Raw genomic sequence first — 57,671 nt, 5'->3', positions numbered from 1 at the left:
CCTCACATAGAGGAGGCCCGAATCCGCAGCGTTCTTGGGAACTTTCTGTTCAGCGGCGAGGATGTGCTGAAGCGAATTTCCGCATTAAGCGGAGGGGAGAAGGCCCGGGTAGCTCTCGCCAAGTTAATGCTTCTGAAAGCCAATATGCTCATTCTGGATGAGCCGACGAACCATCTGGATTTGTACAGCAAGGAAGTGTTGGAAGCTGCCTTAATGGAGTATGACGGAACCCTTCTCTTCATATCGCATGACCGTTACTTCCTGAACAAGATGGCGGAGCGTATTGTTGAGCTTCATCCTAATGGAGCTGAGCCTTATTTGGGCAACTACGACGATTACCTGGAGAAGAAGCAGGAGCTTGAGGAGCTTGCGCAGGAGAAGGCCGCAGCCAAGCTGGCCACAGCCAAGAAGGTGGATGAGGAAGCCTTGGAGGTCAAGAACGGTGCAAGATCTTACGAGGCCGATAAGCAGGCGAAGCGTGAGGAACGCAGCCGGCTGCGCCGCATCGAACAGCTGGAACAGCTGATTGCTCAGCATGAGGATAACATCTCGGGACTTGAAGCGGAGCTTGCTGAGCCGGAAGTCTATCAGGACTATGTCGCCGTACAGGAACGTCAGACCCGTATCGACGTCCTGAAGGCCCAGTTATCCGAGGCTTATTCAGAATGGGAAGAGCTGCTTGCTGGGGACTAGACACGTGACTTTGGAAGAGTCCAAAAAAATTTTTAACATATCGGTTACAATTAGCTATAATTATGCACAGCCTTATCCACAATACTAAGAAATTAGTCCTTACTAAAACGGCCTTCGAGGCCGTTTTTTTAGCCAGTTTATCCCGAGAAAACGTTCTTATCCACTTTATTATCCACATTATCCACAAATCGCACAGAAGTTTGTGAAAATATTGTCCCCTTTTTCATGATTCATGTAAATGGGTACTGGGTAAGGGATTCAACATTTTATACACATAATTCAGGTAAACTGTGGATAACCTTGTCCACAACTTGACAACTACGACTAAAGCCCTACGGACGTCGGAAGAACTATAATCAGAGGAGCTTGAATGCTCCAGCTTTAATCGTTACAATATACCAATCACAGTTGAGAAAGGCGGTCTTCTCTTGTCCCCGAAAGTAGTGAATAGCATTACGGAGCTGATCGGAGATACTCCCGCAGTCAGACTGAACCGGCTAGTTGGGACTCATGATGCCGAGGTATATGTTAAGCTTGAATATTTCAATCCAAGCCGCAGCGTGAAAGACCGGGCAGCTTATCATATGATTAATAGGGCTGAGCAGGAAGGCTTACTTAAACCGGGTTCAACCCTGATTGAACCGACTAGCGGAAATACCGGAATCGGGCTGGCCATGAACGCGGCTGCAAAGGGATACCGTGCGATTCTGGTCATGCCTGATAATATGACTGCGGAACGGATTAACATTCTGAAAGCCTACGGGGCAGAAGTCGTTCTGACCCCAGCTGCCGAGCGGATGCCTGGAGCGATCGCCAAAGCATTGGAGCTGCAGACACAGATTCCGGGAAGCTTCATCCCTCAGCAGTTCGAGAATCCGGCTAATCCGGACGCTCACCGAGGGACTACAGCCCTGGAGATTATCGAACAGATGGAGGGCCAGCTTGATGTCTTTGTAGCTTCATCCGGAACAGGAGGCACGATCACGGGAACCGGCGAAGTACTGCGTAAGCATCTCCCTGGTATCCAGATCTATGTGGTAGAGCCCAAGGGCTCTCCTGTTCTCTCAGGCGGGGTACCCGGCCCTCATAAGCTCGTAGGAACAAGCCCCGGCTTTGTCCCTTCCATTTTGAATACAAATGTGTATGATGAAATTGTACAAGTTGCTGATGAGGATGCACTTGAGACCACCCGCCTGCTTGCCAGCCAAGAGGGTATCCTGGTTGGTCCATCTGCCGGGGCAACGGTCTGGACTGCAATCCAGTTGGCCAAGAAGCTTGGTCAGGGGAAAAGAATACTATGCATTGCTCCGGATACAGGAGAGCGGTACCTGAGTATGGATATTTTTTGAGACAGGGAAAGGTGGAGATTGGAGAAATGAGCAGAATAATTGAGGGTGTATCCCATGTGGATCGCGATGAGCTGTACGACCTTCTTCACGACAAGGAGCGAAACGTGCTGGTCATTGACGTAAGGGAATTGGAAGAATACGAGGACGCGCATATTCCTTCCGTTCCACTGATACCTATGGGGGAAATTGCCGCTTATATTAACGACTTCGATAAAGACCGCGAGTATGTCTTTGTATGCCGCAGCGGCGGACGCAGCTTCCAGGTTACGAAGTTCTTCCAGAACCAAGGCTTTAACAAGGTTCACAATTATGAAGGAGGCATGCTGAATTGGGACAAAGAAGTCATCGGCGGCCGCGAAAATGTCATCGAGACTTTTAACCCTCAGCAGCTCGAACGGAAATAATTAATCGAATCTAGTGTATAAAAAGAGCCCTGAGCCCGGCCCGATCATTCGGAGTCCGGCTCAGGGCCTTTTTGCAAATTACAATAGCATTATGCCTGATTACATACTAGTTATAAATAAGCCTAACACATACAAAAATCCAAGAATTACACTAATCCCGCCTGTAAGCAGAAACAGGATCACGTTCTTGCGGTTCTTGGTTCTTTTCCAAATTCCATACACGCAGATGTACAGACCTGCTAACACGGCCAGCAGCCAAATCACATGACCCCAAATTTCAAGCAGCTGAAGCGTATCTGTTAGGAACAGGACCAGGAACAGTGCCTGTATTCCCAGTGACACCCAAGTATAATTAAAGAATGATCGATCAAATTCCGAAGTAATCTCTCTTCTTCTGTTGACCTCAATTACCAATAAAGGAACCACAACAGCCCCTGTTAAAAGCAACACCATGAGCATTATGGTAAACGTCATCGTTCCGACCTCTCTTTCTGACTGTATGGAAGGCAGCAGCCGGTAGAAGTATCCTGCCATCTAATAAAATATGTACCTCTGCATGTCCCAACCCGGATGCCAGTCAAAGTTCTTCAGGCGGGACAGTCACCCGCTTCCCTTCATTCTCATAATCTGTCATAAAGGAGTGCTGCAGATGATTCTTTATGATAATCAGATGATGGAGGGTCACTCTGTCCCTCAGGAAGACTGGCAGATTGCTGCTTATCATGCTTTTGCCGCAAAGATGACGAACCGAGAAGAGAAATTCCCCTGCATTCCCGCGACAATCGGGTTCACGCACAGCCACCTGAGATATGGCTTTGTCACAGATCCCCGCAGCGCCGATGCCGAACGGATTGTGGCCGAACTCATTAGAGACTATACCGACAACTCCCGGCAGTTCGGTAAATATACGTCACTGATTCTATTCTTCCAAACTCCGAATGACCTCAAGAATAAGTTCGCCGTGGAACAATATGAATCCTTGTTCTGGGATCTGCTGAGCAGGACTGCACAAGAGGACAAGCGGGAATGGCCGCAGCATATACCAGAAGATCCATCCAGCCATGTATGGGAGTTCTGCTTCCATGAGGAGTCCTATTTCGTCTACTGTGCAACTCCTGCTCATTTCCGGCGTCAAAGCCGGCACTTTCCTTTCTTCATGCTCGCTCTTACACCCAGATGGGTATTGACCGAGTTCAATAAAGTGCCGAAGCAGGTTCAAATGCTGAAACCGCTGATCAGGGAAAGGCTTGAAGCTTATGATACGATTGGTCCTCATCCGGACCTCAAGCTGTATGGGGCAGAAGACAATTACGAGTGGAAGCAGTATTTTCTTAGGGATAATGATACAACCGCCAGTTCATGCCCCTTCTCTCATGGAAGGTCCAGCAAGACCAAGGCAGGAAATCACTCATCCACAGATTAGATCCGTTCTCATGTCGGTTGAACGCCCAGGAAGTAATGATAGAATTCATGATCTCTGACGTAACCATTTCGCTCATATAGGGATTGTGCAGTGCTATTCGTCACCGCCGTGGATAATTGCAATCCTTTGGCACGTACCTTGCCCGCATAATCCTTAGCGACATCCAGCAGCAGCTGACCGATTCCCTGCTTCCGGTAGGCTTCATCCACATACAGATCATTCAGAAGCAGCAGCCTTCTCATGGAGATTGAAGAGAACAGGGGGTACAGCTGCGTGAACCCGATTATCTGCCTTGTATCCGAATTCCGCACACAGAATATAATGGATTCCTGATGCTCAAAGCGGTCGAACAAGAAGCCTCTTGCTCCTTCAATATCTGAGGCTTGTCCGTAGAAAACTCTGTACTCGTCGAACAATTTAGCAAGTTCATCTAGATCCTCAATAGATGCCTGATGCACCCTGTAGTTATTAGCCATATTGTTTGTATTCCTTTCTAATTCTGCGGTTGAAGTTCATGAATCTTGCACCCTGATAGGTAATCTCGCCTTCATCCTTCTCGACCAGCAGACCGTATTCGCGTGCGGCCATTTGGAATTCGAGCCGGGCTCCATTCTCAAGTTCAAACGTAATATAATAATTCGTTGATGGAGTTGAATTCCCTGCTCCTCCCCAAACTTCCATTCTCTTGGACACAACCACAGCTTGTTTCGTTAATAGATTCTTGCTATTATTAGCCGACCATACCAATAATCCTTTAATAATGGCATACGCAAATGTCCCTATAACAACAAACAGCAGTGTACCTCCAAAAATCTTGAACCACAAGGGAACCTCATCCAGAAACTCAAAGAAACCATCGGGTCCGAATCTGTAAATGTTATCCATGGCTGCACAGCCTTTCTGTCATTATAGTAGTCACGCTCAGACTTTACAATTGACATTATGATAAGAGATTCATATGTTCCTTACTGAAGATCGGTTAGCCTCGCTTGAGGATACCAAGCTTAGTAAGTCAGATGATGTTGAGGACTTCAAGTATCTATCCCTTTTTCCATAATTATACATGTATTTTCGCAATATGTAAGCTTTGTAATGTGGATTTAAGATTAAAATATTTTAAAACTGGATTGGAAACGCAAAAAACCGAAGCCCCTGCGGGCTCCGGCTAATAAAAATAAACTAGGGCTACTCGAGCTTCTTCAGCTCTTCTACCGTAAAGTTCCTAACCACTCTTTCATTGGAGAATTTCTCCGCATTATAGCTGCTGGAGCTGTTCCTTGGAACAGACAGGCTCAGCCAGCTGCCATGCTTAAGCAGCTTGGCCGCATATATAATCTGTCCGACATGGTAAGGATAATGAGCAAGCTGCCGGTTGATCGCCTCGATCACCGTATGTCCCTCGTTGCGGATATAGATAATGTCCAGCAGCTGATCCGGACGAAGTGAGTCCAGTGCCTCAAACAGACAAGCCCAGCCCGCCTCCCATTTCTCCATAAGCGACTCTTTATTCACAATGATATCCTGCTCAAATTCCCCGTCCCGGTCCCGCCAAGGTTTCTCCCCATCTTCTGTTAAGAAATGAGTCCATCTGGACAGCATATTCCCACTCATATGCTTCACTATCGTTGCAATACTGTTGGTGTCATCATTATAGGTCGTGAACAGCTGCTCGGGCTCCAGCTGCTCGATGGCTTTTTCCCCAAGCCTTTTATAATATTTAAACTGACTTTTAACACTATCCAGATAATTTAGGTGGCTATTCATGTCAACCTCACCCTTTCTTTAAAGTTAGAATACGTGATTGCATTCGGTTCACAGATTCGGAGCCGAAGGCTCAGCATGCAGCTCAGCGGCGTTCTGTCTAATCCCAAGGAGGCACAGGAATGCCAGTACAAGACCTGTCGAAGATGCGATGAACAGAACCCTATAACCGAACATATCCATCATCAAGCCCATCAGTGGAGGAGAAATAATAGCTGCGAGCGAGGAGACCAAATAATACAGCCCTGTCCTTGTCCCAATGCTCTCTTCCCTGCCTGTCGAGACAATCCAAGGGTAAGAGTTAATGTTGATGCATGCCCAGAAGACTCCGCCAACGATGAGGAGTACCCTAAGCAGCAGGGTTGACTGTACAAAAATAATGGCGCCGAACACGAGAAGCAGTCCAACTACCCCCGCCGATATAATCCGTTTCTTGCCGTACTTCGCCCCAAGCCAGCCGCTGGGCAGCGCAAATATAAGAAAGGCCAGGGAGAAGAACGTCAGCGAGAAGGATGCTGCTTTATCAGACATGCCTAAGTACTTGGTCCCGTACAAGGTAAATAAGGCCTCTACTCCTTGGTAAGCCACGAACCAGAAGAAGATCGCAAGCAGGATCAGGTATGTTGTGATATCCAGCTGATCCTTGATCCGGACAGGCGGCTTCTTCACAGCACCCTCGGTATATCCCATCGCCTGGGGCTCCTGAATGAAGTACTTGAGTACAAACATGGATAGAAGCATCACTACACCTGCCCCTAAAAATGGCAGATAAGAGCCTATTCCATACAGCGACGAACCTACCCCGAAAGCGAGAACGGAGCCAAGCCCACCCATCAAATTAATAACCCCATTCGCCTTCGTCCGCTGCCGTTCTGGTGTAATATCCGGCATCAAGGCAACCGTTGGGGAACGGAAGAGACTCATGGAGAGATTCATCAGCACCATGAATACAACCAGAATAGGAAGACTCGTGTACCACGGAATCAGCGTAACGAATACAGCGGCAAGAGGCATACCGATAAGCAGATACGGCATCCGTCTGCCATATCTGGTCTGTGTCTTATCACTGCGGTAGCCAATCCACGGTTGGATGAACAAAGCCAGATAGTTATCAATGGTCATCATGAATCCGATCATCGAGGCACTGGTTAAATAATCGTCCAGAAATAAAGGGACAAAAGCATTGTAGAGTGCCCAGGTCAGACTGATACTAAAAAAGCCAAGACCCAGCAGCCATGTTTTCTTCATCCATTAACCTCCTGCTTCAGCTAACAGGGCGGCCAGACGATCCGGATAATCGGTTATAATTCCCGCGACACCTGCATCCATAAGAGCTTTCATCTCGGCAGAGTCATTCACAGTGAAAGAATGATAGGGAATCCCATGCCGGGCAGCTTCTGCCGCAAGCTCAGGTGTGACCGCATATTTGAAAGCGTGAAGGGCATCGGCCCCGATTCCAGCCGCATAGTTCCAAGGCTCATAGAGCCCTTCCATATATAGAATACCGGTACGTATATCCGGGGCAATCTTCTTGCACAGGACAAGAGAGTAGTGATTAAAGCTTGATATAATAATCCGTTCGGAAAGACCGAACTTTCTTACCGCCTCGATGACCTTTGATTCTATTTCCGGGTACTGCACAATCCCGTTCTTGAGCTCCAGATTCACGATAATTTCATGCTTCTGTGCAAGCTCAAGCAGCTGTTCAAGAGTCGGGATCGCTTCACCACGGAAGTCTTCATGGAACCACGCCCCCACTTCCTTCAGCTTCAACTGCTCCAGCGTCAGATCTTTCACCCACTCCGGTGAGCCGGCTGTACGCTGCAGCGTCTCATCATGAATCAGCACCAGATGCCCATCCCGGGTCATCTGTACGTCGGTCTCTATCCCCGTAGCTCCGAGTTCTATACTTCTCTGGAATGATATCATCGTATTCTCCGGGCAGTGACCCGCCGCTCCCCGATGCGCGAAATTGATTAAAGACACTAGCTCATCCTCCTCAGGTAACCGTAATTAATTTGTGCTTATTTCACTATAAGCTCTAAATGTAAAATCCATGTTATGTAGATTGCTATAGCTTCTTTTCCAGAGGTTCAATATGGATACGGTCATTTCTTCGTTTAAGCTCTTCTATGAACGCCTCCTTCTCTTCAGGGGATATAATCACGCTGCCCCAAAGTCCGGTCTTATAATGCACTTCAATAGCATCCCGCGAGAATAACATCCGGTAACCGGCCCAGATCCCTGGATTTCTGGTGATCCTGGTGATGTCGTTATAGTGGATTCTAGACTTAATGAACCCTCCCTTAATTAATAAGTGCTCCTCTGTCAGGACATATTTAAGGTCGGCGACCAACCAAATTAATAAGCCGGTCACAAGCACATCAATGACGCCAACGATAACAAGCTGTAAATAAACGATAGGTGTGAACAGCAGTGGAGCAAATAGTGATAACGTGATCAGCACAAGAGTGCCAACCCACACAGTGACGTAGAACCGGTCCCGGCCAGATCTGAATACAAGGGGTGACATAAGCATCCTCCTTCATCATTTTAACTATAATTTTATCCCAGAAAGGAAAAATAAGGTATCCAAAATGAGATAAAAAAACCTCCTACCCTAAGGTGTAGAAGGTTGGTTGGTAATATGTTAGCTGCCTTAGCATGCCCTGCGATTTATAAGCCCCTCAGCATCCCGCCATCCACCATAATGGATTGACCTGTCACATATGTATTCGCAAATGAACCATAGAAAGTTACCATGCGCGCAAATTCCTCCGGAGTCCCCATTCGCCCAAGCGGGATGGCTTGAACAGCCTCAGCCTGGATAGATTCAAGCGAAGTTCCTTTATTCGCCGCACGCGCTGAATCCAGCTCGGTAATCCGGTCCGTTGCAATTCGCCCAGGGGCAATCGTATTGATCAGGATCCCATCCTTGGCTAGATCTTCTGCCAGTGTCTTGGCCAGCGATTGGACTCCTGCACGAAATACATTGGATAGAATAAGTCCAGCGATTGGCTGCTTAATTGATGTGGAAGCCAGATTGACAATCCTTCCTCCTCCTGCGGATTTCATATAGGGTACTGCTTCCCGGATCATGCGGATTACACTCAGCAAATTAAGTTCAAATCCTCTTTGCCAATCTTCATCGCGCATATCGGCAAAGTTTCCTCCCGGCGGTCCCCCAGCATTTGTGACCAAAACATCCAGGCCCCCTTGGGAATCGGCAGTGGCCTTGATCGCCCGGCGGATCTCCTCCTCATCAGTGACATCCATACGCAAAGTGTTCACTTTATGCCCGGTTGCAGCAAGAATCTCTTCCCGGGCGCTTGTAAGCTGCTCCTCATTCCGGCTAGCTATGGTTACCCGTGCACCTTCCTGTGCGAAGGCTAACGCACTGGCTTTGCCTAATCCTTTGCTAGCTGCTGCCACAAAAACTGATTTGTCTGATAGACCCAGATTCATCATTAGCACCTCCAGTTAATATAGTGTCCCTAAGTCACTTAATCCAGACCGAGCTGCCAGGATAAATTGCGCTCCCGGTTGTTGGATTTAGACAGACAAAAATCCACCCTGCGTTCATCAGGATGGACTAGATGCGAGTTCATATTTAACTGCCAACCGACCATTCTTCCAGTGATAATCCCGGCTCTGCCTTCATAGTCTGCGGCGCGAATTCACCATGCTGCAGCTTGAGAAAAGCAGCCGCTCCGATCATTGCAGCATTATCCGTACAGTATGCAAATGGCGGTATTCTGAGTGTAATTCCCTCACGATCACAGCGTTCAGCCAAGGCTTCACGCAGCCCCCGATTCGCTGCAACTCCCCCGCAGAGCAGAAGCTCGGAAGCCCCGGTCATCCGCATGGCACGTATCGCTTTCTCCACCAGCACCTCGATGACCGACTCCTGAAATCCGCGGGCAATTGCGGGAATATCCGGAGTCTCCCCTCGCATCTTGGTCTGGTTCAGCACATTCAGTACCGCAGACTTCAGTCCACTAAAGCTAAAGTCAAAGGAATCCGGCTCAAGCCATGAACGAGGGAGATCGGCCGAATTCTCAGCCTCATGAGCCAGCCGGTCCACGTAAGGCCCTCCCGGATAAGGGAACCCGAGTGCACGGGCAACTTTGTCATAAGCTTCGCCCACGGCATCGTCCCGCGTACGGCCGATCAGTCTGAACTTCCCTTCACTCTCCATGAGCACAAGTTCTGTATGACCGCCGGATACGACCAGCGCGATGCACGGATACGAAATCTCCTGAACCAGGCGATTCGCATAGATATGACCTGCGATGTGATGCGTCCCGATCAAGGGCTTATCCAGAGCAAAGGCCAAGCTCTTCGCCGCCATAATCCCTACAAGTAGTGCGCCTACCAAGCCCGGCCCCTGAGTCACCGCAACCGCGGACAGCTTGTCCGGTGAGATGCCGGACTGCTCTACGGCCTCCTGAAGCATCAACGTAATACTCTCGACATGCTTGCGCGAAGCGACCTCGGGCACAACGCCCCCGAATGCTTTATGTGTCTCAATCTGACTGAAAATCAAGTTGGAGAGCACTTCCCGCCCGTTCTTAACCACCGACACAGAAGTCTCGTCACAGCTGGTCTCCACAGCCAGAATATAGCTGTCTTGCTCTAAATGTGTATCTAATCCATTCATAAGTCCCATTCGCTTCCTTCCCCATAATGGGCAACAATATCATCAGGCAGATCGCACCACATAATCAGCGCATCCTCTTGATTGTCTGAATAATAACCTTTCCGGAGTCCGACAGGACGAAATCCGAGCTTACCGTACAGAGATTGGGCAACCGTGTTGGAGACACGGGCTTCCAAAGTCATCTTGGTCATTCCAATTCTCCCGGCCAGCAGCATGATCTCCCGCATCAGCCTTTCGCCTAGATGCTGCCCGCGATAAGCGGCACGTACCGCAATATTGGTCACATGGGCCTCATCCACCACGGTCCACATGCCTGCATATCCAATCGGAACGCCGTCCTTCTCCATAATGATATATTTAGCAAAATGATTCTGCGTCATCTCACTGTGGAACGCATTCTCGGTCCAGGGCAGTGTAAAGGATTCATGCTCAATCACCATCACGTCTGGAATGTCCTCAAGCGTCATGGGACGGAACCGGATTCCGTCACCGGCCTGCATGCCTGCAGCTTGTTCTGCTTCCATGTCCGATGCCCCCTTATACGCCGCGAAGCAGGTTCGCTTCCGCTTCCGCAAGCTGGGTATAATTCGGGACGAGCGAATGCACCTCGTCCGATTCGCCGCGCAGGAGCCGGTCCGCGCCCAGCAGACCGGCCCATACGCCCTCAAGCACGTAAGGCCGCGTCTCAAGCCGCCCGCCGCCCAGCAGCGGGCGGAGCGCCTCCGCGGCCGCTCCGTGCACTTCCGTCTCGCCGGTGAACCACACGGCGGACGGCCGCGCCTCTGGCGCGAGCGCCTCCAGGCGTCCGGCAAGCGCTGTAACCCAGCGCTCCATCAGCCGGATGCCATCCGGCGCCAGGCGCCGGGGCAACTCGCCCGGCGCCGCCTCGAACAGCGCGGTATACACTTGACCGCGCCGTGCATCCATCAGCGGAATGATCCATTCCGCTGGGGGCTTGCCCGCAGCAGCCTGCTCCGCGGCTGCTGTGGGTTCCTCGCTGCGGCGCCCTGCCGCAGCCTCGAAGGCCGCGGGCGGCTGGCCCGTGCCGGTGGCCCAACCGCCAAGCCCTAGGGCGGCGAGGCTGGAGATGCCCGCCACCGGCAGAGCCATGGACCACGCCAGAGTCTTGGCCGTGGTCACGGCGATCCGGATGCCCGTGTAGGACCCCGGGCCGATTCCGGTGCCTATGCCGGCAAGCTCGCTCTTCGCGATGCCAGCCTCGGTAAGCACTTCCTCGATTGCCGTAATCAAATGCACCGAATGATTGCGCTCGGCGGTTATATTGCGCTCAGCCTTAAGCCGGCCGTCCTCCATAACAGCTACAGCCAGTGAAGCCGTGGATGAATCGAAGGTAAGCGTATAACTCGGCTTTCCTGAAATATTACTCATCATGCAGTTCCCCATTCTCTCTTTAGGTCCAGCAGCCATTGCCCATAAGGCGCTCCCTGCCCCTTTAAATAAATCTGTCGCTCAGTCATATCCGTCACTTCAAGGTAAATATGCAGATAAGCAGAAGGCAGGAGCTCCTCAACGAGACTCGCCCATTCCACAAGCGTAACTCCCTGGCCTTCGAAATATTCCTCAAGCCCCAACTCGTCCGCTTCTTCCAGCGACAGCCGGTATACATCCATATGATAAAAGGGCAGCCTGCCCTCATATTCCTTAATTAAAGTGAAGGTGGGACTATTCACCTGCTGCTCAACCTGGAGATGCTTCGCGAACAGCTGAGAGAACGCGGTCTTGCCTGCTCCCAGATCCCCATCCAGCGCTATGACAGTTCCAGGCTCCGCCTGTTCAGCCAGAAATGCAGCCAGCTTCTCCGTATCCTTCAAATTCTTCGCATGCAGAATCAGATCTGCTGCTCCCTTATCAAATTCCATGGGATAAACCACCTTTATCCGATCATCCTTGTATTCACATACCCATACATCTGTTCTCATTATATCGGTACCTTGTCCACCCCGCAAGAAACCAGGAATTATTTGTACTCGACCAGCCTTTGTTATTAGATAGCCCTTTTTGTCCCATACTAAAGGTAGTCAGCATGGTGCACGATGAGTGTTAGTATACGATTTCGATCCTGAAAGGAGCACGCCTGTATGCATACGGTATGGAAAGGCGCTATAAGCTTCGGTCTTGTTCATGTTCCGGTGAAGATGTTCTCCGCGACAGAGGATAAAGACATCTCTATGAAATATATTCATAAAACCTGCGGAAGTCCGATCTCTTACGTGAGACGCTGTCCTTCCTGTGAGAAGGATGTAGATTGGGAAGAAATCTCCAAGGGCTATGAGTATGAGAAAGGAAGATATGTGCTGTTCGAGAAGCAGGAGCTTGAGCAGCTGTCCGCCCAAGTGGAGAGAACGATCACCATTCTGGATTTTGTCGACCTTAAGGACATCGATCCGATTTATTTTCAGAAGACGTATTATTTATCTCCCGATCAGGCTGGTTCCAATGCCTATCTGCTGCTGCTTGAAGCGATGAAGCAGACAGGCAAGATCGGGATTGCCAAGATCGCCATCCGTTCCAAGAGCAGTCTTGCCGCCATTCGGGTCATGGAAGGATGTCTCGCGATTGAGACGATCTTTTATCCCGATGAGATTCGGCCCATCAGCCAAGTGCCCAATCTTCCCGAGGCGGCTGGGGTAAACGATAAGGAGCTCGGCATGGCCAAGGTACTGATTGAGCAGCTGTCTACGCCGTTCGAGCCATCCAAATATACGGATGATTACCGCGAATCGCTGATGAATCTGATCCAGCACAAGGTTGCTGGCGAAGAGATCAGCCTGGCTCCCGCGAAGCCGGAGAACAATGTGATTGACCTGATGGCTGCCCTGCAGGCAAGTATTGAAGCGGTGAAGCCTATTGCTACGGACCCTGGACCTGCGGTGAAGAAGCCAAGAGCCAAACGAGGAGCGCCTGCTGCTTCCGCCAAAGATGACCTTACCGGAGCACCGAAGGCAGCGCCCAAGCCAAAACGCCAGAGTGCTTCCAAAGCCAAGAAAACCATTTCTTAACCGTATCTGAAGCCACTTTGACCCAGTAAGGAGTGAACGTGGATGAAATTACAGCCTTTAGTTCCTTTTGAGCCTATCTCTACGGACAAGCTGCCTGAGGGTGAAACGTGGACGGCCCAGATTAAATGGGACGGAGTCAGGATGCTGACCTATTTCGACGGAAATGAGGTTCAGCTCATCAACCGGAAGCTGAATAACCGGACACTTCAGTATCCTGAGCTGACCCGGATCGAGGAATACTGCCGGGCCGAGTCCGTGATTCTGGATGGCGAGATTATTGCGCTGGATCAAGGCAAGCCTTCCTTTCATGAAGTGATGCGGCGGGATGGTTCGCGCAGGGCAGAGAATATTAGGCGAGCACAGCAAGAGGTGCCGATTACTTATATGCTGTTCGATATCCTATATCATAACGGAACCTGGTTAACCGGCCTTCCGCTGCGCGAACGGCAGAACATTCTCAAGGAAGCCATCATGCCTAATTCCTTCGTCCAGATCACAGCCGACTTTCCTTCTGCTGAAGTTTTATATGGAGTAATGAGCCAGCATGGGATGGAAGGAATCGTAGTCAAAGACCTGAGCAGCACTTATGCGCTGGATGGTAAAGACAAACGATGGATGAAGAAGAAAGTCATTCAGGACCTGGTCGCTGTGGTGGGCGGCTATACGCTGCGCGGAGGAATCGTGAACGCGCTGATGCTGGGTCTTTATGATGAGGAAGATCAGCTGTGGTATATCGGACATGCGGGAACAGGCAAATTGACCGTTCAGGATTGGAGATCGCTCACCGAGCGGGTTGCACCCATCACAAGATCCTCCCGTCCTTTCACCGCGCTGCCCTCCCGCAGCAAGGAAGCTTACTGGGTTGAACCTCAGCTGACAGTGAAGGTGAATTTCCTGGAGTGGACACCGGGAGGAACCCTTCGTCAGCCGAGTATTCAGGCCGTAGTCTCCATTGATCCGGCGACATGCAAATTTGGGTCCAGTTGATACAGCGGTTTGGACATACTCACTCTTGGGCATCTTGTTCTATAGTCTTGCGCAGCTTTACTTGCACTCGTACATCCTGCTCTGCCACCCTTTGCTGCCTCACACGCACTTGTACACCTTGTGCTACCGCCTTACGCTGCCTCACACGCACTTGTTCGCTCAGTCTGCTGCCTAGTCTTGTCACATCCCTGCTGTACTGGACTTTATTCGAATTCGGAAGGAGCTGCCCCCATGCCCAAAGCCATCCGCGGCACCATCACTGTTGAGGGACATGAGGTCCCTATATCCAATCCGGGCAAGCTGCTCTGGCCGGAAGCCGGGATAACCAAGCGAGATTACCTGGCAAAGCTGGCTGAACTCTCTCCCTACCTGCTTACCTATTGCAGGAACCGTCTTCTAACCACTATTCGTTATCCGGGTGGCGTTGATGGGCCTTTCTTTTACCAGAAAAATGCCCCCGAGCCCCTGCCCGAGTACGTTCAAACCGTTCTTCACGAGAACATCAACTATATTGTGCTGGATAATCTCCCCACTCTTCTATGGCTGGGAAATCTAGCTTCCATTGAGTTTCACCCTTCCCTCCACTATGTACATGAATCCCTTCCCTGCGAGTGGATGATTGATCTTGATCCGACCCTGGAAGATGACCCGCGAATTATGGAAGCTGCCTCCCATGTCGGCGATATTCTGAGTTCACTCGGTTTAGCTTCTGTTCCGAAAACCTCTGGCGCTACTGGTGTACAGATTATTGTACCTACCGAGTATGGCGTAACCTTTGACGAGCTGAGAACTCTTGGCCATTTCATAGCCAGATTTGTCACAGAACGCTTTCCAGACCTGTTCACCATCGAACGGCTCAAGAAGGACCGCGGAGATAAAATCTATTTCGATTATCTCCAGCATTATAACGGCAAGACCCTCGCAGCGCCCTATACTCCGCGTGCCAAGGCAGCCGCCAGTGTGTCCACCCCATTAACCTGGGATGAAGTGAGGCGAAATCCGCACCCCTCCGAGTTCAACCTGCTCAATATCTCGGAGCGATTACAGCAGAAAGGCGACCTGCTGCAAGCAGTGCCGCCCCAATCTGTAGATTTGATTCTCAAGCATTTAAAAAGTCCTGCCATGAAATAGTACTTGGGCCTGATCCCAGCCGGGGAGTAGACACGGCTATAGAAGCGGCGACAGCATTCGTGTAAGCATTTCAGCGCCCTTCTGCATTCGGGGTCTCTTGGAGAATTCCCGCAGTGAGATGGGCCGGCAGTGGGTGAGATCCACTTCAAAATCATTCATCAACCTCCGAATCGGTGCCTGATCGAAGAGCACGGCTGTCATTTCGAAATTGTAAAAGAAGCTGCGCATATCCATATTGGCCGTTCCCACCGTAGCCAGCAGATCATCAACGATCATGACTTTGGCGTGGATGAATCCCTTCGTGTATTGATAGAACTTGACTCCGGCATGAAGCAGCTCTTCGACATAGGAGAGTGAAGCCAGGTGGACCAGCTTGCTGTCGGAACGATACGGAATAATGATCTTCACCTCGACCCCGCTAACGGCGGCGGTCTTAAGTGCGGTATATACACTTGGGTCCGGGATGAAATACGGACTGGTGATCCATACCCGCTTCTTGGCCACTGCAATCGCCTCAAAGCACATCTCCTGAATCGCATCCCAATGCTGATCCGGACCACTGGTCAGGATTTGAACCTGCTCGTTCCCGGTACAGTGATGTTCCGGGAACAAGGCCGGATCGGAGATTCGCTCACCGGAGGCCAGTCTCCAGTCCGTCAGGAACGTATTTTGCAGGAAGTAGATTGAATCTCCTTCAATTTGCAGATGGGTGTCCCGCCATTCTCCAAGCTTGGGATACAGACCAAGGTAATCCTCACCGACATTAATGCCTCCCAGAAATCCGATAGTCCCGTCGATCACTACAATTTTGCGATGGTTCCTGTAGTTCACGCGTCTGTCAATCGTCGCAATCAGCGGAGGCAGGAAGAAGTAGAATTGGATTCCCGCCTCCTTAAGCTCATTAATGAACTCATTCTTCAAATAATAACTTCCGAGTCCATCGCAGATCATCCGGATCTTAACGCCTTCCCTGGCCTTTCGGATCATGACCTCCTTAAATCTCCTGCCTACTTCATCACTTCTAAATATGTAGTATTCGATATGAATATGATCCTTCGCATTCTCCATCTCACTAAGGATCGCATCATAGGTATCTTCACCGTTCGTAAGTACCTTTGTCCGATTACATCCCGTTATTGGACTTTCCGACAAATGAGTTAATAGATTAAATAATCTCTCTTGATGATGAAACTCGGGATTATGCATTTCCTGCACCGATTCGACAATCTCGGCCTGCCGCCAAAGCCGCCCCTTCATCTCTTGAAACAAACGGGTTCCTCTCCGGCGGAGGTTCTTCCGCTTCTTATAGTCCTGGGCCACGAAATAATAAAGAACGAATCCAATAATCGGGAAGCAGAACAGAATGAACAGCCACGCTACCGTCTTGGAAGGATTGCGGAACTCAAGGATAAGTATTGTAGCGCTCTGAAAAATAAAAGCTATAAGCGCAAACACCAGCCAAAGCATGGTTGTCCCCCTTCTATATGAAATCTTTAATATTATGTATTACTCAGCATTAACCATATTCCTATGTAATACTCACTATACCCGTCTGCAGCTATCAAGATAGTTAAATCTGACTATTTAAGCATGTTATAAGAGAGCTGCGAATACATAAATTATAGAAGTAATGCTGGGTGAATTAAAGGAAAATATCAAAATTCGGCTTTGATGAAAGGAGATGCCATGAGAAATGCAGTGTTATCCCGCAAAATGACCCTCCTTGTCCTTCAGGATGCCAACCATGCCGTAAAGCAAATCCAAGTATCCAAGCCTCTGGTCATTGCTGTGCCCCTTGCCGCCCTTCTCTCCATATCCGGGCTAATTGTTAGCCTCCAAGCCTACTCCGGCCACACCGTTGCAAGTCTGGAGCAGGAGCTTCAGAGCAATAATATGCAGCTTCAGGCTGTGGTTACCGATAAGGATGAAGCCATCAAACGTCTGCAAGCCCAGATTGTTACTCTATCAGCCGAGTCCAAGAGTATGAAGGATAAAGTCCAAAAGGTCTCTGAGATGGAGAAAGAGCTTCAGCAAATTATTAGTAAGTTTGGTACAGGCAAGGCCTTCTCTGCTTCAAGTATACCGGGAGACTCTTCACATATTGGAGGTGAATTTATTGCTGTTCATAATGTGGACACCGCTAGCAGGCTGGCCTATGACACCCAGGATGATTTTGCCGAGATGTCTGAGCTGATTAACGCCATGCTGAGCAGGGTCCCCGCCATGATGGATCAAGCCGAACACCTTCATCAGTCTCTGTCTGGAACACCCTCACTTTGGCCAACCCTCTCCCGAAGTATAACGTCGAACTTTGGTTACCGCTCCGATCCCTTCACGGGTAAATCAGCTTTTCATGCCGGTGTCGATATTTCCGGGGAAATAGGAGATCCGGTCTACTCCGCCGGTGCGGGTACAGTTCTTCAGGCAGAGCATTCGCCTGCAAGGGGGAACTTCATTATCATCCAGCATCCCAATGGGCTGCAGACCTGGTACATGCATTTAAGCAGAATCAGCGTAAGCGTGAATGACGAAGTAACCAAAGGAGAAGTGATCGGCAGGCTTGGATCTACCGGGCGGAGTACAGGCCCCCATCTTCATTTCCAGGTGCTTAAGCAGAATAAGCCCATCGATCCGCTCCCTTACCTGACTCAGGGACAGTAATTAAATAACCTTTATGAATGGAGGATAAATCATGTTCAAAGATAACAAACGTGCGGGGAAAGTTTCGGATACCTTAATCGGAGTCGGCAGTGATATTCAGGGCAAGCTGCGCTGTGAATCCAATCTCAGGCTGGAGGGCAAATTCCAAGGGGAGATTGAGACTACAGGAGAAATCGTGATTGGCGAGTCGGGTGAAGCTCATTCCACAATTAAGGGCAATGAAATTATTGTAGCAGGCAAAGTTTTTGGGGACATTATTACCGAAGGCAAATTAACCATAACGGCGAGCGGCCAAGTAGACGGCAATGTGTCAGCCCATACGCTCGTCATCCTGGACGGAGGCATTCTGAATGGGATCAGCATCATGGAGCGGCCTGTAGTTAGTAGGGTTCCTTCTTCCTCTTCTGCCCCCGCTGGCAAGTCCAAGAACGTTCCCCAACCTGAAGCTGGATAAGAAATCCCTGGTTCTCTACCTATGCTGCCTTCCTACTTCTCTTGCACCACAAGACAGTTTACCGTTCTCCTAAAAGCTTAAAAAAGGGACACACTCTCCAGGAGAATGCGTCCCTTTTCTGTCTGTTAATTACTTAATTTCACTCTAGTTAACTCAAGAACTATTTCGTTATTATCTGCTCTCGAGCGGCACAAAAGCTCTCATCACCTGTACACCGGACCTATAAGTTTGGCGTTATTAAGCCGCGACATCCCTTCTTGTAAATACCATCCACGCAATTATCAGGAATGCTGCCACATAGACAACCAAGACCGTCACGGAGAAGCCGAGGCTCATTCCGTCAGCGTTGGCTGCTATTCCTGCAGATTCTCTCATGGCGTACTGCGATAGATCCATATTGTTGAAAAGCAGATATTTAGCCCAGGCATATTTCGCGGGACTTAAGATAGCACTCAGAATACCGCTTGCAAACAATAGAAACATAGACAATCCAATTGCGAGTCCACTTGCGCGGAAGACTGCCGATATCATAAAGGAAAACACGGTAATTACCAGTACATCTATGAATTTATAAAATAGCATCTTGATGAAATAATCGAATGTGGATGGGCCTGAAGCATTAACCGGAGGAGAAGCAGGGAACAAGATCAGTGAAATAGCTGCCGTTACAGCCGTAAATAGGACACTTATCGCGATCGCGAACAACAGAACGGCCAGCAGCTTCGACAGAAGGACTTTGCTTCTTGTCCAAGGCCTGATGAGCAGCAGCTTAATGGTTCCCCATGTGAATTCTGAAGCTACAATATCGGCTGCGATAACAACCGAGAAAATCGACACAAGAAAATAGATAAAGGACAGATTCGACGCAGCACTCCAAGCCCCCATATTTGAACCAAAAGCACCATCGTTAACCGCAATTATGATCCCAAATAATATAGGCAGCAGCACAATTAGGGCAAGCATGATCCATGTGCGCCATCTCCGATATATTTTCATATTCTCATTCTGTACCAAGGCTAGAAAATTACCCAATTTGCCCGCCTCCCGTCATTTCCAAGAATTGATCCTCAAGTGATCGAGTCAGAACCTGAATGCCGTATACCTTAATTCCAGCAGCTACCAGTCGGCTGTTGAGATCTGCAATCTGCTCCCGGTTGACCGTGACGATCAGACGGCCTTCCTCCAGTCGGCCAGCTGGGGCGAGCTCAAGTGCCCGTTGTGGTTCGCTAACCTCAAAGCCAGTCTCCGCATACTGATCTTCCAGATCCTCCGCCTTAAGCGAACGAACGTCTATCAATTTACCGCTCTGGATAATCGCTACCGTGTCACACATCAGCTCCATCTCTGACAGCAGGTGGCTGGATACAAAGACGGTTGTCCCCTCTTCTCTTGCCAGCACCCGTAAGTAATCGCGAAGCTCACGGATCCCTTGCGGATCAAGGCCATTGGTAGGCTCATCCAGAATCAGGAGCTTGGGACGCTGCAGGATCGCCTGAGCAACACCCAGACGCTGGCGCATACCCAGTGAGTACGTCTTCACTTTGTCATGGATCCGTTTCTCAAGACCAACCAAGGCTACTGCCTCGTCAATGCGCTCCTTGCCAACCCCCGACATCCGTGCATAATGAACCATGTTCTGATACCCGGTTAGAAATTTGTACATTTCCGGGTTCTCTACAATCGCGCCAATATGAGCAATGGCTTTCTCGAAATCCGTCTTAACGCTCGACCCACAGATCACAATATCCCCTTCTGTGATCGACATCAGGCCTACCATCATCCGGATGGTTGTGGTCTTTCCTGATCCGTTAGGACCGAGGAAGCCGTATACCTGGCCCGCTGGAATATCAAGCGTAAGACGATCAATGATGGTCTTCGAACCAATCTTCTTCGTCACATTCGATAAGCGGACGACAGGTTCTTGAGACATATACATTCACTCTCCCTATGTACCCGGTCCGGATATGCCGGACGGTAATTTCTTGATTTTACCATACATAATAATAACGCAAGAAAATCAAATCAGTTTCGTTTTCTCTTGTTGCATAAAATCCGCCAGCGCTTCCTTCCAATCTCTCATCGGACTAAATCCGTTCAGGCGAAGCGCTTGCGGCTTCAGCACCGAGTAGGCTGGACGCCGAGCTGGTCTGGGGAACTCACTAGTTGATACGGGCATAACCGTCATCTTCAGTCCGGCTAACTCAAAGATTGAGCATGCGAAATCATACCAAGAGCATGAACCGGCCCCCGACACATGATAAGTACCGTACTTCGAGGAAGAAGCAAGTTCTTCAAGCTTGTGGGCTAAATCCCGGGTATATGTGGGACAACCAATCTGATCATTCACGACTGAAATATTCTCCTGCTTGCTTGCAAGCTCCAGCATCGTTCTTACAAAATTGCCTCCGTGATGCCCATATACCCACGATGTACGGACAATAAAGAACCGGGAATGAAGCTGACGAACGAACTTCTCTCCTTCCAATTTGGAATAACCATAGACATTAATGGGCTTGGTGGGATGAAATTCATCAAACGGCTCCTGTCCCGTTCCTCCGTCAAAAACATAGTCTGTGCTGATGTAGATCAGCTTGGATTGGATACATTCGGCTGCTGCTGCAATATTGCGGGTTCCATAGGTGTTCACCTGGTATGCCAAATCCGGCTCGCTCTCCGCGCGATCCACGTTAGTGTAGGCAGCGGCATGTATAACCACATCCGGCTTCAGACGCCAGAACACTTGAAAGCATTGTTCCGTGTCCGTAATATCAAGCTCGCTTTGTCCCAGACCATGTACTTCGTAACCTTTACCGGCAAAAACATGCTGCAGCTCACGCCCCACCTGGCCCTGTGCGCCTGTGATTAATATGCGGCTCTTTCCCTTACGAATCTGACTCCTTACCTCACTCATCTGAACTTCTCAGCCCCTTTCCTATTACAAGCCCGCAGAATCATTCAGAAGTCAAACTCAGCATTGGCCAATACCGGATGAACCTTATCCTTTTCCGAAAGAACAGGCTTCGTACCCGGCCAAGGAATTCCCAGCGCAGGATCGTTCCAGAGAATCCCTCTGTCATGTTCCTTGGAATAGACCTCATCCACCTTATACAGCACTTCGGTATGGGGAACGAGTGTCCAGAACCCATGAGCAAATCCACGCGGAATAAGGACCTGTCGGAAATTCCGTGAGGTCAAGATAACAGCCGCCCACTGCCCATAGGTTGGTGAGTCTTTACGGAGATCTACGAATACATCATAAATGGCTCCTGTTAGAACACGTACCAGCTTCGTCTGCGCCTTCGGCTGAAGCTGATAATGCAGTCCTCTCAGCGTTCCTGCTGAAGCAGAATAGGAATGATTGTCTTGTATGAAATGATGAGTGATCCCCAGCTTTGCAAAAGATTCTTCATTGTAGCTCTCAGTGAAGAAGCCCCGTTCATCCTCGAATACATCGGTCTCCATGATGACCGCTCCCGGCAGCCCCGTTTCTATGACGCGCATATCCGAATCCCCCTAACCATGGACTGCCTCAAATGCAGCCCTTGTTCACAGCATATGCTGGCTGTATTCGGTAGGGCACGGCGTGGGCTTTGGCCCTACCTTCTAGTAATAATCCCGGCTAAGGTGTCCTTCTTTCTGTATTCTTTCTTCTGTGTTCCTTCTGTGTTCCTACATCCCTCCTGCCTCCTCTCCATATTTCTCCTCCATCCCTCTTGGTGCAGCATATATCTGACACACAGGGCGAATGGTGTTCACTCCAGCAGTCCAAGCCTCCTATGTTACGCCTTCATTACATGCTACTTCTCCAAGTCCATTTCACCAAATCCATGGATATACGCAAAAAGACCTGTAAGTCCAGCATTCTGGACTTACAGGTCTTAGATTTAGCGATTAGTTGCCAGCGCGGGCAAGCTCGCGCATATTGGCTTCAAATGCGGCAAGCAAAGCTGCTTCGCCTTGAAGGCCTTGATCTTGAACTTTGCGGATCTGCTGCAGCATCCGCTTGTAATCCTTCGGAATAACCCGTACGAAGGAAGCCAGAGACTCATTCCAGTTGTCCAGCACCTTGCGGCCCACAGCACTCTCTGTGTACTCCACATGGCGGCCGATCAAGGAACGAAGCTCTTCCGCCTCTTCCGCTTCCTCAACACGCTCAAGCAGTACCATTTCCAGGTTGCAGCGGTCAAGGAAAGTGCCTTCCGGATCATATACATAAGCGATACCGCCGGACATCCCGGCTGCGAAGTTGCGGCCAGTTCCGCCAAGAACAACCACGCGTCCACCCGTCATGTATTCACATCCGTGGTCGCCTACCCCTTCAACCACAACGTTCGCGCCGGAGTTACGCACCGCGAAGCGCTCACCCGCGATACCGCGGACATAAGCTTCCCCGCTTGTCGCTCCGTAGAAGGCTGTGTTGCCGGCGATAATATTCTCTTCGGCAACGAAGGTTGCTTTCGGTGACGGTCTCACCGCAAGCTTACCGCCTGACAGGCCTTTACCAATGTAGTCATTGGCATCGCCCTCAATCGTAAGCGTCATGCCCTTCGGCACGAACGCTCCAAAGCTTTGACCCGCCGATCCGACGAAATGGAAGCGGATCGTATCTTCCGGCAGACCCGCAGCTCCATATAAGCGGGTCACCTCACTACCGAGGATCGTTCCTGTGGCGCGATCCACGTTCGTGATTGGCAGCTCGGCTTGAACACGCTCGCCGCGCTCAAGAGCAGGCGCTGCAAGTTCAAGCAGCTTTGTCATATCGAGTGTTTTCTCGAGGCCATGATTCTGCTGCTGGGTGTTGTAGCGGTCAGCACCTTCGTGAAGTGCAGGAACATGAAGCAGCGGGCTCAGATCTACGCCGCTCTTCTTCCAGTGATCAACCGCTTGGCTGGTCTCCAGGCAGTCGGTTCGGCCTACCATTTCATTAATGGTACGGAAACCGAGCTCGGCCATCCATTCACGCATATCTTCGGCAACGAAAGTCATAAAGTTGGCTACATGCTGTGGATCCCCTGTGAAATTCTTGCGAAGCTCCGGATTCTGAGTCGCCACACCAACCGGACAAGTATCCATGTGGCAGACACGCATCATGATACAGCCAACCGCGATAAGCGGAGCTGTAGAGAAACCGTACTCTTCTGCACCAAGCAGGGCAGCAACAGCCAAGTCGCGACCGTTAAGCATTTTACCATCCGTCTCAAGGACAACACGGTCACGCAGATTGTTCATAATCAGCGTCTGATGGGTTTCAGCAAGACCCAGCTCCCAAGGCAGACCCGCATGACGGATTGAACCTTGCGGGGATGCGCCTGTACCGCCGTCATAACCACTGACGAGAATGACATCCGCACGTCCCTTGGCAACACCCGCGGCAATTGTACCTACGCCAGCCTCAGATACCAGCTTCACGTTGATACGAGCCCGAGGATTGGAGTTCTTCAAGTCGTAGATCAGCTCCGCCAAATCCTCGATCGAATAGATATCGTGATGCGGAGGCGGCGAGATCAGGCCAACACCCGGAGTGGAACCACGAACTTCTGCAACCCAAGGATATACCTTACGGCCCGGAAGCTGTCCGCCTTCACCCGGCTTTGCACCCTGCGCCATCTTGATCTGGATCTCATCTGCATTGACCAGGTAGTGAGAAGTAACCCCGAAGCGTCCGGAAGCAACCTGCTTAATGGCACTGCGGCGTGAATCTCCATTCGCATCCGGAATGAAACGAGCTGGGTCTTCCCCGCCTTCACCCGTGTTGCTCTTACCGCCTACACGGTTCATCCCGATCGCGATAGACTCGTGAGCTTCTTTACTGATAGAACCGAAGGACATAGCACCGGTCTTGAACCGCTTCATGATCGAAGCTGCAGATTCAACTTCTTCAAGCGGAACCTTAGGACCTGCTGGCTTCAGATTAAGCAGGGAGCGAAGCGTCAAATGGTTCTCGTTCTCTCCTTGAACAAGCGCAGCGTATTTCTTGTATATTCCATAATCACCAGTACGAACTGCCTGCTGAAGCAGGTGGATCGTCTGCGGATTGAACATGTGTTCTTCTGAATTCGCACGCCATGCGTACTCACCGCCAGAATCCAACACGTTATCGTTGCCGTCCTTCTCATTGAAGGCCCGGTAATGCTGAGCGATTGTCTCTATAGCCACTTCTTCAAGCCCGATCCCTCCAATACGTGAAGGAGTCCAGGTGAAGTAACGGTCTACGAATTCCTGATTAAGACCAACAGCCTCAAAGATCTGAGCACCACGATAGGATTGAATCGTAGAGATCCCCATCTTGGACAGTGTTTTAACGACACCTTTAGTAGCAGCCTTAATGAAGTTCTTAACAGCCTTCTCATGGGAAATCCCGCGAAGCATACCTTGTGAGATCATATCATCCAGAGTTTCGAAGGCCAGATAAGGATTCACCGCACTTACGCCATAACCGAGAAGCAGTGCAAAATGATGAACTTCACGCGGCTCGCCGGACTCAAGCAGGATACTTACTTTGGTACGGGTCTCCTTGCGAATCAGATAGTGGTGCAGGCTGGATACCGCAAGCAGCGAAGGAATAGCCGCCTGCTCTTCATTAACGCCACGGTCGGACAGGATAAGGATATTATGACCCTTCTCAATGACACGATCAGCGGCACTGCACAGCGTATCAATCGCTTTGCGAAGTCCCTCAGCTCCCTCGGCAACCGGGAACAAGGTTGGAATCGTCATTGATTTGAAGCCCGGACGGTGAACGTGACGCAGCTTCGCGAAATCTTCATTCGATAGAATAGGAGATTCAAGGCGGATATGACGACAGCTTTCCGGTTCCGGATTAAGCAGGTTGCGTTCAGGACCGATTGTAGTCAGCGTGGACGTTACCAGTTCTTCACGGATCGCATCAATCGGCGGATTCGTAACTTGGGCAAACATCTGCTTGAAATAACTGAACAGACGTTGAGGGCGATCAGACAACACGGCAATCGGAGCATCATAGCCCATCGAAGCAATCGCTTCTTGTCCGGTGGAAGCCATCGGCTCCAATACTTTACGCAGTTCCTCGTAAGTATAACCAAAGGAAAGCTGCTGTTTGGTTACATTATCATGTCTTTGTTCAGGCAGTTCAGGAGCATCAGGGAGATCATCAAGATGAACAAGATGCTCGTCGAGCCACTGGCGATAAGGATTCTCTGCAGCGATGGAAGCCTTCACTTCCTCATCCGAGATAATCCGGCCTTCTTTCGTATCTACAAGCAGCATCCGGCCTGGACGCAGACGATCTTTGTATAGAACGTTCTCCGGTGCGATATCGAGGACACCTGCTTCGGAGGACAAGATGATCAAATCATCCTTGGTTACATAGTAGCGGGAAGGACGAAGTCCGTTACGGTCAAGGATTGCACCGATCTGGATCCCGTCGGTGAAGCCCATTGCTGCCGGGCCATCCCATGGTTCCATTAGGGAACTGTGGTATTCATAAAACGCCTTCTTGCTGTCATCCATGCTTTCATGGTTATTCCAAGGCTCTGGAACCATCATCATGGCAACATGCGGCAGAGAGCGTCCGCTCAAATACATAAATTCAAAGGTATTATCGAACATACCGGTATCCGATCCATCGGGGTTAATGACCGGTTTGACCTTCGCCAAATCTTCCCCGAACACTTCACTTTGGAATAGGGACTGACGTGCATGCATCCAGTTCACGTTCCCGCGAAGCGTATTGATCTCACCATTGTGGATCATGAAGCGGTATGGATGCGCGCGTTCCCAGCTCGGGAACGTATTCGTACTAAAACGGGAATGCACTAAAGCAATAGCAGATTCAAGCTGTTCATTCTGCAGATCCAGATAGAACTCACCCACCTGCTCGGTTGTGAGCATTCCTTTGTAGACTACCTTGCGGCAGGAAAGACTCGGCATGTAAAAAGCATCGCCCTGCTCAGCTCCGCCATAACGGATAGCCAGCTCAGCGCGGCGGCGAATGACGTAAAGTTTGCGTTCGAAGCTCAGATCATCCTTAATATCAGCGCTGCGGCTGATAAAAGCTTGACGGACGTAAGGCTTTGCTTCCTTGGCTGACTTGCCAAGCATCTCATCGTTCGTTGGCACGGTACGGAACCCAAGCAGCTGCTGTCCTTCTTCTTCGACAATCTCCTTGAATTTCGCTTCCTGACGGCTGCGAACCTCTTCATCATGCGGCAGGAAAACCATACCCACACCATACTGGCCTGGTTCGGGAAGATTGAAGCCCAGCTTCTCGGCTTCAAGTGCAAAGAAGCGATGTGGAAGCTGAATCATGATTCCTGCTCCGTCACCGGAGTTAGGTTCACTGCCTTGTCCGCCGCGGTGCTCCATATTAATCAGCATAGTCAGCGCCTGGCTGACAATATCGTGAGACGGCCGTCCTTTAATATGAGCCACAAAACCCATACCACAGGCATCTTTTTCAAAAGCCGGATCATATAAACCCTGCTTTGCCGGAATATCCGTATGTTTCATATAACATGCAACCTTTCTGTTCGTAAAATAGCTCGTTCCAACCAATTTATACGCAAAACGGCAGGTTTCCAATAGACTTTTGAACACTTTATTTGCATAAATTCTCTGATAGATGGATCAACCATTCCAAATTCTCAGCTGCAACACGAAAAACGAGACAGAAGTCACATTCGTATTATTGTTCTTGATATTGTAGCATCCCGTACCCCATGTGGGAAATCTAAACTTTTTATGATGCTGATAAGATTTTTTATGTGAAAAAAGGCGCTCCTTGGAAGGAACGCCTCTCAACCTATCTATTTTATGCAAGTGGTGTAACAATCTCTTCCTGATTCATATCTGTTGACTTCGGTGTTCTAAGCAGGAAGTAAGCCAGAGTAATCAACACAAATACTATGCCGTATACAAGCAGCAGATCAAATTGATGCCACATAGTACTGTAGTCGCCGCTTGAGATGACCGTTTTGAATCCTGTCACGGAGTGGGACATTGGCAGCCAAGGATTGATCGGCTTCATCCATTCCGGAAGCAGTTCCAGCGGGAACGTGCCCGCGCTGGTAGTCAGCTGCAGTACCATGAGAATAACTGCAAGGAACCGGCCCGGCTGATCCAGCCAGGTCACAATCGCCTGAATGATCATCATGAAGGCGAAGCTTGTTGCGAATGTGAACAGATAGAAGAGCGGCAGACTCTGCACCTTGAGTCCAACAAGCACCAGAACCAGCGTAGCTACGACAATCGATTGGAACAGGCTCATGAGCAGGAAGGTAAATGTACGGCTGAAGAAGCGCTGCAAGCCGGACGCATCCTCTACGGTAGTTCCTCTCATGGAAATAATAATTGTAGAAAGAAGTGCTCCTACAAAAAGACTGATCGACAGGAAGTAAGGGGCAATCCCTGTTCCGTAATTACTAATTTTCTTGGATGTGTTCTCAGAGACCTCAACAGGCTGGGCATACATGGTAACCCGCTCGTCTGTTCCCTTCACATCCGAAGTTTTGTCAGCCGCCTCATTCAGCTTATCCGCAAGCTTGCCAGAACCGCTCACAAGGTCGCCCATACCGTTCTTAAGTTCACCGGCACCCTCATCCAGCTTGACGGAACCGCTGGCAATCGTGCTGACGCCGCCGCCGAGCTTATGAATTCCATCTACCAGCGAGCTTGTGCCCGTTGAAAGCTGCTGGGCACCGGATGCAAGCTTATGACCGCCAGCTGCCGCCTCGGACAGCTTGCTGCCGAACTGCTGCATTCCCACGGTAAGCTTGGGTCCAGCCGCCTGGAGCTTGGATGCTCCTTCCACCAGCTTCTGGTTCCCTGCAAGCAGGGCATCACTACCGGATACGAGCTGTTTGTTCCCTTCGGCAAGTTGGTCACTGCCGTCAGACAGCTGCTTGCTGCCCGCTGCCAGCTGCTCACTGCCCCCAGCAAGCTGCTTCTGTCCTGCTGCTACCTGCTCACTGCCTTGGGCCACGGCCTGGCTTGCTGCAAGTAATTTCTGAACAGAAGGATCTTTGCCGAGAGCAGGATTGGCCTTGACCAGCTGATCGAGACCCTGGGCAACGCCTTTGGCTCCCTCAGCTACCTTGGCGCTCCCATCGGCAGAAGATTGCAGCCCTTGGTTCAGCTTCGTGCTGCCGTCTACGGCAGCATGCAGACCCTGCTGCAGCTTGGTCGTTCCCTCGAGCGAGGCATGCAGACCCTGATTGAGCTTCTTGTTCCCTTCAAGGGAAGACTCTAGCCCGCCGGATAACTGGGAAGCTCCGGCTACGGCCTGCTCGATCCCGTTTTGAAGCTGCTTGTGAGCAGCGCTAAGCTGATCAAGTCCATTGGCTAATGAGGAAGCCCCCTTATTTAATTCCGAGGCCCCGCTCTGAAGCTTGCCAGCACCATTTGCCAGAGGAACCATGCCTGCCTCAAGCTCGGAGGTTCCGCTTACCAGCTTATTCAAATTCTCTTTCAGCTTGGCTGCACCGTCCTGAAGCTTGCCGGCACCTGTGTGAATATCACCGGCACCGTTGCCTGCCTCGGTCAGACCTGAGGATATTTCGGAAACTTTATCGAACAAGCTGTTCGTATAAGCTTCCGTCACCTTGGCAGAGATCTTCGCTTTGAGGTCCTTGACCGCACTATTGCCGATCTGTCCTGCAACAAAGTTATAATTGCCATTCGGCTCATAGATCAGATCAGCCGGCTGCGGATGATCATTCATGAGTGTTGTAGCCTGGGATGAGAAATTCTCAGGAATCGTAATCTTCATATAATAGCGATTCTCATCAATGCCCTGCTGGGCTTCCTTCTCGGTTACGAAATTCCATTTGAAATCCTCATTCTTCTTAAGCTCATCCACCAGGTCGCTGCCGATATGCAGTGATTTCCCTTCATATTGAGCACCTTTATCCTGATTGACTACTGCAACGGGCAGTTCATCAAGATGACCATACGGGTCCCAGAACGCGGATAAATACATTCCGCAGTACAGAATGGGTACGAATATGACCGCAATGAACGATATCAAGGTCATCGGCTTCTTAACGCCAGACTTTATATCCTTGAAGAATACAGATAATGCTCTCATCGCGATTTCTCACTCCTTTTAAATCTCTATCTGTTTATTTGGGCCGATTATTGTCCAGTCCCCTACTGCCTGCAGCAATACCATCGGTTATGAACAATTTGATATAATCTTTGATCTCGTCTTTGGTCAAAGGCTTATGCTGCTTATTCCAATCTGAAGCAAGGGCAATATACAGCTTAAACATCACGAATGAAGCCACCTCCGGATTAATCCGGCTGATCTCACCCTGTTCAATAGCACGGCCGATCTGCTTGCCCAGGTAATCTATAATGACATTCTCTACACGCTGCATGGCTTCTCTTGCCTGCGGAGTCCCAAATTCTCTGACCTCCTGAGCCAGCTTGATCAAGAGCTCATGCTCTTCTCTGAATTCCAATACACCATCCAGTGCGTTGTACAGATTGTCAAAGAACGACTTGTCTTTATCAACCTGCTGCTCTGTAATTCGTTTCATCTCGAGCAGAACGCCTTGAAGAATGTCATCGAACAGCTCTTCTTTGTTCGCGAAGAATGTATAAATCGTGCCTTTACCGACATTTGCGATTCTGGCTACCTGATCCATAGTGGTGGCCTTGTAGCCAAACAAAGAAAAAGACTTTGTTGCTGCTTCTATAATTTGTTTGCGCCGATCGATGGTAGACACCTTGTCCCTCCTTCCGTGGTTGATTCAGAACTAATTGACTAAATTTTAATTTCGGTCATTCGGTCATTGTTAAATTTATCACCCTTTAAATGAATTTGCAACTGATTTTCGTCATTTTTTCATTTTGAAATTCTATCATGAATTATTCCCCGACCTTGGTCCAGTATATATCTGGTCCATGGCCTGTTCTCTAATAGTGGGAACCGAAATAAACTATAAACAAGTGAACAACGTTAATATACATAGGGAATAATGAAGCTGGTAACTTCAAAACAAAAAAGCCTCCTTAAATGAGGAGGACTAAATGAAGCAGGTGAACAAAGTGAGCAGAAAAAGAGTGCTTATTCTATCTGAAGGCTTTGGAAGCGGACATACCCAGGCTGCTTATGCTCTGGCAGCAGGTATGAAAAAAATCAACCCTGGAATACAGACCAAGGTGCTGGAGTTAGGTTCTTTTCTCAATCCTGTCGTGGCGCCGATCATTCTGTCTGCCTACCGCAAGACTGTGGTTACAAGTCCGGCCTTAGTCGGCATGCTGTACCGCAAGCAGTACGAGAAGCCTATTAACCGTTTGACCCGGCTGGCCCTCCATAAAATTTTTTATACGCATACGGCTAATCTCATTAAGCAGTTGAAGCCGGATCTGATTATATGCACCCATCCCATTCCTAGCGCTGTCATTGCACGTCTTAAATCGGCTGGTCTGAAGGTGCCCCTCTATACCGTCATTACCGATTATGATGCCCATGCCGCATGGATTAATCCAGAAGTTGACCGCTACCTCGTCTCCACGCCGGAGGTCCGCAGACTACTGCTTAATCGGGGTATCAGGCCGGAAGCTGTTCATGTAACCGGGATCCCTGTGCATCCGAATTTCTGGACGACCCGGAACAAAGAGAGTGTCCGCAAGGAATTACAGCTGCGCAACATCCCAACAGTCCTGATCATGGGCGGTGGATGGGGCCTGCTGTTCAAGAAACAGGTGCTCGATTCCCTGACCTCCTGGAGAGACAAGGTTCAACTGGTCTTCTGCACAGGTACCAATGACAAGCTGGCTTCCAAGCTGAAAAGTCATTCTGGCTTTAATCATCCCAACGTGGTCATCTTGGGCCATACCAAAGAAATCAGTAAATGGATGGATGCCTCAGACCTGCTCATCACTAAGCCTGGCGGAATGACTTGTACAGAAGCGCTGGCTAAGGGGCTTCCGATGCTGTTCTGCGAATCGATACCCGGTCAAGAAGAGAGTAACCGGCAGTATTTCGTGACCAGTGGTTATGGAGAGACCCTGGAAGCAGAAGCTATTGATCGCTGGTTCGAGCGGCTAACCAACAGACACCGGACGGTACAGTCCAAGTCGGCAAGGCATCAAGCTTTCAAGATTAACTACAAGCCTGACCGCTGTGCTCATGATTTAGTAGAAATGCTCTTTGATCCTTCTTCTTCGAACTTGTCATTGAACCACAACACGGAGCCGCATACACTTAGGCAGTACAGCATGTAACTGGCAATGAAAGCTCATTTATTTATAAAAAGTATGATTGCCAATCTGCTTGGTCTTCTTCTGAGTACGCGCAACGGTTAAATCACTGGCTAACTTGATGGATAGGAAATAGTAGGTATCATCACTGACTTCCTTACGTCCATACAGGGCTTCGGTAACTGCACGAACAGAATCCTTGTTGGGTTTTACGCGGTTTAGGCGTCCATTCCGAACAGGACTGAATTGATATTTCTGATATACAACATCTGTGATCGTATCGGGATAATTGGCTGACCGCAGCCGGTTCAGGACAACATTGGCAACTGCCACTTTGCCCTTGTACGGTTCGCCCTCTGCTTCTGCCATGACAATCTTTTGCAGGAGAAGCAGCTCTTCTTCTGACAGCGCGTATTTCCAGGTGGATTTACTTTTCTCCTCCGGGCTTAACAGCGCAGTTCTTGTGAAGAAAATTTGTTTTGGGGGGATGGTTTTGTCCAGTTTTGCAGCAGACACATGCTGCTCTTTGACTAGTTTGCTCTTGTCTAGCGCTTGCTTAAATTCATGTCCCACCACAGCAGCATGAGGCATACTATTCCTCTGCACTACTGGAATTGAGGGTTCAACCGGACGTAAAATCTGATCTTGCATCATAGGAATAGCGGACTCTGCACCCAACCTAGGCATACTCATGATCCCCTGTTCTTCTATTCCCGGCGTCCTCCACAATAGACATATCGATCCCACACATACTAGAATAGCGCCGATCAACAGCGCGACGTAACGATTTTGTTTGAATAAATCCATAATGACCTCCTGCGTTCCGGTATATTCTCTCTAGACTATGAAGTCGTCCGAAACCTCCCGCTCTCCACGGGAGACGCTTCATAAGTACATCTGTTCCTGCGTACTCTATGTTATGTAACCGAATATGAGAGAATTGAATAACAAGTCCCGGAATTTTTTTTTATAACATGATCCTCTCGATGACCTCGTACATCGGATTTCGCCCCATTCGAGTCCTATAAATCACGAAAGATTCAGGGCTCCATTCTCCAAAAGAAAGATTAGAATCCAGCTGAGGCAGGCTTAAGAAATTCTCCCCTTGGAACGACCTTCCAAGTGTGATATGCGGCTTATAAGCACGCTCTTCAGGCTTAAATCCCAATCTGGTTGTTGCACTTACAACCTGCTTGTGAAGATCTTTGAGCCGATCCGTCTGTCCACTAACGCCAGTCCACAATACACTGGGCACTGCAGGCCGCCCAAATGTCCCCAGGCCGCGAACCTCCAATCCGAAGGACCCGAAGCCTTCGACTGCCTTCTGAAGTTCTTCGTGAAGCCTTGGCACCTTCTGTATTGGTGTATCACCAAGAAATTGAAGTGTGATGTGCAGATCAGACGTGTGCACCCATTTCCGGAACGGAAGCTGCTTCTTATGCTCATTCATCCAATCTCCAATTGCATTCTGTATCGAATCTGCAAGGGGAACAGCAATAAATAAACGTCCAATCTCTGGTCGATGGTCCATGGTAATACCTCCGTTATAAATAACTTTCTTCCCATAATTGGTGAAGTTTGTTATTTAGTATTCCACACACATTTAGCCACTATAACTTAATCGGACATACAAAATCAAGAAAATGCCCCAGGTCAATGAATCACCCAGGGCATTTTCTTCCAATATATTGAATTTAAGTTTGAAAAAGGTCTGTCTTAGTCGCGTTGGCGTGCGCGAGCTTCGCCGCCTTTACGGCCTGCTTCCTCACGGCTCATTTTACCATCACTGCTGCCGCTGTCAGAGTTCCCTCTGGCTTCGCCGCCTTTTTGTCCAATTTCCTGATAAAATTCTTTATCATGATTCTTGGAAGTTGCTTCTCCACCTTTTTGGCCGATTTCCTGATAGAATTCACTATCATGATTTTTAGCGGTAGCTTCGCCGCCTTTTTGACCAATTTCCTGGTAGAATTCCTTGTCATGATTTTTTGCTGTAGCTTCTCCACCCATGCGTCCTGCTTCTTCACGGCTCATTTTGTTGTTATCATTGTTACGTGCCATTATGAATCACTCCTTATGGTTTTTGAAGTTGTTCAGACTGTCTTGTCTGCTACGCTATTCTATTACCCCGCCTCTGAGAAGATAAACATATTTTTTAAATTTAGTATGTAAATGGAATGAACTAAAGAATTGAACATTTGGATCCAGGCAGCCGTTTGTTGTGCCAGATCACACAGTCTTTAGTTCAATCCATGTAACTGTAAAAATTCCACTAAATCAAAAACACCCGTCCGAGTAACCGTCCGAGTGTCTTCTAGTGAATGCATGTCCTATATAGTTAAATCTAGAGTACAGCTGCCTCAGCTACCTCACTCTGAGCCGGCTCCAGGTTCGTAATATATTGGCGCGCAACCGGGAGGTAAGTCTCCTGATCGATGAACAGCTCACTCCCTACAGGTTCACCATTTACTGTTATCATAATTCTCTTAAAAGCTTGTTCCTGTTCTTTCATGGTCATTCTCTCCTTTATAGTTACCCCGGCCCTATTGCCGGTTATCATCTACATCGTAGTTTAGATAGCTGCTTGGCAGCTGTTACCTGATTAATTTACCCACCGATCGAAATGCGAAACATGCGGCTGAATTCTATTCTCGGATCGCTTCATAACAAAAGCCCCATGCATAAGCATGAGGCCCAAGGTGAGACATAATTATTCATTTGCAATATAGGCAGACAACATCCAGATATGCTTATCGAGCGCGGTCTGAATTCCCAGCAGTAGATCTGCGCTCGCTTCATCCCCTGCTTCTTCCGCAGCAAGAATGCCTTCCTTCAATTGCGCAGCCATCAGCCTGTAATCTTCAACAACGGCCGTCACCATTTGCTCAGCAGACAGCGTTCCTTCCGCTTCTTTCACGGATGCAGTCGACAAGGTCTCCTTCAAGGTTGCCACCGGCTTACCACCGATAGCTAGCAGTCTTTCAGCAAGCTCATCCATATATCCCGCTGCTTCCGTATATAACTCCTCAAATTTCTCATGCAAAGTAAAGAAGTTCGGCCCTTTCACATACCAATGAAAATGATGAAGCTTCGTATAGAGAACCGTCCAGTTTGCAATTTGAAGATTAATTTGCTGCTCCAATGCAGAATTAGTTTGAGAAAGCACTTGATTAGCCATAAGTCAACCTCCCATATGATAAGTTTTAATAAATTCGCATTTATTTAACTTTAGACTTGATCTAAATCTTAAACTCATCATATCACACCTGACTTACTCTAACATGAAGAATACATGAGTATTGGCTGTGATTTATCTGAACAAGTATGTGCTGATCTCTCCCTAATTATGCAGTTGGTTAGATATCGAATTCTTTGCGAATGGTAAGCCTGAACTGCTCAATGCTTCGCTCCAGAGAACGTATACCCTCATCGACAAGATGGCGGTCAACTACATTGGTATTCTCCAGCTTGGCTTTCTGAGCTGTAAGTGCTCTCTTCTCCTCTTCCCAATAGCCCTGTCTCCGCTGTATTTCTTTATATTTATCGAGCAAATCCGTAATAATATCATAAAAGCGCTCATAGTCGATGATAACCTCATCCAGCAGCCGGTCGACATCTTCCTTCTCATAACCCCTCATTTTCACAGGAAATTCCTTCTCATGAATTGAAAGTGCATCGAGCTTGATCCCGAGCTGTCTGAACAAATCTTTCTGATCTTTTAGCTTGCGTTCGTAATCCTCCTGCATTTGAATCCCTCCATAACCTGAACAAAAGGTATCTTATTAATCTTTTTTTCTTCTTATAATGTATCACATTTCTAACATAGGAATACAACCACAAGGAAGGCCTCGCCAGCCCTTTATCAGGGCCTAGGACTTAATATTCAAATTCTCTTTCTTTTTCATTCGAAAAATAAGCGCAAACGTTTTACTAAATCGCTTTCATCTATTAATATGGGAATTAGCTCCTACTCAGACATAAGCTTAATAAACCGCTATTTTCCCATGAAAGGATTGAATTATTACTTATGATCAATGGCTCAGCCCCAAAGTTTGTGTATACGCTCCCTCGCTGGCTAGCCTCAGCGGCAATGCTGGCTGTCCTGCTATCCGGGTGCAGTTCTCCCTCCAATCCTGCTCCTGCTGCTACTTCATCCACAACTGCTAGTGAAGCAGCCTCAACTAACCAACAAGCGCAGAGCACGGAAAGTACTGCTGCAGCAACGCAGCAAGAATCAACCGTCTATTATGAAATCTTTGTCCGTTCCTTTGCTGATGGCAATGGAGATGGAATTGGTGACTTGAAGGGAATCACAGCCAAGCTTGATTATTTGAAAGATTTGGGTGTTGGTGGGATCTGGCTTACGCCGATTAATCCTTCGCCGAGTTATCACGGCTACGATATCATAGACCATAGAGCCATCAATCCTGATTTTGGTACCATGGCCGATTTCGATACTCTCATTAAAGAAGCCCATAAGCGAAATATCAAAATCATTATGGACTTGGTGGTTAATCATACAAGCAAGATGAACCCCTGGTTCATTCAGTCAGCCAAGGATGAGAAAAGCAAATACCGCAGCTGGTATACATGGGCAGAGGATCAGAACCTCGAGCCTGAAGGAGCCAGTGCCACAGGCAGCGGTAATGCCTGGCGTCCTCTACTCGGAAGTCACTATCTGGCACCGTTCTCGGACAGTATGCCGGACTTGAATTTTGATAACCCTGAGGTGCGAGGTGAGATTGAGGATATAGGTCAATTTTGGCTGAAAAAAGGGGTGGACGGCTTCCGATTGGATGCAGCCAAGCATATATATGAGAATCTGCAGACCGACCATAACGAGGCAACAACGGCCAAGAACGTAGCCTGGTGGCAGGAATTCCGCAGCAAGATGAATGAGGTAGACCCTAAAGCCTATGTAGTTGGTGAAGTGTGGGAGAAATCTGCTGCATCTGTAGCCGCCTATCTGGACCGAGCTTTCGATTCCGGATTTAATTTCGGACTTGCCGAACAAATCCTGAATGCCGTCTCCGCAGAGAAGGATAATAATCTTGCTTTTACTTTAAAGCGCACCCATGATTTTTATGCCCAGAAATCTAACGGCAAGTTCATTGATGCGGTATTCCTCTCCAATCATGACCAGAACAGGGTGATGAGTGCCCTTGGCGGTGATATCCATCATGCCCGGATGGCAGCATCCATTCTGCTGACGCTTCCCGGCAATCCATTCATCTATTATGGGGAAGAGATCGGTATGAAAGGCTCCAAGCCTGACGAGGAAATTCGCGAACCTATGCAGTGGTATGCAGCCGGCAAAGGAATAGAACAGACGACTTGGGAGCCAGCCGCGAACAACAGCGGGAAGGACGCGCCTAGTGTAGAAGCTGAATTGAAAGATCCGAACTCCCTGCTTAGCCACTACCGGGAACTCATTACCTGGAGAAAGCAAATCCCGGCACTTCAGGGCAGCGGGATCGACGAATATACCCAAGACAATGGTAATATAATGGCCTATGTAAGAACGTCCGGTAAGGATACCGTACTTGTGGTTCATAATCTCTCGAGTAAGGAACAGACGACTACACTTACAAGTTCCGCCGGCGTACCCGCATTTAAGAGTATCCTGAAGACCACGGACAGCGCATCCAAGCTGGATGGAGGCAAGCTGCTGCTTCCTCCTTACAGTACCGTTATAGTAACTCCATAACCTTATAGAGGACACAAAAAGGGCACCCAGTAATGGGTGCCTACTCATTTATTTGCTATTTACTTCTTCCAGCTTATTCGTATCCGGCAGCTTCTCTTCTTCCACAACATCTCCGCGCGCGCCTCGCTTAAACTCTTTCAGCATCGATCCGAAGCTGCGTCCGAGTTCAGGGAGCTTGCTTGGACCAAACAACAGCAGTGCAGCAATAACAAGCAGCAGCAAATGGGTTGGCCGCAGTAAATTTTCAAGCACAATTATCACTCCTCAGTGGATCATACTCAAATTATACACGTTTATGCGGCTTCTGGGTAACATTTTATCGACAAATATGGAAACAATTCTTGCATTCCGATTGCACTCTCTTCGCCTTATTTACAGAAACCAAACCGACCGCATGGGCATATGCTGATGTCATAAGCAATGGTAAAGGGGCGAACCTTATGAGTACTTATAGTTTGATGGCCGTCTTAGCAATCGGTTTGGCTTCCAACCTAGATAATGCCGGAGTCGGGATTGCCTATGGCGTTCAAAAAATCCGTATCCCCTGGTATTCCAATCTGGCAATTGCCATCATTTCTTTTCTTGCGACCTTGGTATCCGGTATGTTCGGCAGCCTGATCTCCATATGGATGGAGCCCTGGATTGGTCAGGTTATAGGCACGGTCGTCATTGTCGCTGTAGGGATATGGGTTCTGCTGCAGCCGTTCCGGGAGAAGAGCAGCAGACCAGAGACGGACGGCGGTAACGGGAGCAATTTCACCCGCCTGCTCAGTAATCCTGAAGAAGCGGACAGAGACAGCTCCCAATCCATCAGCCTTGCCGAATCCCTGCTGCTCGGTATAGCTCTTGCCATGAATGCCTTGGCTGGAGGCTTCAATGCCGGAATTACGAACCTTAATGTATGGCTGACCTCTCTCTCCGTCGGCTTCTTTAGCTTTGTGCTGCTTGCCCTGTGCTCTCTCTTCGGAGAGCGTTATGCTGCCGAGAAGCTCGGCAACCGGGCAACGATCGTGTCCGGGCTGCTTCTGATCGTAATAGGCATTCATCAGATGTTCTGAAGTCTTATGCAAGGGGGGCTGTCTCAAAAGACGCCCCTTCTTTTGTGTAGAAGATTCGGCGTAATTTTCTATAAACATTACACAATATTTACTTTTGCTCATCCCAAAATTGCAACATGAGGTCGGCCAGGTCTTGATTAGGAGAGATGCGTGTGCCATTGATTGATGTAGGCGTAAGGAAGAACATTTTATTGTCTCCTTCGGATAAGTTTACAATAAATAAGCTGCCGCTATGATCTTCTAGATTCGTATCAACGTTTACATCCAACTTTCCAATTTGATCTAGCCAGCGTATAATCCTTTCTTTATTCTCGACCTTTTTTCGCTCCCCATCAGATCGAAGTATCTCTAGCCGATCAAGGGTACTGATATCCTTCGGATAAAAGGATTTAACCTGCTTGATCAATGGCTCTCTATTGCTTTGATTGTCGTGATTACAACCAACCAAAATTGTACCAATGAGCATATAAATCAATAGAATTTTACCTTTCAATTTAGATCCCCCCCCTTTTTCTTCCATACGCTATTTCATTTCGTTCTGTTGCAATTTATAAGAAAAAGACGCTGGAGTTCAAATCCTAGGCGTCCTCTCTAATATTAGCTAATCGCGAATCTTCCAAATATCTGTCATTGGATCAAATTGGCCCATGAGAAGATACACTGTTTGCCCAGTTGTCTCCCAATTATCTTGCACAAGCGCATATCTATAATGTGTTATATCACTTGTTTCTGAGTATCTTTCATATCCAACGGCAGTAACCATGTGCCCTGGGATTCAATATCACCAATACTTACACTTGAATCACGGCTGAAGGAAAAGCTTCCGGCGTAGCCCTTCTCACTAATATAGCTTCCAAGTCCAGGTTATACCTTCGTGTATTCACACCAGTACATCGTTATGATCCATAAGAATCGCGGCCAAACTCATCACAGGACCTCGCACTTATAATATTTCGATCTATACCGGCTCCTAAGAAAATTCAACCCCAATGCGAACTATTCCAAATTAAAATGTGTTATGTATAACACAGCCTGTCTACACAAGAAATCCTATAATGGGGGGAGTAAATATGAGGGATTGGTTTGATGCTTATAGAGAGGACATGCAGTGGGCCTTTGATGAAGCTGAGAGAATAATTGGAGACATGCCGGGGGTGTTCGGGACTACGGGTCGCAAAATGCTGGATGAGGCTCATGCGTTGAAGGAAGACAATCCTAACAACTACATCAGTTTTCTGTTGCCATTATGGCTTCGGAGCTGTTCAGAGCTAAGTATTCAAGACAGCCGCAGACTTTCGCTCGCCAATATTTTTGGGATGATGTATTTTCAAACTATTGATTATGTAATGGATAGTCCCGGTGAAACTGCCCCAGAACTTCTTCCTCTAGCTAACCTGCTTCAGCTGGAATTCATCAACATTTACAGTTCGTACTTCCCAGCTGAATCGCCATTCTGGAACTATTACCGCACTTATTTGAAGCAGTGGGCGGATGCCGTCACTTATGAGAATGAGGAGAACTATTATCTGGATAATCCGGTCCGCATGGCACACAAGGCAGCTCCAATCAAGCTGTCCGTGGCAGGTAGTCTAATTCTTTCGGAGCAGATCTCACTCATTCCCAAGCTCGAAGAGGCTACGGATTATACGCTCATCACCCTGCAAATGCTGGATGACGTCATGGATTGGAAGAAGGATATGAAGGAGGATAATTACAACAGTCTGGTCGCGTTTGTACGCGCCGAGCTCCAGATCCCAACGGATCAAGCCATATCCCCAGAACAGATTGAACAAGTAATCTACATAAAAGACGGCCTTAACCGTTATGCAGAACAAGCCGCAGCTAACCACCTACAGGTGGAAGACATCAACGAGCTGGTACCGCATCTGAGAGATTTCAGTTATCATTTGCTTGAAGAGCTGCGAAACGCAGCGAAGAATATCGAAAAAGATCGAATAGTGTTGCAGACAGGAGGATTGAACTATTGGCTTTCTAAAAATGTATAAAATTACTAGATAATCCACGAACTATATGATACATTGTAATTGGAACAAAATACCTATTTTGAAAGGAAGATTACTATGTCAACTGATGCTATTCTTACAAATCAAGTAATTCAAAAAGCCTGGCAGGACCCAAGTTTCAAAGCACAACTCCTGGCCAACCCCAAGAAAGCTATTCAGGAAGCATTGGGCGTAATTCTTCCAGAAAATATCAGAGTAAACGCTGTAGAAGAAAAGCCGGACGAGTTCTATCTGGTACTGCCACCTAGCCCGGAGAAGTCGCTTAATAAGAACACCGTAATGAAAAATACTTGGAACTAGTAATTATGGTTCTAAGGGACAACCTACTTACTTATCTAGCACTCTACTGAGATACTTAATTGCCTCACTAACTCTGATAATCCGGTTTCCCTATTTCGGGTAACCGGATTATTGCTTCTGTCCCCACCCCCTTCTCACTCTTAAAGGTTAACTCTCCGTTCATGACTTCAATAATACCATAGGTTACCATAAGCCCCAGTCCAGTCCCTTTACTTTTGTTAGAAAAGTAGGGTTCGCCAAGCCGGGCAAGCTCTGCTGCGCTCATTCCTTCCCCATTATCCTTCACATGAATATAAATATATCTTTCTTTGGCATAAGCCCAAATCTTAATTTCACCTTGGCCCTGCAGAGCCTCTATGCTGTTCTTGATAATGTTAATGAAAGCCTGCTTGAACTTGGAGGTGTTCCCCTTCACCTCGAGCAGCGGCGGAATATCCACGGTAATGCGTCCGCCCTGAAGATTAGCCATCGGCACGAGAATGCCTTCAATATGGGTAAATTCATTAAGAATATTCAGAATGGTGCTCTTCCCTGCTTCCGGCTTGGCGAATGTAAGGAAGTCGGTAATGATACCGGAAGCTCGGTCCAGCTCATCCAAAGCCATGTTCAAGTAAATCTTGTCCTGAGTCTGCTGCTTCTCGGCTAGTAATTGAAGGAAGCCTCGTGTAACCTGAAGCGGATTTCTGACTTCATGGGCTACGGAAGCGGCAAGCTCACTGATGATCTCCATTTTCTCTGAACGCTGCAGTTCGTCATTGAACATTTCCAGCCGCTGGGAATATTCAACAAGCTGATCGTGATTATTAGCGAATCTTCTTCCTAGGATTACAATAAGTGAGATCAGAAAGCAGACCAGTCCCCATTTCCAGACAAAAAGTTCATACCTTTGGTTCTCCTTGTAATACCATATGAGTTCTCCTAGACTTAGAGAAGCTAGCAAAGCAAAACCAATCGAAAAAATGATGGCTTCCATATTCCCCTTTGCAGCTTCAATTATCGCTACGCTAATTAATATCGCAAACTCAGTAATCATAATGAATCCCATGATGGTTGTGGATAGAAGGAAATATGTACTGCCATATTGATAATGGTTGATGACATTGAATAACGCAAATGCAAAACAAATCAGCGAGTAACCCAGGTGAAATCTGCGGACAATCGTAATAAGAGATAAAAAGCCTCTTCCGAAGATTTTTTCAAAAAATAAATTCATAGAATAAAGCAAGGCAAACAAAGAAATATCAAAGATCCATTGTGTATTTCTTTCATTAACCTGATAGAAGGCATACAGGAAGGAAGAGTAGGTTATAATCAGCATACCACTGGATAGAATAACCACAGACAGAGCTAACCAGATAGAATGCAGTTCATAGTTCAAGAAGAAGAGACATACCAGCATGACAACTGCTATGAACATTAGTGAACCACTCAGCACAAAATCCAGCACATCACGCTTTACAAAGTATTTTTCTAAATCTTCATACTTCCCTACTCTGATTAGATTCTTTACTAAGCCTAACTTTGTATCATCAGAAGTTAACCCAATGTAAACTATTTCATTCTTATGATTGGAAGGTTGGAACGGAGCAAGAATTTTCTTTTTGCCGAATATACCATCACTTGGAGATTCATATATCTTGTGGTTCCCAATAAATATAATCACATTCTTGGCATAAACCTTATCCAGCAATATAGCCTGAGTGCCTTTGTCAGCAGAAGGCAAGTTAAATTCGATCCAGGCTTTAGTCGCTTGGCCCGGTCTACCTGGCATGGGATTATTAATATCCGCCGGATGCCAGCCATTAATTGTCTTAATCTGATGATTATCCTGAGGCATGTTCAAGTTGTCCACCCATCCGACATTCCAATTAGGAATACTGTAAGCGTCTAAGTTCTTGTTATTCAACAGCCCCGTTGAGAACAGGGCTAGTCCTAGCCCCACTAATACCATAACGATGATTATACCTTTGAGCAGACCCTTCATTTTTACACCTCGACGATTTAATAGAACCTTCGGACTTATTACTCAAACACCGAAATGATCCTGGAAGTTTGTCTGACTGAAAAGTTATGTAAATTCATAATAAAAGCACCCCTTAAATGGTGCTTAGTCATCCTTACGGCCAGCCGAAAAATTGCTTGCCTACTCTCTTAAGACTATCAAATTTTTCCAATTAGGTAAATACTTTTACTAGAATTTATAGGTATTAAGTTCCAAAATGTCCCGCTACATAGGAATAGAGACCCCTAATTGTAGGGATCTCTATTTAGAGAGTACCAATATATATTATGCATTGAGTTGGCAGGTATCACGAATAACCAGTTCTGTGGGCAATATCTCGCATTGTACCGCATTTGCCCCCTCAATATTGCTGATTAACAAGTCTGCAGCCCTGCTGCCAAGCAGATGGGTATCCTGTCTAATGGTTGTCAGTGCAGGCGTAAGGAACTGCGCCATTTCAATGTCATCAAAGCCTATTATCGAAATATCCTCAGGTACACGAAGTCCGCGTTCCCGGATCGCTTGTATAGCCCCCACTGCAAGATTATCCCCAGCCGCGAAGACGGCAGTAGGAAGCTCCTGAAGCTCTAATAATTTCTGCATAGCCGAGTACCCGCTCTCTATCGAATAATCGACAGGACCTTCAGCAATATATTCGGGCTTCACTGCGATCCCCAGCTTGTTCAAGGCCATCTGATAACCTTGATGACGCTTCTCTCCAGCAAAGGTAGCCAGTCCACCTGAAATATGGGCAATCCTGTGATGGCCAAGCGAGTACAGATATTCTACAGCGGTAATGCCTCCCTGTATGTTATCTGAACTAACCGTGCTGTGCGAAGCGGATTTCTGATCAAGCATAACCATGGGTATGCTGCTGTCGAGCAATTCATGGAAATAAGGGTCTGCGTGATCCGGCAAAATAACAATGACTCCGTCCACACCTCGGATTTTGCAGTGTTCGAGATACCCGCTCTTTCGGCCTCCAATATCCTTGGAAATAAACATCAAATCATAACCCTTGGAAGTAGCTACCTTCTTGAATCCGTCAATTACTCCACCGAAGTAAGGATGCCGAATCCCGGAACCTGCCGGCTCCACAAAGAGCATGCCGATTGTCCAGGAACGCTTGGTGGTCAGGCTTCGTGCATTCGCATTCGGCACGTAACCCAGTTCAGCCGCCGTATCCAGAATGATCCGCCGTGTCTTCTGGCTCACATCGGTGTAGCCATTGAACACCTTAGAGACGGTGGTCGGTGAATAGCCGGTTTGTCGAGCGATATCGTATATGGTGATCAAAGGGGTTCAACTCCCAAATTAAGGATCTGCCTTGTATTCTTCTGCAAATTGTAGACAAGAGCACAATAGAAGTCAATAATAAAAGCGGCCACCCGCGGCTTCCTCTAGATTAATCCAAGCTTTTGCAGTCCATGCTTGATGCCGTTCTCTCCTACATCTCTGGTAGTATATCTCGCGATCCGCTTGACTGCCTCCTGCGCGTTGCCCATAGCCACCCCATGACCCACGAACTGCAGCATTTCAATATCATTAAGATGATCTCCGAAAGCTACAACTTCTTCCCGGCTAATACCCGCATAATCAATGAACTTCGAAATTCCAGCTGCCTTGGAGCCGCCTTGGGGGAGGATATCCGTTGCAACCTTATCCCATCTCACAAATCTAAGAGGCTGATCGAACTCGCGCAGATAGTCAGGCTCTTCTTCCTGTGTACAGAACACAATACACTGGAATATCTCTCTGTCCACATAATACTGCGGATCATATCCCGGGAGTTCCATCTGATGGGGCAGGTAGCTTGCATCAACCCGGTCATGCTGTACGACATTCATCTTCATAGCCTCTTCGCCAACATATAGAATTGGATTGTTCCTCTGGATCGAGAATTCAGTGAGTGACTGAATAATTGCGGGATCAATAGGATTCTTATGGATCACTTTGCCCTGGTAGACCACGTACTGTCCATTGAGCGATACGAATGAATCAACTCCCAGGGTCTCTCTGATCTCCTTGAAGGCGTAAGGTGCACGGCCAGTGGCAATGGCCACCTCATGGCCAAGTTCCCTTAACGAATGAATTGCCTGAACAGTCGAGTCAGGCAGCTTCTTTTGATGATCCAATAACGTTCCGTCTATATCAAAAAATACTAGTCTTCGTTCCATACTTATCCCTCGCAGTCTTAGTTAATTAAGTTCACTGGCATAAGCATAGAATATGAAATGCGTTTCAGGTCAAGCAGTTACTTCAAAGTTAGCCTAAAGCATGCCCGGCTTTCTCTATCAACGCCCTGCTCTCCTCGTTCAGCCCGTGAATGTTAACCTCTTTGCCAAGCTCTTCATACTTGGCCGTCACTTTGGAAATCGCGTTGATGGCTGAATGATCCCATACATGCGATTTGGAGAGATCTATCCTAATTACCCGGGGATCTTCGGAAGCCCGGAACAATTGAATGAACTGCGCAGCCGTGCCGAAGAAAAGCGGCCCTGTTACCGTGTATTTTTTCACTCCATCAGAATTAATCTCGGAAGCTGATCTAAGGTGTGCGGCCCTCCAGCCGAAGGATACTGCACTTAACACTACCCCGCTGATGACACCGATAGCGAGGTTAGAGGTCACAACTACGATAAGTACTGTAGCAACCATGACCACGGCGTCCGTACGCGGAATTCTATGCAAGGTTCGAAGTGAAGCCCAGTCAAAGGTTCCGAAGGATACCATGAACATCACTCCCGTTAGGGCTGCCATAGGTATCACCTTGACCACATCACCTAACACCAGGATAAGGAACAGCAGGAAGGCGCCCGCTATAAAAGTAGATAATCGGGTACGGCCCCCGGATTTGACGTTAATTACTGTCTGCCCAATCATGGCGCATCCAGCCATACCGCCGAAGAAGCCGGTGATCACATTGGCAATCCCCTGGCCGCGGATCTCGCGGTTCTTATTGCTCCCTGTCTCGGTAAGCTCATCTACCAGCGTAGCGGTAAGCAGGGATTCCGTCATTCCTACAACGGCTAAAGCCAGTGAATAAGGCAGGATCACAAGCAGCATATCGAGGTTCAGCGGTATTTGCGGCAGATGGAAGAACGGCAGTGCTTGTGTAATATTCCCCATATCGCCTACGGTCCTTACATCGGCACCTGTAAACACGGCGATAAGCGTCATCACTATAATAGCGACCAGTGCTGAAGGCACCGCCTTGGTCAGCAGGGGGAACAGGTAAATGATGAGCAGTGTACCGGCCAAGATCGCATAGACTTCCCAGGAAGCTCCCTCGAAATTGGGAAGCTGGGCCATAAATATAATAATAGCCAGGGCATTTACAAATCCCACCATGACAGAGTGAGGGACAAAAGTAATAAAGCGTCCGAAGCGGAGCGCCCCCATCACCCACTGGAGAATTCCGGTTAGTACGGTTGCCGCAAATAAATATTCAATACCATATTGGGCGATGAGCGGCCCCATCAAGGAGGCCATGGCCCCGGTTGCCGCTGAGATCATTCCCGGCCTTCCCCCAAAGAACGAGATACTTGCAGCTATCGTAAAAGAAGCATAGAGTCCGACCATGGGGCCAACCCCTGCCATGATTGAAAAGGCAATCGCCTCCGGGATCAAAGCGAAGGCCACAGTTAATCCGGACAAAATATCTCTACGGGTATTTCCCAAGAACCCTTGTTTCAACCAATTTACAAACAAAACAATCCCACTCCTCTGTGTTTATCTGGCAAGTCATCCCTTCGATTATACGGTACACGTCAAGTGATTAAGCATTTGTTTCATTGTCTGAATGCACGTTTATTAATTATCAACAGCTATAAAGTCAATTTTTAACGGAAAAGGAGGAGAAAATTATGATTAATCCCCAGGAACGTACAGAGGTAAGCAACGTTGAAGTAGAGAGACGGGACATCCAGCATAAATCCGACTCAAGCATGGTAGCTTCAACCTTCATTAAGTACGCTGCGTACATTATCCTGTTCTTTGGATTCCTCTATTTCCTCGTCAAATACGTGTTCCCTAAATTCTAAGCTTATCTGAATATCATGAAATACCCGGGGAGCCGTGCTCTCCGGGTTTTTATGTGCAAGGCAGACCAGGTACTGACGCATGAGTCGGCGTTTGGAAAAAGACGGTTTGGGGTAAGCTCCAAGTAGACCCTATTTTAGTGTAACCTGAAGGAGGATTACGGCTATGGATCGAGATCGAAACCTAATGAACCCGGATAATCGCGGGGATCAGGAATATGAACAATATAAGATTCTAGCGGACTACGATCCGGAGAACGATATTCCAAGTAATGACCTGCTCCCACACGATTCCCGGACTACGCAAAGTGTGAGTTCCTCTGAAGAGGATGAGACGGATTCATACGTAGACGCGGCTGAGGATGCTCCACTTGTGGATGTACCTGATGCGGATGCCATTCAGGAGAACAGCCCGGTTGACCCCGCTGCCCCGCCAGAGATCATTATGCATGGAACGGACCTGATTAATGGCTACGACGGAGGAGACGAAGAGTAACCGCATTGTCTCTTAACCACTACAAACGCCCACAGCCTCCATCCCGGAAGCAGTGGGCGTTCTTCATGGAAAGTTAAGCGCTTATTTAGCGCACCATTCCTGTATATTTAATATCTACATCACATTTCACATGAAACTCCAGCCGCTCACTAAGGTCTTCCCATTCCTTCCACTCCTCTGAATTATTCCAGTGTCTGGATTGATAGCGCAATCCCCAACCCAGGGGATCACATTTGGCCTGGTGTATTTTGGAGAGGGTACGTTCTACACGTTCATTCAGCTGGTTCCCGGCAGCAGCTGACAAATCCCTTAGTAGTTTCTCATTAAAGATGTCGCCCGAATGACTTTCCTCAACCTCGGCAAGAATCTTAATTTTATATTCGATATAGGGAGTACCATTAGTGGGGGTTATTATCTTATATTTTGCGCTGGACTTCTCTATATTGTAAGCATACTTAAGACCTTGGTAATCCACATTAAGGGAGGTCTTGAGATTCTTCAGGGACAGTAAGTTGTAAATTCTCGTCTCCTCAGGCTCTAGTTCGGTTACAGCTTTACTTTTGTCAAAAAGATAAGATTTATTGATCAGAAATTCCTGGTCACTTTTCTTTTCTACCAAAGCAAGAATCGGGTCCGCTCCTCTCTCATCAATGCGCCTCTGCAACACGTAGGCAAAGGCGGGCGGAACAATAAAGGGTGATTCCGTTCCATCTTTACTTAGGGCAAGCAGAATCGAATTCGCAGGGATACGCTCCGTTACAGGCTGTACATTAAGAACCTCCTTCGCCGAGGGTCTAGCTACCGCTGTATAGATCGTGAGTTGAATATCTCTTCTACGCATAGTCCAGTCTGCAGCCTCCCGAATATTCTTTCGGGCATACTTCTCCCCAAAAAGCACGGCCTTACAGTGTCCAAAGTCCAGCTCTTTGTCAATTCTTGACTTCATCACACGGACAATCTCGGCTATGGTGTCTCCTTCCTCGGTTATGATTTGAACCTGCTCCTCCGCTTTTTTCGGGTCACCTTGAGGTATAGCAATCTTCAAAGTCACACTTAACTTATTCGGATTATTCTCCGCTTCATCAATACCTACTGCCATAACAAACAGCTTAAGGTCAATATCTTTGAATTTGCATCCTTGTAGGGGCAGGATCAACAAGAGGATCAGCAGGATGCACAGGATTCTATTCACGCTTCTTAGCCTCCCTCCTTTTATAAGCAAGGTATACGCTGGCGATCAGGAAGAATTCAGCGGCAAGCCGAATATCCAGGAACAAGAGACCTGCACGGTCCCGGAAAAATTGATTCGTCCTCATGGCGAAGAAGGCTACAATACAAAAAGCAAGAATCATCCACCATTCAGGATCAATCTTTCGCTTTTTCTTCTCCTCAGTTAGAAATACACCTTTAAGCATCTCTAGAGCCACATGCCAGTGTACGATAGAACTCACCAGCGATAGCGTCAAATAAGTGAAATAGAAGAAGAAAAGTACCCGTTCTACAATAAAGTTCTTCGTACGGAGCACATCCGCCGTAGAGAACCATGGATATACATGTCTCTCTACCCCAATGGTCCCTTGATAACCGATGGGGATAAGTACCGAGGCAATCAGAACCAAGAAACCCACAACCCCAATCATCCAGATGTGTCTGACACGGATCTTCTTAAATGCCCGGTTAAACACGGCTAAGTTAAGGTAGCCTGTAAATATGAACGTTGCATACGAAATGGATCCGTACGAAGGCGCTTTTAAAGAATACGTAATAACCTGCATAACCGCATCCCAACTGAACATGGGATTCAGGAGTGCTTTGAACAGAACGTAGATAATGATCGGAACATTAATAATGATCACTACTTCAAGCGCATATAGAATCGATTCAGCAGTTACACGAATAGCAAGGCAGACAACCACAAGAAAGCCAACCATAATCAAAAGTGGGGACACATCTGAGGTGATGTACCTCATCGTAACATCTACGAACGCAATTAGAGTAATTAACCCCGCGATATACCAGAGCAGCGTATGTCCAAAGAGCATGAACTTGGTCACCGGCTTTGGATAGTTCGCGTTAAATATCTCCGGAATCCCTTCACCTGGAAATTTACTCATCATCTTAATGCATAGATACATAAGCAGTAGTCCAATCGGGACAGAGATTACAATCGCCATCATCGCTCCACTGAAACGCTGAGCTATTAATCCCCGTGGCACGAAATTGACTACATTGATCAAAGCATTAATTAGAAAGAGATAGTAAAAGTATTTGTTCTTAACCATTCTCTCTCTCCTTCTGGGAATTGGTGATTCGGACTCTATCAATCCCGAAGATTTTGAAATAGGGCTTCCCAAAGCTCCGCAGACTACATAGATACATGATCACGCCTACTAATCCAAGTACAATTCCTAGTAAGCCAAATAATGTAGCCAGGAGAATAAAAGGGTATTTGACTACCCGAATCGTAAAGCCCATCATATTCAGAGGAATAACAAAGTTCGATATGGCAACCGCTGAGACCAGAATGATCATAATATTGCTGACAAGTCCCGCTTCCGTAGCCGCCGTCCCCAGAATAAGCCCGCCTACTGTAGTAGCCGTAGGACCAATGGCTTTAGGTAGTCGTAAGCTCGCCTCAGTTAGAAATTCCATCATCAAGAGCATTATTAACACTTCGACATAGGAGGGATACGGAACGGTTGCTCTGCTTCCCGCCACTAACAATGCAATTTGCACCTTCCATACCTCTGGATTGTAAGAAGTAAAGGCTACATAGAAGCTGGGAAGCAGAACGGTAAGAATTAGACCAAGATAACGAATTCCTTTAAGAAACCATCCAACCGGGAGCACCTGAAGCTTGTCATCCATCGCTGTAAAGAAATCGTTAAATACCGCAGGAAGAACAACGGCAAATCCAGTGGTATCTACAAGAAGGACAATTTTCCCCTCCGAGATGTTAAATACGGCCCTGTCCGGCCGTTCCGTCACAATGGTGGTGGGAAATAGGCGATATTTATTGCCAGATAAATACTTGTCGAGCTCTGCCGCTGCCTGAAGAATATCAACCGAGATGCCATCCAGACGTTTCTTTAATTCTTTTAGCACCTCTGGCTCGATCCTCGTCTCATCATACACAATAGCTATCTTCGTCTTCGATTTATGACCAATTGTTGTGGTCTCCGCCTTCAGATCAGAGGACTGGTAGCGGCGCCGGATCAAGTTCAAATTGACCTCAAGACTCTCATTGAAAGAATCGGACGGACCCTGAACGATAACCTCTGTCTGTGCATCAGCTACAGATCCTGCCTCAACACGAACAGCATCAAACAAATACACTTTATTATCACTAAAAAAAATCCCTACATGACCGCCAAGCAACAGCTCCAGGATTTCCTTAATGTCATGGCTCGGCTTACTCCCCGGAAAGGAGGCGATGTACTCTTCAAAACCCTTCTCGTCTTTCATTTCGAAAAAGGGGCTAATGACAAACCGGTTCACCGTGGCGGAGTGCGACACACTCTTCAAGTAGATTAGGTTCACCTGTTGATCCGAGGTACCCAAGCTGCGCTGCTCCAAATCCGTACTCTTGGACAACTTCTCCCCAATACACTGCAGAAGATTGTCTGATTCTTTCTTATGCTGGCTGCCTCGCATATCCATTTCCTCCTGCCCTCTACGAATGTATCTTTGCTCATGGTTTTCCTATTTTGGCACAAAAGGGAGCAAACCATACAAAAAAGAGGAAGAAATACCCGTTAAGGTATTCTTCCTCTAGGTCAGGCGCTCATCAGACACACTTGGTTTCTCCCAGCTTCTTTGGCAGCATATAACGCTTGGTCCGCTTTTTCGAACAGCTGCTCGGAATCAATGACTGGATAGACTGCAGCACCAATGGATATGGTCACCCGGATGCTGTCCCCTTCTGGAAGGGCAAAGATTCGATTCTCTACATTCCTCCTTAGCCGCTCGGCCACCTGCCGCACCTTATCAATCCCGCAGTCATCTACGATAATAACAAACTCTTCCCCGCCCTTGCGGGCAATATAATCTCCAGGATGAAAGGTATCCCTGAGAACATCAGCCAGCTGGGACAGTACAGCGTCTCCGGCCGCATGTCCATACGTGTCGTTCACCTGCTTGAAATGATCAATATCCACGACGAGCAATGAGAAAACCGCAGGTTCAATGTAACTCGCCTCCACCTTGGAATCGAAAAAGGCTTCAAAAGCCCTTAGATTGTGAAGGCCTGTAAGAAAGTCCCGGTGTGCCGCTTCCTTCATCATATGGAGCAGATCATCCGAGCGTTTCAGATACCGCAGCATGTAGAAGCTGAACATACCTGCAAGTATAAATACGAACGAGAAAGGGATCAATATGGCGGCTACCTTCTCGTGTAAAGTCAGATAGAACGTTGCCAGTGTGGTCGATAGAGACAGAACAAGGACCAGGACCCATTTTCCCAAAATAAACTTTCTCTTCGGCAGCAGCCATACGGCTAACAGGAAGGTTAGTGCTGCATTCAAGGCCCCTAATATGGAAGCCGAGCTTAGTCCATGCAGGAAGATCAGCCTGTAGATCGCTATGATCAGCGTAGTCCAGAAGCCTGATACAGCTCCGCCCAGGAATACAGACACGATAATGGCAAGCTGCCGGAAATCCGCAACAACCAGGCTGTTGATCGGAAAGGTGAAGTGCATGAGCAGCAGCCCGAATAATCCAAGCACCACCCCACTAATGATAAAGTTCAGGTTAGATCCAACTCTATCTTTCAAAAATCGGCTCCGGGCCATATTGCCGAAGAAAAGAAACGATGTCAGCAGTGTAAAATTATTAATAAGTTTCTCCAACATGGCGGATACCTCGCATAGCATATTTAGATTCAAAATGTGAACTTTCCAGTGCTCCATTCAGCCTCGTTTCTCTCCTGGAACAAAAGTAGGTATAATAGATCCTGAGATAAAACAAAAAGGAGAGTAAGACACAATGAAGAAAGCTTTGACAACCCGGCCGATCCTCATCGTCATGCTGATGGTGTTCGTCCTCGTGCTTTCAGCCTGCGGAGCCAAAAAGGAGGCCGAGGGTACACAAACCCAAGCTGGCCCGGCTGCTCCAGCAGAGACTAGCAAGGATACCGCTGCCGAGAGCCTGCAGAACAAAATTGCCAATGAAGGCAGCAAGAATCCTGTGGTAACCATTGAGATGGACAGCGGCAAAACAATTAAAGTGGAACTGTATCCTAAAGTTGCCCCTAACACAGTGAATAACTTCATTTCTCTGGTTAAAAAAGGTTTCTATGACGGAACCATCTTCCACCGTGTCATTCCCGGCTTTATGATTCAAGGCGGTGACCCTGAAGGCACGGGTGCCGGGGGTCCTGGCTACAACATAAAGGGCGAATTCACCCAGAACAATTTCCAAAACGATCTTAAGCATACCCGCGGCGTCATCTCTATGGCCAGAACCCAGATGCCGGATACAGCCGGCTCCCAGTTCTTTATTATGGCTGCCGATTACCCAAGCCTGGACGGTCTATACGCTTCCTTTGGTAAGGTAACCGAGGGTATGGAGGTTGTTGATGAAATTGTGAACCAACCTCGCGACGCCAATGATGCCCCTAACACCAAGCAGGTCATGAAGAAGGTTACCGTTGATACCTTCGGTGTAGATTACAAAGAACCTGAGACTCTCAAGTAATAACCAACGTTTGTGGACAGGCCGGGATAAATGATCCCCGACCTGTCCTATTTTGTTATATATTGATAATAGAACTTGCAGAGGAGGACTAAAGCGATGCTTGCATCACTCACAGCGATTGCCGCATATCGTCAAGGTCAAGAACCAGTTGCGGACGATAACCCATGGCTGAACTATATTATCACCGCGGAACAAACAATCATCAATCTGGAGCGTATCCACGCTCTTCGTGAACTGGAAGATGTGAATCCAGTACTCGATTATGTTGAAAGAACCCTGCTTATCCTGGATAAGCTGCCTGTCTCTTTCTGGATCAGAGAGATCATACAGGAAGTGCTCATCTGGTCCGAGGTATCCAAGGGCGGCACCCTGCGTCAGCGCAAGGCCTGGCAGAAGCAGGGGATTAATCTATTTGTACATAATATCGGCTCGGCGCAGCTTTATACTGAATTGAATCATGCTGAGACTCAAGACAACCGCCTTCAAGTCATTAATACCCTAATTGCGACACATGGACTCATTGGCCAGCAGCTCCGGGGTGAGGTTCCATTTACAGAGAATGAACCTCTTCAGCAATTAGTAAGCGCCGGTATGCTTGCTCCCCAAGAGCTTGTGGATATCCTGCTTCCTCTCAACCACTGTATAATTGCCGGTGTATCGGAAGACTTATGGAGTTCTATCCAGGAAGAAGTAGAGCAGCTGATAAGGCAGATTGCTTATGGTACCTACTCAGAAGAGGCAACAGTACTTCAGCGGCTGCGGCTGCTAAGAACTCATTCTATCCGTAAGGGTGAACGATTTGACACGGAATTGGATCTGATTCAAGAAAAGATTGATCTTGCCGCCAGCCTGGCTCCCATTAAAGAGCAGACACTTTGGTACGTGGAATCGGCTCTGCAGGACTTTGCACTGGATGAATTCATCAAAGTTCTTCTTCTCGCTGTCCGTCATGATAAGACTGACCTGCCCGTGCGTCATATCAGCTTCGAGAGGCTGATGAATATGATGTATTATGACTACAAGGGCTCTAAGAAAATCAATGTCTATAAGAAACGAATTATTGAGAAATACCTGCAAGATCTCACTTGGGATAGTATTCTAGACGGACAAAATATCACGAGCCCACATCTTAAGCATAGCCTTCAGTCTCATCCCGAGCTTCCGGATACGGTCTTCTTCACGTTCGAATTCTCACCGGCGGCAGAGAAGCTGATTGAATTCTGTATGGAGGCAGAGAAATCTCCCCTCTATGAGAAAGCCGTCCTCATGCTGTTCGATCTGTTTGGTCTGCGCCGTGATGCCTATGATCGCTTCCATAACGAAGAGGAATATCTGGCCGGTATGAACCAGACAGCCGACTACAAGAAGGTAATTCTGAATTACATCGTTGGCAGCAAGGCTATTGATATTGGTCCTGGAGGAGGTGTACTGCTTGATCTGATTGAACAGGAGCTTCCTCATATTCAGGCAACAGGCCTTGATATTTCAGCTAATGTTATTGAAGCGCTTGAGCGGAAGAAGCAGCTTGAAGGACATACCTGGCATGTTCTCAAGGGAGATGCTCTCCAGCTCTCGAGCTATGTGAAGCCAGGTCAGGCCGACACCATCGTCTTCTCCTCTATTCTTCACGAGCTGTTCTCTTATATCGAATATGAAGGCAGACGGTTCAATCATGCTACAATCGCGGCTGCATTGGCAAGTGCCTTTGAGGTCCTTCCTGTAGGGGGAAGGATTATAATCAGAGACGGGATCATGACTGAGCCGGCCTCACTCCAACGCCGCATTCGATTCCTGGAGGCAGACGGGCTGGAATGGCTGCAGAGATACCAGAAGGATTTTGCCGGACGAAATATTCAGTATGAACTCGTGAATGATCAAGAAGTGCAAATGCCGATCAATGATGCCATGGAATTCCTCTATACCTACACTTGGGGAGAAGAAGCTTATGTCCATGAGGTGCAGGAGCAGTTCGGCTATTTCACACCGGGCGAATACGTAAATTTCATCCGCTCAACCTTGGGCGATGCCGCCTTGATTATGGAGAACCGCCATTTCCTTCAGGAAGGTTATACGGAAGCTCTGCAGGGAAGAATCCAGTTCATGGATGAGCAGGGGTTACCGGTATCGCTGCCTGACAGTACGTGTCTCATTGTGATTGAGAAAGTGAACGTAGGTTAATCACCCTCCCGTCAGGAATAATCATTAATCTTAAACCACGCTGTTTTTCTAACAAAAAAAGGGAATGTCCACAGCCAATTGCCTGGCTAATGAGACATTCCCTTTTCAAGTTCGACCCCAATGAACAGCGCCTTCCCGCAGTTCACTAGAGTCCAATTCCATTAATTAAATGCTGGGCCTTTATTATTGCACCGTAGAGTTGAAGGACATGATCCAGATCGACCCGCCTACAATTGTGAGTACGATAATAATCCCAACGATCAACGTCATGACGTTCCATCTCGGCTTCTCGCCTTCACGGATATGCATGAAGAAGAAGAGCTGAACGATTAGCTGAAGAACGGCCATGATCATAATTGTGATGACGGTCTGAGTCTTGTTAAGCAGACCATTCATTACAATGACGAGCGGAATGATTGTTAGTACGATGGAGAAAATAAAACCAATCACATAAGACTTCAGTGAACCATGGCTCTCACCAGAGGCATGTTCATGTCCGGTATTATGCTGACTCATCTTACATCACCCCCATCAAGTATACGACGGTGAAGACAAAGATCCAGATGACATCCAAAAAGTGCCAATACAAGCTGAGGTTAGTTACTTTACGGGTAGTCACTTCAGTAACGCCTCTACGGGACAACTGAATCATGAGCCCTATCATCCATACAAGACCGATCGATACGTGAAGACCGTGTGTACCCACCAGTGTATAGAAAGCAGACAGGAATGCATTACTGGAAATCTTATGGCCTTCTTCAACCAACTTCACAAACTCAGTAAGTTCCATCCCGATAAAGGCAGCACCCAGCACCGCAGTTACGGCCAGCCAAGCGATCAGCTGTTTTACTTTGCCCTTATGCATGGCAAGTACAGCCAGACCGCTTGTGAAGCTGCTTGTAAGCAGGATAAACGTCTCTGCAATAACGCCTGGCATTTCAAATAACTCTTTGGCGCCAGGTCCGCCGTTCGTATGCGTATGAAGTACCGCATAACAGGCGAATAATGTGCCGAATATCAAGATATCGGTAACGATGAAGATCCAGAAGCCAAGCACCTTAAGGGACTCGTGACTCTCGTGGGCTTCATGCGCGTGGGAATGCTCTGCTGTCGCGTGTGCCATTAGACGGTCCTCCCTCTTAAAGCGGCCTCAGTGCGCTCAATTTCATCAACCGGAATGTAATAATCCGTGTCGTACGAGAAGGAACGTGCCAGCAAACAAATTGCTACCCCGATCAATCCCGGAATTGCCATCCACATCCAATCGAATACAAAGCCGAATCCGGCAATAAACCAGCATACCGACATTACGAACGGTATCGCCGAGTTCTTCGGCATATGAATGGGTTCATATTTGACAGGTGCCGGCTTAATGCCTTTCGCTCTGTCTTCTTTGACTTTCCACCATGCGTCATCGGTTGTTACTTGCGGCTCTACCGCAAAGTTATACATTGGCGCAGGAGATGGAATGGACCATTCGAGCGTCCGTCCACCCCATGGATCCCCAGTGAGGTCTCGCTCGCCTTTGCGGATACTGTAGCTGATCTGCCACACTTGGAAAATAAATCCTAGACCCATCAGGAACGCACCTACTGTGGATATAAGGTTAAGCGGTGCCCAGCCCAGATCCCAGCCTGTATCTGATCCATAAGTGTATAGACGACGGGTCATACCCATGAAGCCGAGTGCGTACTGCGGCATGAAACATACATAGAAACCAATGTTCCACAGCCAGAAGGCCCATTTACCAAGACGGTCGTTCAGCTTGAATCCGAATACTTTCGGCCACCAGTAGTATATTCCTGCCAGATAACCGAATACAACGCCCCCGATCAGCACTTGGTGGAAGTGAGCGATCAGGAAGTAACTGTTGTGATATTGATAGTCGGCTGGAGCTACAGCCAGCATGACACCCGTTGCTCCACCCACAGCGAAACATGGGATGAATCCAAGGGTCCACAGCATCGGCTGTGTAATTGTAATCCGCCCGCGGAACATCGTGAACAGCCAGTTAAAGATCTTAACCCCTGTCGGTATACCGATAACCATCGTCGAGATAGCGAAGAACACGTTAACGTTCGCACTGGCTCCCATCGTGAAGAAGTGATGGGCCCAAGTGAAGAAGGATACGATACTGATGAGCATCATAGAGAAGACCATCGAATTATAACCAAATATCTTCTTCTTGGAGAAGGTTGCTACAACCTCAGAGAAGATACCGAATGCCGGAAGAACCACGATATACACTTCCGGGTGACCCCACATCCAGATCAGGTTGACATACATCATCGGATTGCCGCCCAGATCCATGGTGAAGAAGTGAGCCCCCAAGAACCTATCCAGGAAGAGCAGTGCCAGCGTAACGGTCAGAATCGGGAACGCGAAGATTATGATGATCGAGCTGGAAAGTACAGACCAGGAGAACAGCGGCATCTTCATCATTTTCA

General features: G+C 48.0%; 57 protein-coding genes (2 of these 57 only partly in view). 18 read left to right on the top strand and 39 right to left on the bottom strand.

Annotated elements, in window-relative coordinates; genetic code table 11:
- From EJP77_RS12430 to EJP77_RS12420, 3 genes are all read left to right on the top strand, one after another.
- Positions 1–693, top strand: the final stretch of a protein-coding gene (locus EJP77_RS12430) for an ABC transporter ATP-binding protein (protein ID WP_127199636.1). Its footprint begins 1,257 nt before the window's first position; 693 of the gene's 1,950 nt are visible here — the last part of the coding sequence; the start codon falls outside the window, past its left edge; it ends in the stop codon at positions 691–693.
- Positions 694–1,121: 428 nt separating this feature from the next.
- The gene (gene cysK, locus EJP77_RS12425) at positions 1,122–2,042 is read left to right on the top strand and encodes a cysteine synthase A (RefSeq protein ID WP_127199554.1); all 921 of its coding nucleotides are present in this window, start codon (positions 1,122–1,124) and stop codon (positions 2,040–2,042) included.
- A 26-nt stretch (positions 2,043–2,068) separates the two neighbouring features.
- Positions 2,069–2,446 (top strand): rhodanese-like domain-containing protein, encoded by a 378-nt coding sequence (locus EJP77_RS12420; RefSeq protein WP_127199553.1) that lies wholly within the window; start codon positions 2,069–2,071, stop codon positions 2,444–2,446.
- Positions 2,447–2,545: 99 nt separating this feature from the next.
- On the opposite strand, the gene EJP77_RS12415 is transcribed toward EJP77_RS12420, so the two are convergent.
- The gene (locus tag EJP77_RS12415) at positions 2,546–2,920 is read right to left on the bottom strand and encodes a hypothetical protein (protein WP_127199552.1); all 375 of its coding nucleotides are present in this window, start codon (positions 2,918–2,920) and stop codon (positions 2,546–2,548) included.
- A 175-nt stretch (positions 2,921–3,095) separates the two neighbouring features.
- On the opposite strand from EJP77_RS12415, the gene EJP77_RS12410 reads away from it, so the two are divergent.
- A complete protein-coding gene (locus EJP77_RS12410; protein WP_127199551.1) occupies positions 3,096–3,869 on the top strand; it encodes a YqcI/YcgG family protein in 774 nt (257 codons plus the stop codon).
- Between the two features lie 8 nt (positions 3,870–3,877).
- On the opposite strand, the gene EJP77_RS12405 is transcribed toward EJP77_RS12410, so the two are convergent.
- The 11 genes from EJP77_RS12405 to tsaE form a co-directional block, all read right to left on the bottom strand.
- On the bottom strand, positions 3,878–4,345 hold the full coding sequence (locus tag EJP77_RS12405; protein ID WP_127199550.1) for a GNAT family N-acetyltransferase: 468 nt from the start codon (positions 4,343–4,345) through the stop codon (positions 3,878–3,880).
- A complete protein-coding gene (locus tag EJP77_RS12400) occupies positions 4,338–4,754 on the bottom strand; it encodes a DUF2500 domain-containing protein (RefSeq protein ID WP_127199549.1) in 417 nt (138 codons plus the stop codon). The genes EJP77_RS12405 and EJP77_RS12400 overlap by 8 nt, the downstream gene beginning before the upstream one ends.
- Positions 4,755–5,054: 300 nt before the next feature.
- Positions 5,055–5,633, bottom strand: coding sequence for a DUF1572 family protein (locus EJP77_RS12395; protein WP_127199548.1), 579 nt, complete (start codon positions 5,631–5,633; stop codon positions 5,055–5,057).
- A gap of 48 nt (positions 5,634–5,681) precedes the next feature.
- Positions 5,682–6,878 (bottom strand): SLC45 family MFS transporter, encoded by a 1,197-nt coding sequence (locus EJP77_RS12390; protein WP_127199547.1) that lies wholly within the window; start codon positions 6,876–6,878, stop codon positions 5,682–5,684.
- Between the two features lie 3 nt (positions 6,879–6,881).
- Positions 6,882–7,616 carry a glycerophosphodiester phosphodiesterase gene (locus EJP77_RS12385; protein ID WP_281278493.1) on the bottom strand — a complete coding sequence of 245 codons (735 nt, stop codon included), beginning with the start codon at positions 7,614–7,616 and terminating at the stop codon, positions 6,882–6,884.
- An 85-nt stretch (positions 7,617–7,701) separates the two neighbouring features.
- The gene (locus EJP77_RS12380) at positions 7,702–8,163 is read right to left on the bottom strand and encodes a PH domain-containing protein (protein ID WP_185897331.1); all 462 of its coding nucleotides are present in this window, start codon (positions 8,161–8,163) and stop codon (positions 7,702–7,704) included.
- A 143-nt stretch (positions 8,164–8,306) separates the two neighbouring features.
- On the bottom strand, positions 8,307–9,095 hold the full coding sequence (locus EJP77_RS12375; protein WP_127199634.1) for an SDR family oxidoreductase: 789 nt from the start codon (positions 9,093–9,095) through the stop codon (positions 8,307–8,309).
- A 145-nt stretch (positions 9,096–9,240) separates the two neighbouring features.
- Entirely contained in the window at positions 9,241–10,290 is a 1,050-nt protein-coding gene (gene tsaD / locus EJP77_RS12370; protein ID WP_246021882.1) for a tRNA (adenosine(37)-N6)-threonylcarbamoyltransferase complex transferase subunit TsaD, read from the bottom strand.
- Positions 10,287–10,814 (bottom strand): ribosomal protein S18-alanine N-acetyltransferase, encoded by a 528-nt coding sequence (rimI, locus tag EJP77_RS12365; RefSeq protein WP_246021881.1) that lies wholly within the window; start codon positions 10,812–10,814, stop codon positions 10,287–10,289. Before rimI ends, tsaD begins: the two co-directional genes overlap by 4 nt.
- 13 nt (positions 10,815–10,827) lie before the next feature.
- A complete protein-coding gene (gene tsaB, locus EJP77_RS12360; RefSeq protein ID WP_127199632.1) occupies positions 10,828–11,679 on the bottom strand; it encodes a tRNA (adenosine(37)-N6)-threonylcarbamoyltransferase complex dimerization subunit type 1 TsaB in 852 nt (283 codons plus the stop codon).
- Complete coding sequence (tsaE, locus tag EJP77_RS12355; RefSeq protein WP_127199544.1) at positions 11,679–12,170, bottom strand: tRNA (adenosine(37)-N6)-threonylcarbamoyltransferase complex ATPase subunit type 1 TsaE; 492 nt, start codon at positions 12,168–12,170, stop codon at positions 11,679–11,681. The genes tsaB and tsaE overlap by 1 nt, the downstream gene beginning before the upstream one ends.
- Positions 12,171–12,389: 219 nt before the next feature.
- Between tsaE and ku the strand changes: the two genes are divergently transcribed.
- From ku to ligD, 3 genes are all read left to right on the top strand, one after another.
- Entirely contained in the window at positions 12,390–13,310 is a 921-nt protein-coding gene (gene ku, locus EJP77_RS12350; RefSeq protein ID WP_127199543.1) for a non-homologous end joining protein Ku, read from the top strand.
- Between the two features lie 42 nt (positions 13,311–13,352).
- Positions 13,353–14,297, top strand: a complete 945-nt coding sequence (locus EJP77_RS12345; protein ID WP_127199542.1) for an ATP-dependent DNA ligase — start codon at positions 13,353–13,355, stop codon at positions 14,295–14,297.
- A gap of 231 nt (positions 14,298–14,528) precedes the next feature.
- Positions 14,529–15,428, top strand: coding sequence for a non-homologous end-joining DNA ligase (gene ligD, locus EJP77_RS12340; protein WP_127199541.1), 900 nt, complete (start codon positions 14,529–14,531; stop codon positions 15,426–15,428).
- Positions 15,429–15,464: 36 nt separating this feature from the next.
- Here ligD and cls read toward each other — a convergent pair whose 3' ends face one another.
- Positions 15,465–16,895 (bottom strand): cardiolipin synthase, encoded by a 1,431-nt coding sequence (gene cls, locus EJP77_RS12335; RefSeq protein WP_127199540.1) that lies wholly within the window; start codon positions 16,893–16,895, stop codon positions 15,465–15,467.
- A 219-nt stretch (positions 16,896–17,114) separates the two neighbouring features.
- Here cls and EJP77_RS12330 point away from each other — a divergent pair, with 219 nt between their 5' ends.
- On the top strand, positions 17,115–18,089 hold the full coding sequence (locus tag EJP77_RS12330; RefSeq protein WP_127199539.1) for a M23 family metallopeptidase: 975 nt from the start codon (positions 17,115–17,117) through the stop codon (positions 18,087–18,089).
- Between the two features lie 31 nt (positions 18,090–18,120).
- Positions 18,121–18,543: a bactofilin family protein gene (locus tag EJP77_RS12325; protein WP_127199538.1), complete on the top strand. Its 423-nt coding sequence runs from the start codon at positions 18,121–18,123 to the stop codon at positions 18,541–18,543.
- 237 nt (positions 18,544–18,780) lie between these two features.
- Here the strand turns inward: EJP77_RS12325 and EJP77_RS12320 are convergent, their stop codons facing one another.
- From EJP77_RS12320 to EJP77_RS12290, 7 genes are all read right to left on the bottom strand, one after another.
- Positions 18,781–19,575, bottom strand: a complete 795-nt coding sequence (locus EJP77_RS12320; protein ID WP_127199537.1) for an ABC transporter permease — start codon at positions 19,573–19,575, stop codon at positions 18,781–18,783.
- Entirely contained in the window at positions 19,568–20,473 is a 906-nt protein-coding gene (locus tag EJP77_RS12315) for an ABC transporter ATP-binding protein (RefSeq protein ID WP_425464239.1), read from the bottom strand. Before EJP77_RS12315 ends, EJP77_RS12320 begins: the two co-directional genes overlap by 8 nt.
- Positions 20,474–20,560: 87 nt before the next feature.
- Positions 20,561–21,454 (bottom strand): dTDP-4-dehydrorhamnose reductase, encoded by an 894-nt coding sequence (gene rfbD / locus EJP77_RS12310; RefSeq protein WP_127199535.1) that lies wholly within the window; start codon positions 21,452–21,454, stop codon positions 20,561–20,563.
- 44 nt (positions 21,455–21,498) lie between these two features.
- On the bottom strand, positions 21,499–22,044 hold the full coding sequence (gene rfbC / locus EJP77_RS12305; RefSeq protein WP_127199534.1) for a dTDP-4-dehydrorhamnose 3,5-epimerase: 546 nt from the start codon (positions 22,042–22,044) through the stop codon (positions 21,499–21,501).
- A gap of 390 nt (positions 22,045–22,434) precedes the next feature.
- On the bottom strand, positions 22,435–27,030 hold the full coding sequence (gene gltB / locus EJP77_RS12300) for a glutamate synthase large subunit (RefSeq protein ID WP_127199533.1): 4,596 nt from the start codon (positions 27,028–27,030) through the stop codon (positions 22,435–22,437).
- 301 nt (positions 27,031–27,331) lie between these two features.
- Complete coding sequence (locus EJP77_RS12295) at positions 27,332–29,605, bottom strand: YhgE/Pip domain-containing protein (RefSeq protein ID WP_127199532.1); 2,274 nt, start codon at positions 29,603–29,605, stop codon at positions 27,332–27,334.
- A gap of 34 nt (positions 29,606–29,639) precedes the next feature.
- Positions 29,640–30,248: a TetR/AcrR family transcriptional regulator gene (locus EJP77_RS12290; RefSeq protein ID WP_127199531.1), complete on the bottom strand. Its 609-nt coding sequence runs from the start codon at positions 30,246–30,248 to the stop codon at positions 29,640–29,642.
- A gap of 322 nt (positions 30,249–30,570) precedes the next feature.
- On the opposite strand from EJP77_RS12290, the gene EJP77_RS12285 reads away from it, so the two are divergent.
- Positions 30,571–31,752: an MGDG synthase family glycosyltransferase gene (locus tag EJP77_RS12285; protein ID WP_127199631.1), complete on the top strand. Its 1,182-nt coding sequence runs from the start codon at positions 30,571–30,573 to the stop codon at positions 31,750–31,752.
- An 18-nt stretch (positions 31,753–31,770) separates the two neighbouring features.
- On the opposite strand, the gene EJP77_RS12280 is transcribed toward EJP77_RS12285, so the two are convergent.
- From EJP77_RS12280 to EJP77_RS12260, 6 genes are all read right to left on the bottom strand, one after another.
- The gene (locus EJP77_RS12280) at positions 31,771–32,535 is read right to left on the bottom strand and encodes a cell wall hydrolase (RefSeq protein WP_127199530.1); all 765 of its coding nucleotides are present in this window, start codon (positions 32,533–32,535) and stop codon (positions 31,771–31,773) included.
- A 160-nt stretch (positions 32,536–32,695) separates the two neighbouring features.
- Complete coding sequence (thpR, locus tag EJP77_RS12275; RefSeq protein ID WP_127199529.1) at positions 32,696–33,259, bottom strand: RNA 2',3'-cyclic phosphodiesterase; 564 nt, start codon at positions 33,257–33,259, stop codon at positions 32,696–32,698.
- 185 nt (positions 33,260–33,444) lie between these two features.
- Positions 33,445–33,786: a KGG domain-containing protein gene (locus EJP77_RS12270; protein ID WP_127199528.1), complete on the bottom strand. Its 342-nt coding sequence runs from the start codon at positions 33,784–33,786 to the stop codon at positions 33,445–33,447.
- A 283-nt stretch (positions 33,787–34,069) separates the two neighbouring features.
- Entirely contained in the window at positions 34,070–34,237 is a 168-nt protein-coding gene (locus tag EJP77_RS20675; protein WP_185897330.1) for a hypothetical protein, read from the bottom strand.
- 198 nt (positions 34,238–34,435) lie between these two features.
- The gene (locus tag EJP77_RS12265; RefSeq protein ID WP_127199527.1) at positions 34,436–34,903 is read right to left on the bottom strand and encodes a Dps family protein; all 468 of its coding nucleotides are present in this window, start codon (positions 34,901–34,903) and stop codon (positions 34,436–34,438) included.
- A gap of 178 nt (positions 34,904–35,081) precedes the next feature.
- Positions 35,082–35,471: a DivIVA domain-containing protein gene (locus tag EJP77_RS12260; RefSeq protein ID WP_127199526.1), complete on the bottom strand. Its 390-nt coding sequence runs from the start codon at positions 35,469–35,471 to the stop codon at positions 35,082–35,084.
- A gap of 281 nt (positions 35,472–35,752) precedes the next feature.
- Between EJP77_RS12260 and EJP77_RS12255 the strand changes: the two genes are divergently transcribed.
- Entirely contained in the window at positions 35,753–37,432 is a 1,680-nt protein-coding gene (locus EJP77_RS12255; RefSeq protein WP_127199525.1) for an alpha-amylase family glycosyl hydrolase, read from the top strand.
- Between the two features lie 48 nt (positions 37,433–37,480).
- Here EJP77_RS12255 and tatA read toward each other — a convergent pair whose 3' ends face one another.
- Positions 37,481–37,684, bottom strand: coding sequence for a twin-arginine translocase TatA/TatE family subunit (gene tatA, locus EJP77_RS12250; protein ID WP_127199524.1), 204 nt, complete (start codon positions 37,682–37,684; stop codon positions 37,481–37,483).
- 188 nt (positions 37,685–37,872) lie between these two features.
- Between tatA and ytaF the strand changes: the two genes are divergently transcribed.
- Positions 37,873–38,490 carry a sporulation membrane protein YtaF gene (ytaF, locus tag EJP77_RS12245; protein ID WP_127199523.1) on the top strand — a complete coding sequence of 206 codons (618 nt, stop codon included), beginning with the start codon at positions 37,873–37,875 and terminating at the stop codon, positions 38,488–38,490.
- Positions 38,491–38,578: 88 nt separating this feature from the next.
- On the opposite strand, the gene EJP77_RS12240 is transcribed toward ytaF, so the two are convergent.
- Complete coding sequence (locus tag EJP77_RS12240) at positions 38,579–38,983, bottom strand: hypothetical protein (RefSeq protein WP_127199522.1); 405 nt, start codon at positions 38,981–38,983, stop codon at positions 38,579–38,581.
- 577 nt (positions 38,984–39,560) lie between these two features.
- On the opposite strand from EJP77_RS12240, the gene EJP77_RS12235 reads away from it, so the two are divergent.
- Both EJP77_RS12235 and EJP77_RS12230 read left to right on the top strand, forming a co-directional pair.
- The gene (locus tag EJP77_RS12235) at positions 39,561–40,496 is read left to right on the top strand and encodes a hypothetical protein (RefSeq protein WP_127199521.1); all 936 of its coding nucleotides are present in this window, start codon (positions 39,561–39,563) and stop codon (positions 40,494–40,496) included.
- Between the two features lie 75 nt (positions 40,497–40,571).
- Positions 40,572–40,814: an NHLP leader peptide family RiPP precursor gene (locus EJP77_RS12230; protein ID WP_127199520.1), complete on the top strand. Its 243-nt coding sequence runs from the start codon at positions 40,572–40,574 to the stop codon at positions 40,812–40,814.
- Positions 40,815–40,881: 67 nt separating this feature from the next.
- Here the strand turns inward: EJP77_RS12230 and EJP77_RS12225 are convergent, their stop codons facing one another.
- The 4 genes from EJP77_RS12225 to EJP77_RS12210 all read right to left on the bottom strand — a co-directional run bounded on the left by EJP77_RS12225 (position 40,882) and on the right by EJP77_RS12210 (position 46,527).
- The gene (locus EJP77_RS12225) at positions 40,882–42,798 is read right to left on the bottom strand and encodes a sensor histidine kinase (RefSeq protein ID WP_127199519.1); all 1,917 of its coding nucleotides are present in this window, start codon (positions 42,796–42,798) and stop codon (positions 40,882–40,884) included.
- A gap of 303 nt (positions 42,799–43,101) precedes the next feature.
- Positions 43,102–44,112, bottom strand: coding sequence for a LacI family DNA-binding transcriptional regulator (locus EJP77_RS12220; protein WP_127199518.1), 1,011 nt, complete (start codon positions 44,110–44,112; stop codon positions 43,102–43,104).
- Positions 44,113–44,216: 104 nt separating this feature from the next.
- Complete coding sequence (locus EJP77_RS12215) at positions 44,217–44,993, bottom strand: Cof-type HAD-IIB family hydrolase (protein ID WP_127199517.1); 777 nt, start codon at positions 44,991–44,993, stop codon at positions 44,217–44,219.
- An 88-nt stretch (positions 44,994–45,081) separates the two neighbouring features.
- Complete coding sequence (locus EJP77_RS12210; protein ID WP_185897329.1) at positions 45,082–46,527, bottom strand: SulP family inorganic anion transporter; 1,446 nt, start codon at positions 46,525–46,527, stop codon at positions 45,082–45,084.
- A gap of 155 nt (positions 46,528–46,682) precedes the next feature.
- On the opposite strand from EJP77_RS12210, the gene EJP77_RS20670 reads away from it, so the two are divergent.
- Positions 46,683–46,859 carry a hypothetical protein gene (locus EJP77_RS20670; RefSeq protein ID WP_185897328.1) on the top strand — a complete coding sequence of 59 codons (177 nt, stop codon included), beginning with the start codon at positions 46,683–46,685 and terminating at the stop codon, positions 46,857–46,859.
- Between the two features lie 163 nt (positions 46,860–47,022).
- Positions 47,023–47,352 carry a hypothetical protein gene (locus EJP77_RS12205; protein WP_127199515.1) on the top strand — a complete coding sequence of 110 codons (330 nt, stop codon included), beginning with the start codon at positions 47,023–47,025 and terminating at the stop codon, positions 47,350–47,352.
- Between the two features lie 85 nt (positions 47,353–47,437).
- Here the strand turns inward: EJP77_RS12205 and EJP77_RS12200 are convergent, their stop codons facing one another.
- The 4 genes from EJP77_RS12200 to EJP77_RS12185 all read right to left on the bottom strand — a co-directional run bounded on the left by EJP77_RS12200 (position 47,438) and on the right by EJP77_RS12185 (position 52,202).
- Complete coding sequence (locus tag EJP77_RS12200; RefSeq protein ID WP_185897327.1) at positions 47,438–48,544, bottom strand: Ger(x)C family spore germination protein; 1,107 nt, start codon at positions 48,542–48,544, stop codon at positions 47,438–47,440.
- Positions 48,537–49,634 carry a GerAB/ArcD/ProY family transporter gene (locus EJP77_RS12195; RefSeq protein WP_127199513.1) on the bottom strand — a complete coding sequence of 366 codons (1,098 nt, stop codon included), beginning with the start codon at positions 49,632–49,634 and terminating at the stop codon, positions 48,537–48,539. The genes EJP77_RS12200 and EJP77_RS12195 overlap by 8 nt, the downstream gene beginning before the upstream one ends.
- Positions 49,627–51,006 carry a spore germination protein gene (locus tag EJP77_RS12190; protein WP_127199512.1) on the bottom strand — a complete coding sequence of 460 codons (1,380 nt, stop codon included), beginning with the start codon at positions 51,004–51,006 and terminating at the stop codon, positions 49,627–49,629. Before EJP77_RS12190 ends, EJP77_RS12195 begins: the two co-directional genes overlap by 8 nt.
- A 122-nt stretch (positions 51,007–51,128) precedes the next feature.
- On the bottom strand, positions 51,129–52,202 hold the full coding sequence (locus EJP77_RS12185; protein WP_185897326.1) for a GGDEF domain-containing protein: 1,074 nt from the start codon (positions 52,200–52,202) through the stop codon (positions 51,129–51,131).
- Positions 52,203–52,335: 133 nt separating this feature from the next.
- Between EJP77_RS12185 and EJP77_RS12180 the strand changes: the two genes are divergently transcribed.
- Positions 52,336–53,046 (top strand): peptidylprolyl isomerase, encoded by a 711-nt coding sequence (locus EJP77_RS12180; RefSeq protein ID WP_127199510.1) that lies wholly within the window; start codon positions 52,336–52,338, stop codon positions 53,044–53,046.
- Between the two features lie 96 nt (positions 53,047–53,142).
- Positions 53,143–55,224 carry a class I SAM-dependent methyltransferase gene (locus tag EJP77_RS12175; protein WP_127199509.1) on the top strand — a complete coding sequence of 694 codons (2,082 nt, stop codon included), beginning with the start codon at positions 53,143–53,145 and terminating at the stop codon, positions 55,222–55,224.
- Positions 55,225–55,407: 183 nt separating this feature from the next.
- Here EJP77_RS12175 and cyoD read toward each other — a convergent pair whose 3' ends face one another.
- The 3 genes in view from cyoD to EJP77_RS12160 are tightly spaced (at most 1 nt apart) and all read right to left on the bottom strand, a layout consistent with a single transcriptional unit that may run on beyond the window.
- Complete coding sequence (gene cyoD / locus EJP77_RS12170) at positions 55,408–55,740, bottom strand: cytochrome o ubiquinol oxidase subunit IV (protein WP_127199508.1); 333 nt, start codon at positions 55,738–55,740, stop codon at positions 55,408–55,410.
- Position 55,741: 1 nt separating this feature from the next.
- Positions 55,742–56,347, bottom strand: coding sequence for a cytochrome o ubiquinol oxidase subunit III (gene cyoC, locus EJP77_RS12165; RefSeq protein WP_127199507.1), 606 nt, complete (start codon positions 56,345–56,347; stop codon positions 55,742–55,744).
- Positions 56,347–57,671: the 3' portion of a cbb3-type cytochrome c oxidase subunit I gene (locus EJP77_RS12160; protein WP_127199506.1), read on the bottom strand. It continues 658 nt past the right edge of the window; only the last 1,325 of its 1,983 coding nucleotides appear in the window; its start codon lies off the right edge, out of view; its stop codon occupies positions 56,347–56,349. Before EJP77_RS12160 ends, cyoC begins: the two co-directional genes overlap by 1 nt.

The organism is Paenibacillus zeisoli, assembly GCF_003994465.1.
GTDB lineage: Bacteria > Bacillota > Bacilli > Paenibacillales > Paenibacillaceae > Fontibacillus > Fontibacillus zeisoli.
The sequence above is the reverse complement of the archived record's forward strand: the minus strand, read 5'-3'. Positions and strand labels throughout refer to the sequence as shown.

Excerpts from the sequence above, each read along its gene's own strand:
- EJP77_RS12420 (WP_127199553.1), top strand. The coding sequence starts at position 2,069 with ATGAGCAGAATAATTGAGGGTGTATCCCATGTGGATCGCGATGAGCTG.
- EJP77_RS12415 (WP_127199552.1), bottom strand. The coding sequence starts at position 2,920 with ATGACGTTTACCATAATGCTCATGGTGTTGCTTTTAACAGGGGCTGTT.
- EJP77_RS12410 (WP_127199551.1), top strand. The coding sequence starts at position 3,096 with ATGATTCTTTATGATAATCAGATGATGGAGGGTCACTCTGTCCCTCAG.
- EJP77_RS12405 (WP_127199550.1), bottom strand. The coding sequence starts at position 4,345 with ATGGCTAATAACTACAGGGTGCATCAGGCATCTATTGAGGATCTAGAT.
- EJP77_RS12400 (WP_127199549.1), bottom strand. The coding sequence starts at position 4,754 with ATGGATAACATTTACAGATTCGGACCCGATGGTTTCTTTGAGTTTCTG.
- EJP77_RS12395 (WP_127199548.1), bottom strand. The coding sequence starts at position 5,633 with ATGAATAGCCACCTAAATTATCTGGATAGTGTTAAAAGTCAGTTTAAA.
- EJP77_RS12390 (WP_127199547.1), bottom strand. The coding sequence starts at position 6,878 with ATGAAGAAAACATGGCTGCTGGGTCTTGGCTTTTTTAGTATCAGTCTG.
- EJP77_RS12380 (WP_185897331.1), bottom strand. The coding sequence starts at position 8,163 with ATGTCACCCCTTGTATTCAGATCTGGCCGGGACCGGTTCTACGTCACT.
- EJP77_RS12375 (WP_127199634.1), bottom strand. The coding sequence starts at position 9,095 with ATGAATCTGGGTCTATCAGACAAATCAGTTTTTGTGGCAGCAGCTAGC.
- tsaD (WP_246021882.1), bottom strand. The coding sequence starts at position 10,290 with ATGAATGGATTAGATACACATTTAGAGCAAGACAGCTATATTCTGGCT.
- rimI (WP_246021881.1), bottom strand. The coding sequence starts at position 10,814 with ATGGAAGCAGAACAAGCTGCAGGCATGCAGGCCGGTGACGGAATCCGG.
- tsaB (WP_127199632.1), bottom strand. The coding sequence starts at position 11,679 with ATGAGTAATATTTCAGGAAAGCCGAGTTATACGCTTACCTTCGATTCA.
- tsaE (WP_127199544.1), bottom strand. The coding sequence starts at position 12,170 with ATGGAATTTGATAAGGGAGCAGCAGATCTGATTCTGCATGCGAAGAAT.
- ku (WP_127199543.1), top strand. The coding sequence starts at position 12,390 with ATGCATACGGTATGGAAAGGCGCTATAAGCTTCGGTCTTGTTCATGTT.
- EJP77_RS12345 (WP_127199542.1), top strand. The coding sequence starts at position 13,353 with ATGAAATTACAGCCTTTAGTTCCTTTTGAGCCTATCTCTACGGACAAG.
- ligD (WP_127199541.1), top strand. The coding sequence starts at position 14,529 with ATGCCCAAAGCCATCCGCGGCACCATCACTGTTGAGGGACATGAGGTC.
- cls (WP_127199540.1), bottom strand. The coding sequence starts at position 16,895 with ATGCTTTGGCTGGTGTTTGCGCTTATAGCTTTTATTTTTCAGAGCGCT.
- EJP77_RS12330 (WP_127199539.1), top strand. The coding sequence starts at position 17,115 with ATGAGAAATGCAGTGTTATCCCGCAAAATGACCCTCCTTGTCCTTCAG.
- EJP77_RS12325 (WP_127199538.1), top strand. The coding sequence starts at position 18,121 with ATGTTCAAAGATAACAAACGTGCGGGGAAAGTTTCGGATACCTTAATC.
- EJP77_RS12315 (WP_425464239.1), bottom strand. The coding sequence starts at position 20,473 with ATGTCTCAAGAACCTGTCGTCCGCTTATCGAATGTGACGAAGAAGATT.
- rfbD (WP_127199535.1), bottom strand. The coding sequence starts at position 21,454 with ATGAGTGAGGTAAGGAGTCAGATTCGTAAGGGAAAGAGCCGCATATTA.
- rfbC (WP_127199534.1), bottom strand. The coding sequence starts at position 22,044 with ATGCGCGTCATAGAAACGGGGCTGCCGGGAGCGGTCATCATGGAGACC.
- gltB (WP_127199533.1), bottom strand. The coding sequence starts at position 27,030 with ATGAAACATACGGATATTCCGGCAAAGCAGGGTTTATATGATCCGGCT.
- EJP77_RS12295 (WP_127199532.1), bottom strand. The coding sequence starts at position 29,605 with ATGAGAGCATTATCTGTATTCTTCAAGGATATAAAGTCTGGCGTTAAG.
- EJP77_RS12280 (WP_127199530.1), bottom strand. The coding sequence starts at position 32,535 with ATGGATTTATTCAAACAAAATCGTTACGTCGCGCTGTTGATCGGCGCT.
- thpR (WP_127199529.1), bottom strand. The coding sequence starts at position 33,259 with ATGGACCATCGACCAGAGATTGGACGTTTATTTATTGCTGTTCCCCTT.
- EJP77_RS12270 (WP_127199528.1), bottom strand. The coding sequence starts at position 33,786 with ATGGCACGTAACAATGATAACAACAAAATGAGCCGTGAAGAAGCAGGA.
- EJP77_RS20675 (WP_185897330.1), bottom strand. The coding sequence starts at position 34,237 with ATGAAAGAACAGGAACAAGCTTTTAAGAGAATTATGATAACAGTAAAT.
- EJP77_RS12265 (WP_127199527.1), bottom strand. The coding sequence starts at position 34,903 with ATGGCTAATCAAGTGCTTTCTCAAACTAATTCTGCATTGGAGCAGCAA.
- EJP77_RS12260 (WP_127199526.1), bottom strand. The coding sequence starts at position 35,471 with ATGCAGGAGGATTACGAACGCAAGCTAAAAGATCAGAAAGATTTGTTC.
- EJP77_RS12255 (WP_127199525.1), top strand. The coding sequence starts at position 35,753 with ATGATCAATGGCTCAGCCCCAAAGTTTGTGTATACGCTCCCTCGCTGG.
- ytaF (WP_127199523.1), top strand. The coding sequence starts at position 37,873 with ATGAGTACTTATAGTTTGATGGCCGTCTTAGCAATCGGTTTGGCTTCC.
- EJP77_RS12235 (WP_127199521.1), top strand. The coding sequence starts at position 39,561 with ATGAGGGATTGGTTTGATGCTTATAGAGAGGACATGCAGTGGGCCTTT.
- EJP77_RS12230 (WP_127199520.1), top strand. The coding sequence starts at position 40,572 with ATGTCAACTGATGCTATTCTTACAAATCAAGTAATTCAAAAAGCCTGG.
- EJP77_RS12225 (WP_127199519.1), bottom strand. The coding sequence starts at position 42,798 with ATGAAGGGTCTGCTCAAAGGTATAATCATCGTTATGGTATTAGTGGGG.
- EJP77_RS12215 (WP_127199517.1), bottom strand. The coding sequence starts at position 44,993 with ATGGAACGAAGACTAGTATTTTTTGATATAGACGGAACGTTATTGGAT.
- EJP77_RS20670 (WP_185897328.1), top strand. The coding sequence starts at position 46,683 with ATGATTAATCCCCAGGAACGTACAGAGGTAAGCAACGTTGAAGTAGAG.
- EJP77_RS12205 (WP_127199515.1), top strand. The coding sequence starts at position 47,023 with ATGGATCGAGATCGAAACCTAATGAACCCGGATAATCGCGGGGATCAG.
- EJP77_RS12195 (WP_127199513.1), bottom strand. The coding sequence starts at position 49,634 with ATGGTTAAGAACAAATACTTTTACTATCTCTTTCTAATTAATGCTTTG.
- EJP77_RS12190 (WP_127199512.1), bottom strand. The coding sequence starts at position 51,006 with ATGCGAGGCAGCCAGCATAAGAAAGAATCAGACAATCTTCTGCAGTGT.
- EJP77_RS12185 (WP_185897326.1), bottom strand. The coding sequence starts at position 52,202 with ATGTTGGAGAAACTTATTAATAATTTTACACTGCTGACATCGTTTCTT.
- EJP77_RS12180 (WP_127199510.1), top strand. The coding sequence starts at position 52,336 with ATGAAGAAAGCTTTGACAACCCGGCCGATCCTCATCGTCATGCTGATG.
- EJP77_RS12175 (WP_127199509.1), top strand. The coding sequence starts at position 53,143 with ATGCTTGCATCACTCACAGCGATTGCCGCATATCGTCAAGGTCAAGAA.
- cyoD (WP_127199508.1), bottom strand. The coding sequence starts at position 55,740 with ATGAGTCAGCATAATACCGGACATGAACATGCCTCTGGTGAGAGCCAT.
- cyoC (WP_127199507.1), bottom strand. The coding sequence starts at position 56,347 with ATGGCACACGCGACAGCAGAGCATTCCCACGCGCATGAAGCCCACGAG.